This is a genomic window from Luteitalea sp., from assembly GCA_009377605.1.
In the GTDB taxonomy this organism is placed as follows: Bacteria; Acidobacteriota; Vicinamibacteria; order Vicinamibacterales; family Vicinamibacteraceae; genus WHTT01.
In genome coordinates, this window is record WHTT01000054.1 from 1 (window position 1) to 44,501 (window position 44,501).

The window sequence follows — 44,501 nt, forward strand, 5'->3', positions numbered from 1 at the left end:
TGAACATCTCGTGCTCCACCTTTGCCTTCAGCCGCCAGTAGTCATTGCCGCTCAGATCGCCAAACGCCATCCAGATGCCCGGGTGCATCATCGCGTGATCGACGAGATCGCTCCCCTCATTCGGAGGATGATTACGGGTGACGCGAATGCTCGCCGGCGTGGTCACGTGCGTGAAGTACGGTCGCGTGATCTCCTGGTCCGCATATACGTAATCGGCGAATCGCTGTCCGCCGATCTCGATGTGCAGCACATTGGGCTCGTGCCTGAACGAGACGGCAGCCGGTTCCGAGGTCTCGCCGGCTCTGGTAGGGCTCGCCTCCTCGGAGCACGCAGAACTCCATACGGCCACGCCGAACGCCACGCCGAGCGCCGGCGCAAGGACTCGACTTCGAGATTTCGCCATTTTGTGCTGCTCTCCGTCGTGACGATCGCCGTCAGCCCGTGTACGGCAACTCGTAGCCCTTGCGATATTCACGCCTGATCAACTGGCTCGCCTGTGCGTGGCTCTCGCCGGTGATGGCCTCCGTCTTGGGATCGTAGGCGAGCTTGATGCCGCCGCAGCGGACGCCGATGTTTCCGAGGTGGCACAGATTCGTCGACACCGCGCCGCGCTCGATCGGGCTGTTCAGTATCGACGGATCGCCCTGCCTCACCGCGGTGGTGAAGTTGTTGATGATGTCCTCGGCCTGAACGCCGTAGTCCTCGGGCTTCACCTCGATCACCTTGCCGTCGACGGTGGTCGCGATTGCGCCCTTGCGGCCAATCTCCATCTTTCCCTTGGTGCCATAGAAGACGGTACCGTTGTCGTGCCCCTCCATCTTGTAGTCGGCCCAGAGGCGCATCTCGTACATGATCTGCTTGCCGGGATACTCGAAGACGATCATCTGTGTATCCGGCGTTTCATGGTCGTCGTCGTACCAGAGCTGCCCGCCAGACGTCACGATCGCCTGCGGATACTGCAAGTCCAGGCCAAGGCCCCAAATGGCTTCGTCGAGCTGGTGGATGCCGTCGTTGACCAGATCACCGCCGCCGTACTCCCAGAACCAATGCCAGTTGTAGTGCCAGCGGTTCTGCGTGAACGCACGCTGAGGCGCAGGACCGATCCACTTGTCATAGTCGACCCCTGTCGGGGGTGGCTCCTCCGGCGCCTTGCCAATCTTCTCGCGAAGCTGATGATTGATGGCTTTTGCGACGAAGACCTCACCGATCAGCCCTTCCTGAATCGCTCGCACGCCGGCGATGTCCACCGCGGAGCTGCGACGCTGGGTCCCGTGTTGCACGCATCTCCCGTGCTCCTTGGCACACTTCACGAGCAAGTTGGCCTCGTGAATGTTGTGGCTGCACGGCTTCTCCACATAGACGTCCTTGCCGGCCAGAATCGCCGCGAGGGCAAGCGGCGTATGCCAATGGTCGGTCGTGGCGATGACGACGGCATCGACGTCCTTGGTCTCCAGCAGCTTCCGATAGTCATCGTGTGTCGTGACCGCATTCCGCGTCTCGACCATGTGGGCCGCTTTCTGGAGCCGCTCCGGATCCAGATCGCACAGGGCGACGACGCGCGCATGACTGGCCTCTGCGAGACTCTCGAGGAGGCTGGCGCCTCGGCTTCCCGTGCCGATCATCGCAACGTTCACGATGTCGCTGGGAGACTGGCCGTGCGCTCTCGAGGCCATCAATGGCGCTGCCGCCAATGTGGCACCGACCTGTTGAATGAACGTCCGCCGAGACACTTCACTTTCCATCTCACGTCCTCCTATGTGGCCCTCCGGTCGGAGGTGAGCTCGATTCGCCGCCGCGCGACAGCGGCTCGCGCCTGCCGAAGCGCGAGCGCCGCGCCGCTCCTCAGGGCCACGATGTCGTTCGTGCAGAAGAGGATGTCGACGCCCTGCTCTGCCCAGAAGTCGAAGTCGGCCGGCGGCGACGCCGTCGCCACGTGCTTGCCGTGACGGCGGGCCGTCGCGATGATCTGGTGCGCCGCCTGCCTCACGAGCGGGTGGCCTGGCTCGCCGGGCACGCCCAAGCTCGCGGCGAGGTCGGCCGGGCCGATGAAGATGTCGACGCCTTCCACCGCGCAGAGCTCTTCCGCCCGCTCGGCGGCCTCGCGGGTCTCGATCTGCACCATCAAGCACAGCTCACCGTTGATCTGCTGCTGCGCGTCGGACAGGTTCTCGACGAGCCCATAGTGCAGCGCCCGCGAGACGCTGAAGGTCCCGCGAGCCCCCAAGGGCGCGAATCTGGCTTCCGCCACCAGGCCTTGTAACACTTCGGGCGCGTTGGCCATCGGCACATCGATGATGTCGGGGCCACACTCGGCCGCCTTCAAGACGCTCTCTCGCCGATAGTCGGGCACCCGAATCATCGTCAGCAGGCCGAGCGCTTGCGCGATCCGGCAGAGATCCGCCGCTTCGGCGAACGAGATCGGCGCGTGCTCCATTTCAATCCAGGCCGCATCGTAGCCGACATGGGCCGCGATCTCGATGAAGATGGGGTCGTAGAAGTATGCGGCCACCCCCAAGAGGGGCTTACCGTCGTTGGCGGACAAGCGGCGCTGAAGTCGAGTCATCGCAAACAAACAGAATCATGCTCGCTCAGAACGAGAACCGCGCACCGACCTGCATCGTGCGCGTGGAGACCGAGTTGAGCGTCCCGAAATCGTCCGCGTCGATTTCGCTCTCCAGGCCGCCGTAGTTCCGAGTGTTGAGCGCGTTGAACATGTCGGCGCGCACTTGCAGCCGATAGCGGCCGATGTGAAAGTTGCGTGCGAGGCCGAGATCCAGATTGTACGCGGCCAGCCCACGCGCCGCGTTCCATCCAAGCGTGCCGGGGCGAATCTGGGCACCGCTCGCCCCCGACAGCGGCACCCGCTCGAATGCCGCGGGATTGAGATACCGCAGGGTGTCGCGCCAGTCCGACAACACCATGTCGCCACCCCCATAGTCCGGCCGGGAGGACCCATACGCCGACTCGTCGTCGATAATGTCGACCGGCCGACCGCTGCGCGCCGTGAAGATGCCCGAGACCTGCCAGCCGCCCACGAGGCCGCGCACCAACCGGCTCGGCCCCATCGGGGCGACCTCGTAGATGAAGTTCGCGACGAGCCGGTGCCGGACATCCCAGTCGCTCGGGCCCCACTCGGCGTCGAGGTCGAACGTCTCCTGGGGTTGCGTCTCGAGCAGCAGATCGCCGCCCCCGTAGGACATGCTCTTGCTCAACGTATAGCTGGCCCCGAATCCCAAGCGGTTGGCGAACCGCCGCCGCAGGCTCAGTTGGAGCCCGTTGTACTCGCTCGAGTTCGACGCGTCGTACCAGTCGAACTGCGCGAAGCCGGCGTAGGGGCGAATGCCGGTCAAACGATCCGGTCGATTGATCTCCCAGACCGTGTTGAGGTTGTCGCCGCGGCTCCCGGTATAGCCGACCTCGAGGCTGTACTGGGCTCCGAGCTGTCGCTCGAAAATCGCGCTCCACTGCGTGCTGTAGGGGTTTGGAAAGTTGGGCGAGATCGAGCGGGTGCCCCAGAGCTGCGCCGGCCCTTGCAGCAGATCCTCCACGTCGGTGTTGGCCAGGGGGAAGCGAATGCCCAGCTCGAGCGAGTCCTGCCGGCTGGTGTTCACGCGGAACTGCTCATCGGCCGCGTTGAGCACGACATCCACCGGACCGCCAAAGAGCGGGTGAGGGCTGACGAAGAGGCCGACGCCGCCGCGCAGCACCGAGTGGGCGTCGATCGACCAGGCCACACCCACGCGAGGAGAGACGTTGTTGAAGTCCCCCGCGTACAGAGAGTCCGGTGAACGGAGCGGGCCGGTCCCGAACGGCGCGTCGCGATTGAAGAGGCGGCCGTCGCGCTCCTTGGGGACCGTGAAGTAGTCGTAGCGGAGACCCGCGTTCACGACGAGCGACGAGCCGAGGCGGATATCGTCCTGGACGAACCCGCCGAGCTGCGACGTCGTGAGGCGGAAGTCGTTCAAGCCGAACGTGAACTGTCCGCCGTTCGGGATGTTGGCGTAGAAATCGTCGATGGAGCTGTACTCATAACCGGGAACCTGGAAGTTCTCGCGGCCCGCACGCTGGTGCACCAAGCCGAAGCCTGCCTTCAGCGAATGCCGTCCTCGCGTCGTGGCGATGACCTGATCGAAGCTGAAGAGCCACCCCCGCTTCAGGAACAGCTCACCGTCGCTGAGATCCACGCCCGACACGTCGACGTTCGGGTGGCCCAGCGTATAGAGCTGGTCCACGCGGTCGATATTGCTGCGGTTCACGCCTGCCCGCGTCTCGAAGACCCAGGCCGTCGCTGCGTGCGTGAAGGCCATGGTTGCCGAGTCCTGCTGGCCGCTGAACGTGCGCGGGTTGGCTTCGATGACGCGCGGGTCGATGCGCGCCGGACGACCGCCTGAATAGCGCACATTGAAGCGATTGGCCGATGACAGCGTGACGTCCACACGGGCCGTCACGTGGTCGTCGTCGCGCGAGTCGGGCCTCAGCGCCTGAAACCGCGCCGTGCGCGCGCCGGCGTCGTACGGCTCGGTGGGATCCGGGAACAGCGCGAAAAAGGACTCGTAGACGGGATTGGCAGCGAGCGCTTCGGCCCTCCACTCGGGGGTCGGCACGTTGTCGCGCTGGAGCGCCAGCTCGTCGGAACGGACACCTTCATAGGTACCGAAGAAGAAGAGGCGATTGCGAACAACGGGGCCCCCGAGCGAGCCGCCGAACTGGTTGAATCGCTTCTCGGGCGCCTGGTCGACGAAGGGGTTCGCGGCATCGAGATCGTCGCGCTGATGGTTCTCGAAGAGGCTGCCGTGGAACGTGTTCGAGCCGCTGCGCGTGATGATGTTGACGTTGCCGGCCATGGTCCCGCCGAACTCGGCCGACGCGATGCCGCTGCTGACGCTGATCTCGGCAATGGCCTCGGTGCTCACACCGCTGATGGTGTTGAAGCCTTGATAGGCGCCGATCGACGGCGCCTCGGCGTCGCTCGAGCCGTTGGTGCCGTCGATGGTCAGGCTGAGGCCGGACGGCGGCAGGCCGTTCATGACGGCGCCTTCACCGTCGAGAACGACCGACGAATCGAGCTCGAGCAACTGCGACCAATCGCGGCGGCCAACCGGCAGCTCGACCAGCTGCTCGTCGGACACCACGTCCTGGAGCTGCGCGTTGGCACGGTTGATGAGCGGCGTGGCCGCCGTCACGTTGACGGCGTCGGTGAGCTCCCCAACGGCGAGCGAGATCGCCAACCGCACCGTCTGGCCGGCGGAGAGCTCCAGATCCTGCACGTGCTCGGCAAAGCCTTCGAGCGCCACTCGCAGCGTGTAGCGGCCGACCGGGACGAAGTTGATCGTCACCTCGCCCTCCTCGCTCGTGACCTCGGTCCAGGCCGCCGCCGTGGTTTCGTTCGTGAGCGTCACGTTCGCGCCCGGCACGACGCCACCGGTCGCGTCGGTCACGCGCCCGTACACCGTTGCGGTTGTCACTTGCGCGTCGGCGCCCGCGCCGCAGGCGAGTATCGCCGCCACCACCACCGCCGTCGCGAAGATTCGCGTCCTCATCGCTCCGTTCCTCTCTGTTGCCCGTTCTTCGCGTGGTCGGCGTCCGGCAGCGGTGACTCACACCATGTGAGAGCGGCGCCGTCGTGTCCTGCGCGCATGCGTCGCAGGCGCGCGCGCTTCCGCCGACCGAGAAATCCGGGACAAGAGCCCGCTGTGTTTCAAATTGTCTCAATGCTAGCCGTGTCTTGGAAAATGTCAATATGTATTTTCGTAATAGGCGCTAATCAATTGGAATGGAGCGCTCGATAACCCCGTCCAAGAGGTATCCTTTCCTCCCGGCGGCGGGAGGTTTCGCGTCACGGCCGGGGAGGTGCGGCACGTCGGCGGCCGTTGACGGCTTGTTGATTAGAAATACTTGTTTACAATTTCCAATATTTGAATGTAGGGTACGATTCACACGGATCGTGCCGATCCGACGAGCATGAAAGCGGCGCTGCGGCTTGCGGCTCACATGGGAGGCGGACGCGCGGCGACGCTCGCCGCGCCATTCACGACGAAGGGGACGACTGAATGACTCGACTTCAGCGCCTGCTGCACGCAAACCGTGGAAGGCCGGTGCTCGGCGCGGCGGTGTACTTCAACGATCCCATTTTCCTCGAGATTGCCGCGCGGTTGGGCTACCAAGCCGCTTGGATCGAGATGGAGCACGCGCCGATCTCGTTTGGCGAGGCGGCCGATCTGTGTCGCGTGTCGCAGGGCCTCGGCCTGCTGACGATGATTCGCGTGCCTGATAGTCGACGGGAGAGCGTGCTCAAGGCGGCTGAGTGCGGTCCCGATATCATCGACGTGCCAATGGCCAACGCTCCCGAAGTCTTGCGACGCCTGGTGGCGGAAGCGAGGTTCGCGCCATTGGGAGCCCGCGGAACCTTCAGCGTCTCGCGGGCGCTCCACTACGGTCTCGTGGACAGCCTTTCAAAGGCGCAACAGCAGATCAACGACGAGCTGTGCCTGATGGTGCAGATCGAGACGCGCGAAGCGGCGGATCGGGCGGAGGAGCTGTGCGCGGTGTCGGGTGTCGACATCTTCATCGGACCGGCGGACCTGGCGGCGAGCCTCGGCGTGCCGGGAGAGCCAGGTCATCCGCTCGTGCGGAGCGCCGCCGCCACGATCATCGCGACCGCGCGGCGACACGGGAAGCACGTGGCCAGCGCCTCGGGGCCTGCCGAGTTCGGCTTCTGGGTCGACCAAGGCATCGACATCCTGTTCTGCACCAACGACATTGTTGCCTTGCGCACGGGTGCCGAGCTGGCACTGCAGGAAGCCCGGGACGCCGTGACGCGATCGGGCGTCATACGCTAAAATCGATGCCGAGCTCGTGTCGAACGAGTTGATGTGGATACGGCATAACTCTCGACAGATTCATACGGCACAGAGATGGAAGGCATTTCGCGCCGCCTGACTTGAGAGCCACTTGCGCTTGACATTTGCTTGCGCTACGCTGGGTCAATGACGAGCACAACTCGGCAACTGGCGAAAGATGTGCTCGACCGGGTCGGCGACGACGTCGAGTCGCTACGGAGTCTCGTCGATCTGCTGGATCGCCGCCTGTCTTCCAGCCCGCTGGAGCGCACGATGCGTCTCTGGGACGTCTCTCGAGCGGATCTCGGTCACGCCTTCGGCGTGTCACGACAGGCCATGAGCCAGTGGCTCGTGGAGGGACCGCCACCGTCGCGCGCCGACCAGGTCGCGGCCCTCGGCCAGGCCACGGACTTGCTCGACCGGTGGGTCAAGCGCGACCGCATCCCTGCGGTCGTCCGCCGTTCGGTACCCGTGCTAGGCGGGCGATCCCGATTCGATGTGGCACTGGCAGGCGAGTTCGATGTGCTACTCAACGAGCTCCGCGACACCTTCGACCTTTCGCGCGTCGCTCCGTGATTGAGACCGTACTCCACGACGGCCACGTGTGGCTGAGAATAGCCAAGCCACACTACGCCGATCCGTTCGACCCGTCTCATGCCCAGGAACGCGGCGGCCGCTGGAATCCGCCCAGGTCGTGGCCGACGCTGTACCTCAACCACGACTTGCGCACAGTCCACGCGCAGGTCCGTCATCTGTTCCTCGACCGCGCTATCGATCCCGACGACCTCGGTGACGACGCCCCGATCGTGCTGGCAGCCGCCACGCTGCCGGCACGCCAGCGCGTGGCCAACCTCACGTCCGACGAGGGGTTGACTGAGGTGGGTCTGGCAACAGCCTACCCGCTGGACCAGCACGGCCTACCAATCCCGCACGCGGCGACGCAGGCAGTCGGGAAGCGCGTCCACGATGCGGGGCTTCGTGGCGTTTTCTGCCGTTCTGCAGCGACCGGCGATGGGGCCGGCCGCGAGCTGGCCTGGTTCCCGTCGGCCGGTGGGCGCGCCCGTGCCGTGTGGCCGCGACCACTCGGGTTTGGACGATGGCGCCATGCTCGGAGGCTCAGCGATATCCGCCGCCCACGTGGCGCAGCATGAAGCGTCTTCGGAGGCCCATATAGCGCTCAGTAGAGTAGCTCCAACACTGTTGCTCGACACGGTTCCGGTCTCCTCATTCCTTCGGCTTGCCGTCGGCGAAGGTCACTTGGCCGACAACCTTGCCAGAGGCATCCCAGGCGGTGGCGACACCTTCGGCACGGTGGTCGCGCCAGGTGGATTCCGTGTGTTTCTGTCCGTTCGGCCAATACCCCGTCCAGACGTGCGTGCCGTCCGTCCGGTGATCCCATCTCCACAGCCGACTGCCGTCTTCTCGCCACAAGGTCTCGGGTCCCACCTTGCGGCCACGGTCGTACCTCGCCGTCCACTGCCTGTGCCCGTTCGGGTAGTACCACGTCTCCGTGCCGTGGAGCAGGTAACGGCCGTCGGTGGCGACGCCCGCGCTCCATCGCGCCCGCACCCGGCCGCTCGCGTCGTGCTCCTCGTAGGTCCGGACCTCGCCGACAGAGGGCTGTGGGGGCGCCGTCGACACCTGCTCCTCGTCTGTGGCTCCCGGCGGCGCCAGAATCCATGCCTCGTTGAACTCGAAGTGGAGAGCCTGCGCGTTCATGGACGTGATGAGGTGAATGAGACCGTTCGGCCCTTGGCTCGCGACCGCGTACCCCAGGGTCGCACCGCCAAGATCCCGAGCCCGTTCCGGCGACTCGTGCGCCTCGGCGCCCGGCAGCGGCTTGATGTGCCAGGTCTCCCCCTCGTCATCCGACAGCGCAACATAGGCGCCGCGCTCCCTGATACCTGCCGGCTGCTTGCCGTGGCGATCCTGCAGATCGCCCGCGAAGAACAATCGTCCGCTCGCGAGCCGCGCGATCGTCGGCCGCTGGTTGGCGTCGAGCGCTGGGAAGGGTGTTTTGCTCGTCGCCCACGTGCGTCCCGCATCGCTCGAGATCGACCGCGGCATGAAGCCGTCGAGATCGGAGTTCTTGCCGCCCATGCCGAGGATGCGGTTGTCCTTCAGAGGAGCGAACGCCGTGTGCCTGCCGTTCGTTCGTCCGCCCGGGTCGCTCCAGGTGCGCCCGCCATCGCGGCTCACCCAGAGGAGTGACTCTGCGCCTATCCCGTCGCTCGCGGCGAACATCGCACCGTCTGGAGTGCGAAATGCGCTGGTGATCGGCTGCGCCGAATGGCCGCCGACCAACGCCGTGAACATCGGAAACGCCCCCTCACTCCAGCTCGCGCCGTTGTCGTCAGAGGAGGACCACTGGAAGGGAAAGCCGGAGGAGAGTTGACTGGAGCCCCAGAAGAGTCGCAGCGTCTTCCCATCACGCCAAAGCATCGGTGAGGCGTCGTTCGCGTCGGCAAAGTCGAGTAGGAAGCCCGGCATGTCCCATGCGTCGGCGCCAAAGCGCAAGCGCGTGGCCATGAGTGCCACGTCCGGCGTCGTCTCAGACACCGACGTGAAATAGATCGCCAGCACGTCCCCGTTTGGCGCCACGGCGAGCGCCGGGCTGTGCTGATGCCGCAGGATCGACGGATGCAGCCCAGCGATCCGTTGAGCCGCGAGCCTCTCCTCCGGCGTGTTCTCAGGTGGAATCGGGAGCAGGCGACGTTTGCGGAAGTACGGACGATCCGGATGTGGACCGTGCTCGGCGAGATCGACTCGCTGCTTGACCGCTTGTTGGAAGAACGGCGCCGCGACCGGAGTCGGCGCTGTTTCCGGGGGTGGCGCCATGACGACGCGGAAGCCGATGGAATGATTGCCCTGATTGTTTGGCGTGTCGCGTACGAAGTCGGCATACAGCTCCGGCTTGGCCTGTTGCTGCACGGTCTGGCCCTCCACCGTATCTGATTCGAGGAGCGACCGCTGCGCTTCTCGAGCGGCAGGTGGCGGAAATCCTGGGGCGTAGCTCGCACGATTCGCAGAGCGGGCGTAGTAAGGTGTTTGCTGATCGAGACCGCCCCCGCGGATCACCTTTGCGTGGCCCGCGGCCGGACCGACGGGATCTGACTGGTGATCATTCAGATAGGGCGCATACCAATCGAGGACCCATTCAGCGACGCCCGTGTGCATGTTTTTCAGACCCCACGCGTTGGCCGACTCCGGCGCTGGCGGCCGGTCGCCAGACGAGAACAGCGTCGTCGTGCCCGCGCGGGCTGCGAACTCCCACTCCGCCTCCGTTGGCAGACGGTAATGCCGTCCCTCCTTACGGCTAAACCACTCGCAGAATTCCTTGGCTTCATACCACAGAGGATCGCACGCAACGGCCTGTGATCGCCGAAGGGATCCCCAGGGCGCCCGGCCGCACCGGCCAGGTGCGGGCCGTGGGTGACGGGTGTCTCGCGTCGCCCGCACACTTTTCTGAACCGTGCAGGGGGAGCAACCGCCACGGCCGCCCGCGGCGCAAGTCTTGCGAAGATGCCACGGGCGGCGAGATAAGAAAATACGAATTGACAATTTCCAATATACGGCGCTACCGTAGGTCCGACCGCACGTCGCCACTCCCTGGAAGCGTGCGCGACCGTTTCTTCCCTCCTTCGATTCGAGAACGCTCCACAATGGACGGGAGCTCGCGGATGGCCAACGATGGCAGCTGGTAGGCGCGTCACATGCGTGATAGCGGCCGACGACCTGACCGGCGCGGCCGACGCCTGCGCAACCTTCGTCGAGCGTGGTCTGTCGGGAGTCGTGAGGCTCCGCGCCTCCCCGTGCGCACCTGCGGCCGACGTCGTCGCCATCAGCACCGAGAGCCGAGGCTTGTCGTCTGCAGAGGCGGCAGGCCGCGTCCGTCGCGTGAGCGAGCGCTGGTCGTCCGACTGCGAAGGCGCGGTGGGCTTCAAGAAGATCGATTCGACATTGCGCGGCCATATCGGCGAGGAGCTAGCGGCCGTCATGGAGGCGTGGCGTGCCACCCGAGCCATCGTCGCCCCGGCGTTTCCCCGCATGGGCCGTACGCTAGAGGGCGGCCTGCTCCGGGTGGCGGGCGGTGATGCGCAGGAAACAGATGCGCCCCAAGGTCATCTGCCCACGCTACTCGCCACGCAAGGGCTTCGGGACTGCCGTCTGGTGCTGCGGCCCAGCAACGAGCCCTCTCTGGACGGCTGGGCGAGCGCGATGGCGTCGGCGCTGAGAAGTGGTCGCCGAGTGATTGTTTGCGACAGCCTGCACGATGAAGATCTGGATGCCATCGTGCATGCGGTGTGGGGAATTCCCGAGCGTGTGCTGTGGGTTGGCTCCGCTGGCCTTGCAGGGGCGCTCGCGCGGCGGCTCACGGACCTGCCAAGGAGATCCAGTGCGCCCACGCTCTCGGCAAGGCCCGTTGGTGGAGCAGGCACCAGAGAGGGCTCGGTCGTCTTCTGGATCGGCTCCACGCAGGCCGTGACCGTCCGGCAATGCGAACGCGTGTTGAGCGACGACGGGTCTCGCCTCGTTGCGCTCGCTGCGGCGGATGTGGACGCCTTGGAGCGGCATCTCCACGCGGGACGTCACGTGCTCCTGGATGCTGGTCCGACGGTGGCCGACGACGCGCTGGCGCCATGTGTGCGTGTAGCGGCGAGCCATCGCATCGCTGGCTTCGTGATGTCCGGCGGCGACACCGCTGCGCGAGTGTGCCGCGCGCTCGGCGCTGACGCGATCCAGATCGGTGGCGAAGTGTCGGGCGGGATTCCGTGGGGCTGGCTCCAGGCCAGCGCGGAGACGACCGCTGTGCACGACGCGGAGCCGCTCGGGCAGCCCGCGCGGCGATGGCCCGTCGTGTTGAAGGCCGGCGGCTTTGGGGGCCCTGACGCCTTCGTTCAGGCCCTGATGTTTCTCACAGCCACTGCGGGAGATCAGATCTGATGTCCGAGCAACGGCGCCGACGGCCGGTGATCGCCGTGACCATGGGTGATCCCGCTGGCATTGGCGCCGAGGTCATCCTCAAGGCGCTGTCCGATCCCGCGGTAGCGCCGCTTGCGCGATGGGTCATCGTGGGAGACCGGGCGCTCCTCGATCGCGCAGGCGAGGTCAGCGGCGTGGACCTGGCACGCCTGGAGACGGCAACGGTGCGTCAGGTCGATGCGCTCAACGGATCGACCGTTGTTCCTGGGAAGCTCGATGCGGCGTGCGGCCGCGCCGCCGTGGCGTACGTCCGAGACGCAACCGAGATGTGCCTGCGGCAGGAAGCCGCGGCCATGGTCACCGCGCCGGTCAACAAGGAGGCGGTCGCGCTCTCTGGCATGCCGTTCTCCGGCCATACCGAGTACATCGCCGAGCTGTGCGGCGGCGCGGACTCCCGCATGATGCTCACGAACCCGCGCCTGTCGGTGGTTCACGTGACGACGCATGTCGCCCTCCGGGAGGCGTGCAACGCCACGACGTCGCGCGTCGTGCGCACGATCACGCTCGGCCACGAGGCGATGGCGTGGCTCGGGCAGACCGAGCCGAGGATCGCCGTGGCGGGACTCAACCCGCACGCCGGCGAGCACGCCTTGTTCGGACGGGAGGAGCAGGAGACCATCCAGCGTGCGATCGAGACGGTGTGCGCGCAAGGCATCCGGTGCGCAGGCCCCTTCGCGCCCGACACGCTCTTCGTGGATGCGTGGCGCGGGCAATGGGATCTCGTGGTGGCCATGTATCACGACCAGGGCCATATTCCCATGAAGCTGCTCGATTTCGCCAACACGGTCAACGTGACGTTGGGCATCCCCATCGTCCGCACGTCGGTGGATCATGGCACGGCCTTCGATATCGCCGGCCGGAACCTCGCCGATCCGACGAGCATGAAGGCGGCGTTACGGCTTGCGGTTCAAATGGGAGGACGACGCGCGGCGGCGCTCGCCGCGCCATCCACGACGAAAGGGACGACCGCATGACTCGACTCCAGCGCCTGGTGCACGCAAACGGCGGAAGGCCGGTGCTTGGCGCGGCGGTGTACTTCAACGATCCCATCTTCCTCGAGATTGCCGCGCGGGTCGGCTACCAGGCCGCCTGGATCGAGATGGAGCATGCGCCCATCTCGTTTGGCGAGGCGGCCGATCTCTGTCGCGTGTCGCAGGGCCTCGGCCTGCTGACGATGATTCGCGTGCCCGATAGTCGGCGGGAGAGCGTGCTCAAGGCGGCCGAGTGCGGGCCCGATATCATCGACGTTCCAATGGCCAATACGCCGGACGTGCTGGAGGATCTGCTGGCCCAAGCCCGGTTCGCTCCGCTCGGCGCGCGCGGGTGCTTCAGCGTGTCGCGGGCGCTCCACTACGGCTTGGTCGACAATCTCTCCGAGGCGCAGCAGCGAATCAACGACGAGCTGTGCCTGATGGTGCAGATCGAGACGCGAGAAGCGGCGGATCGGGCGGAGGAGCTGTGCGCGGTGGAGGGTGTCGACATCTTCATCGGGCCGGCGGATCTGGCGGCGAGCCTCGGTGTGCCGGGAGAGCCGGGCCATCCACTCGTGCGCCGCGCCGCCACGACGATCGTCGCCGCGGCGCGACGTCACGGGAAGCACGTGGCCAGCGCCTCGGGGCCTGCCGATTTCGGCTTCTGGGTCGACCAAGGCATCGACATACTTTTCTGCACGAACGACATTGTCGCCTTGCGCACGGGTGCCGAGCTCGCATTGCGGGAGGCGCGCGACGCCGTGACGCGATCACGGGCGGAATCCGCGTCGGAGCACGGTCGGAGATAGCTGGGGTCCGTTGGTGAGTAGCGCGATCCGAACGTGGGAGCGCTCCAGGATCCGTCGGTCTCTCATGGACGCACGAGATCTCCCTCGTTGAAGCGCCACTCGCCCGCGATCTCGCCCGACGGTGTCCAGGCCGTCGCTTGCCCATGGCAGACAGTGTCGCGCCATTCGGATCGGTGCTTGCGCCCGCCGTCAGGCCAATACTGCGTCCAGAGCCCGTATCCGTCCGCCTTGCGCTCCCATTCCCAGACAAGCGTGCCGTCGGAAGCCCAGTACCGCTCGAGACCAACCTTCTTACCCTGGCGGTACGTCACCTGGTAATGCCGCGCGCCGCCTGGATAGAACCACCTCTCGGTACCGTCCAGCAGGTATCGGCCATTCGCGGTTCGGCGTGCACTCCACGTCGCTCGGGTCGCTCCACGTGGATAACGTTGCTCGCCTCGTATCGCCGGCCCGGTGAGCGCGGCGCCAGCGGTATCTACGTCCGGCAGATCTGAGAGTATCCAAGCCTCGTTCATCTCGAGCTTTTGGGACGGATGCGTCATGCTCGTGATGAGGTGAATCGGCCCGTTGGGCGCCTGCGTGGCCACGGCGTATCCAAGTGTTGGGCTGGAGTGGTAGAAGCGCGCCCAGTCGTCCGGATCTCGATCCTTGAAGACGGCAGCCTCGTGCGGCAGAGCGTGCTGCAGCGTCTTGATGTGCCAGCTCTTGCCATCGTCGTCTGAGAGCGCAACGAAGGCGCCGCGCGCGGTGACGCCAGCCGGCCATCACGGTCTTGCCAGTCGGACGCGACGAACAAGCGTCCGCTCCTCAACCGCACGAGGGCGGGCCGCTGGTGGCTCGCCAGCGCCGGAAATGGAGACTTGCGCTCCTTCCAGCTCTTGCCGCCGTCGGTGGATCTGAACTGCGGCATGAAGCCATCGATGTCCGTGTCCTTGCCGCCGAGCGCGAACAAGCTGCCATCGTCGAGCACGACATACAGCGTGTGTCGTCCGCGCGTGCCGTGTCCCGCTCCGACGTCGTACCATGTGCGCCCTTCGTCACGGCTTGCAAGGAGGAGCGATTGTCCCCCTACGCCATCGATGGGCACGTGCATCGTGCCGTCAGCCGTCCGGAACGCCGTGCTGATGGGTTGGGGCGAGTAGCCGCGAAGCGGCGGATCGAACAACGGCAGCCGGACAGGGCTCCACGTCGCGCCGGAGTCGGTGGATGACGTCCATCGAAACGGCACACCGGTGAGGCCGACACCGCCGCCGAAGAAGTGCACGGTGTCATCGTCCGTCCAGAGAAGGGCGGAGGCGTCCTGCACGTCGGCGAAGTCCATGAAAACGCTTGGCACGTCCCATTGCTCGCTGCCGAAGCGGCGGCGGGTCACCACGAACGCGTTGCCGGGGCGATACTCGGCCTGCTGCGTAGCCGCGGTGAAGGTCACGACCAACAGGTCGCCGTTTGGCGTGACGGTCACGCCGGCCGAATGGTTGTGTCCGCCGAGCCCAGGATCGAGGCCCGAGGCCTTGACGGCATCGGGCATCATGTTCTCCGGCGGCACGGCCAACAACGGTCGCCGCCGGAACCACGGCTGGTCGGCCGGCGGTCCGGCATCTACGTGCGCATTCCGCTGTTTGACGAGCTCGAGCGAGAACGGTTGGCGAGCGGGATAAGGCGGTGTGCGAGGCAGCTCACCCATCACGATCCTGAAGCCGATGGGATGCATACCGCGGTAGTGCAGCGGCGCGCTGGCGCGATTGGCGGATCGACGATAGTAGGGCAGGAGGCCGTGCGGCCGATTGCCGCGTGGCCCCTGCGGTCCACCACCTCGCACGACGCGCCCCCAGCCGCTGGCCGGTCCCACTGGGTCGACCTGCGACTCGGGACGATACGGGCCGTACCAGTCGGCCACCCACTCGAGCGCGCCGGTATGCATGTTCTTCACGCCGAGCGCGTTGGCTTCGCCGTGGCTTGGTGGCGTGTCGCCGCTGGAGAAGTGCGACGCCGAGCCGGCGCGCGCCACGTACTCCCATTCGGCCTCGGTGGGCAGCCGGTAGGGTCGCCCCTCGCGGCCGCTCAGCCACCGGCAGAACGCTGTGGCTTCGTCGTACGAAATGCCGGTCACGGCCGGTGAATAGCGACCGGCATCGTGATATTCCTGGCGGAACTCTTGAAATCGACCAACGGTGATCTCGGTCTCCGAGATGTAGAAGTCGCGCGAGATCCTGACATCGTGCACGGGCGTCTCGTCGTAGTCTCCGTGCGTGCGGTACCACGACTGCCCGAGAACGCGATGGTCGGTCGGTCGCGTACTACCCATGCGAAAGGTCCCGGCGGGGATCCGGACCATCCGCACGTCGATCGAGTTCTCGAAGAACGGCTCCAGCGGCTCGTCGGCGGGCCGAAGGCCCGTCGTCGCTGCCACCAGGATGGCCGCGAGGGCCGCGACCAGCAGTCGTCTCCTAGCTGTGGGACATTTCATCATCGCGAGAGGTGTCCCTGCGACCGCGATCACGCTACGGACGCTGCGCCTCGACGAGCTTGCTCAGGAAGTCGACGATAGATGATTAGTTTTCATGTGTCAAATACTAATTCCGATAAATGACTGTATATTCCAGTTATGTCTCCGGACACTACATCGTCCGCTCGTCCGCCTGAAGGCCGAGAAAGACCTGCTGCGGTGAGTCGAGCCGTCGGCGTGCTGCGGTGAATCGAGCCGTCGGCGTCCCGTTCACTCGTCGAGCAACTCCAGGTCGAGCTGGCCAAGGCGCTCGGGGTCAGCGAGAATATCGATCGAAACGATCTTGCCGCGCGCGATCGTGAAGGCGAACGCCACGCGCGGCTGTCCGCCCGGAGCCCACACGGCGCCCGGAGCTCCATTGATGAATGAAGAACCCAGCCGCGATTCTTCCTGGCGCGATGCAGGCCATCCTGGCCCTGAAGTCGGCCACGGAAAGGGCGGCGTGCCGCCGACGACGCTCGAGCTCGTGCACCTGCGCGCGAGCCAGATCAATGGCTGCAGCTTCTGCGTCGACTGGGGCACACGCGCCGCCAGGCAGGCCGACGAGTCCGACGAGCGCCTCTTCGCGGTGGCGGCCTGGCGGGAGACGCCCTACTTCACCGACGCCGAGCGCGCCGCGCTGTCACTCACCGAGGCCGTTACCCGACTCAGCGATCGAGCTGATCCGGTACCGGACCTGATCTGGAGCGAGGCCGCACGGCATTACGACGAGCGGGCGCTTGCGGCCTTGATCCTCTCGATCGCGACCACCAACGTGTTCAATCGCCTCAACGTTACCACCAGGCAGATGGCGGGCGGAAAGTGGGAAGATAGCGTCGTCGTTGACCAGCAGTGGGCAGCGCGGTGATCGCGCGCACGCGTGATCGCCCCGCCCAATGCAGCTTGCACGGCCCATTCGAGGCGTCGCTTCCAATGGCGAGAGGACGAATATGAAGACCACAGGCGGCTACGACGTTCTTCCGATCGGACGGGTTCACTCCGAGCTCAGTCAGCGTCACCAGGCGCCCAAGCAGGGTTCCGAGGGAGCCCCAGATGCTCGGCTGGAAATCTTTCCAAAGTTCGTCGCAGGCCTCGAAGGGATCACCGTCGGCAGCACGATCATCGTTCTTACATGGTTGCACGAAGCACAGCGAGACGTGCTGAGGGTCCATCCCCGCGATGATGAAACCCGCCCACAAACGGGCGTCTTTGCGACTCGTTCCTCGGATCGCCCGAATCCTGTAGGGCTCCACCGTGTCGCGGTTCTGCAGGTGGAGCCCACAGGCTGGCTGCACGTGCAAGGTCTCGAAGCGATCAACAAGACGCCCGTTATCGACATCAAGCCCGTTCTCCACCGGTTGAATGATTCGTAAGCGCGACGGCCAGCTGCGCGCCCGAAAACGGTTAACTCATCTACCTGTTGAACCACTCGAGCATCTGCTCAGGATGCTCGGGGAAATAGTCGTACCCGTCCCAGCGCCGGGTAGTGCCCTCGATCCAGAACAGCTTCTTGTCCTCGACCGTCTGCCGACGAAGACCTTTTCCGCATTGTGCACCTGTCATGCGCCGGGTCTCGAACGGGGCCCGGTGAGCCGCAGGCTGAGATCGCGGAGGCGCTGGCGCGCCTTGCTATCGTAGGCTTGGTCATTCGCACGCGACTCCCGGAGGCCATCGAAATACAGACCGGTCCGACCCTCGAGCGTCGGCGAGACGGCGAGATTCAGGATGGCATCAGCGCCTTCCTCGACCGTGCTCCAGGGCGACACGCCGGCTTCACGCACCATGGTTGTGTTCATGAAGGTCGCCGGGTGCAGGCAGTTTGCCGTGATGCCGCTTCCGTCGAGCTCGTCTGCGAGGTCGAACGTGAACATGATCTGTGCGAGCTTGCTCTGGGCGTACGCGCGCATGCCGTCATAGCCATGGATCAGCATCACGTCGTCGAAATCTATGGGGTGCTGGCCGACAGACGCTACGTTGACGATGCGGCTGGAAGCCTCGGCCATCATGACCGGCAGGAGAACACGCGTCAGAAGGAAGCCCGAGAGATAGTTGACGGCAAAGCGCAGCTCGTGGCCATCGGCGCTCGTCTCGCGTGGCGCACCGTGGCGGCCCGAGCCGACGCCAGCATTGTTGATGAGGAGCGCGAGCCGATCGGTTTCCTGCTGCACGGCCTCGGCCAGTTCCCGCACCGCCGCGAGCGACGCGAGGTTTGCAGGGAGAAACGTGGCGCTGCCGCCGCGCGCTTGGATCCGAGCTACCACTTCTTCGCCGCGCGGGGCATTGCGACCGTGCACCAACACTCGCGCCCCGGCGGCGCCGAGCCGCTGCGCGACCAGCCGGCCAACACCGTCTGTCCCGCCGGTAACAAGGGCGGTCTTTCCTTCCAATGTCTTCATACGAACCTCCGTCCGCGTCCCACGCTACACTCAACATAGCGTAACCACTCTCATGTACAGTCCCTCGTGGAGCGAACCGTGAGCCAACGACGCGTACTGTTTGACTTCGAGATCGATTTCGTCAACGGTGGTGGCCTCCAAGGCCAGCAGTTCCGGCTCGACATCCACGGCCAGGACATCGGTGACCAGGAACTGGCCGCGCTCGTCGTGCGGGACCTGCGCCTGCTGATGGTCGGCGAGGTCCGCATTCTGAACAAGCGGATCATCGAGGAGCCGCACAAGCGCGCCGCGCCGAAGCAGGACATCGCGGAATGGGCCACGCCTCGGATAGTGGACCTCAGCCACACGATCGAGAGCGGCATGATCACGTATCGCGGCTTGCCCGCTCCGCTCGTCTGCGACCACATGTCGTTCGACGATTCGCGCACGCACTACGACGAGGGCACGCAGTTCAACATCGCACGCATCGACATGGTCGCCAACACTGGCACTTACGTGGATGTGCCGTATCACCGTTATCACGACGGCGAAGACCTGTCTCGCGTGGCGCTCGAGCGGATGGCTGATTTACCCGGCACAGTGGTCCGCGTGACTGGGATGACCTGGCGCGCCATCGACTGGACGGTCTTTGCCGCCAGCGAAATCAAGGGATACGCCGTGCTCGTCCACACGGGTTGGGATACCCACTGGCGTACTGACCGCTACTTCGAGGGACATCCGTTTCTGACCGAGAAGGCGGCGCTGTATCTCCGCGACAATGGCGCGGCGCTGGTGGGCATCGATTCGCTGAATGTCGACGACACCTCCGGCGGCACGCGGCCGGTGCACTCAGTCCTGCTGGGCGCCGGGATCCCAATCGTGGAGCACATGACAGGCATGTCGGCGCTGCCGACATCTGGGTTCCGCTTCACCGCGGCGCCGCCAAGAGTGGCCGGCATGGGGAGCTTTCCCGTGCGGGCGTACGCACGTCTCGAACCATGAGCGGCGCGATGATCGTCGGCGCCCTCTGGCGTCCGGGCTATGTAACAGCGGCGGTCAATGGCCCGACGTCGCGAGCCGCGTGAGTATGTACGGCACGAAGGATCGCAGGTCATCCAACAGAAGCCGCATGATCCGGGTGGCGCTGTCTTGAAAGGCTGGCAGATTGTGCATCGCTTCGCCGCGCGTTGGGCCGACGAGGTCGGAAACGGCGCGAAGGATGAGGAGCCGGGTCTGGCGGCGGTCGGCGACCCGTGCGATCGCGCCGGATTCCCAGTCGGCGGCGGACGCGTCGGGGAAGCGCCGCAGCAGGTCGGGCAAGGCGGCAGGCACGAGGTCGCGATCGCCGGAGAGCAGCATTGTTCGCCTGACGCGCACGGGAAACCGATCGTGTCCAAGCCACTTCAGATCGATATCCGTTGAGTAAGCGTCGACAGCCTCGGACGCGTCACCCATGGCTTCGTGAATGTCGTAGACGACTGTACGTGTCACCAGCAGGCGGTCGCCGCGTTGAATGCGTCCTTCTATCCCGCCACAGGTGCCGAGGTTGATCACGACCTTCGGCTGCCACCGTGAAATGGCGTATTCTGCTGACGCGGCCGCGTCAATCTTTCCCCAGCCGCCGTGCATGAAGAGCACCGGCTCGCCCGCGACAACGTGCGTAAAGAACTCCCCGTACGGTGAGCGTTCTACCTTCTGTGGCGCGAGCACTGCCTTCGTCGGGGCCCACTCGGCATTCGCGGAGATGAGGACGACCAGCCGAACGTGCTCCTGCGCGCTGGCCCTGGTTGCGCCAACGGCGGCTGCGAACATAAGGAAGAAACCCAACCGCAAGGCGACACGCCGCAGACTCCAGAGAGTGAGATGAGATCTGGCGCAAACGTTGTGCCGGGCTCGTGCCGGCACGAGTCCATGCAGATTGCACATGCGAAGGCCACAAAACAATTCCATCACGTTATTCTCGGTCCGAAGAGACGACAACGAGCGCAGCACGCTGTGCGTCCAATGAGCCTACCGTCGTTGAGTGGTCTGAGGTGCGCACGCTCATCCGGTGTCGGCAAGGGGCTGCGACTCGCGCCTCGCTGTGAGCAGCGATTCAAAGAGCCGGTAACCCATGACAACGCTTGCAGCGTACGCATTCCACGTGAGGATGATTGAGTACCTGTCGATGAACAATGTCGTCAGGGACAACATCAGATAGACGGCCGCGGGAATAATCACGAACGCTAAATCTGTCAGCGCTCTCTTGGCCGCCGCCAGGCAGACGTAGCTGCCGAACAAGATCCACACCAACAACATCATCACGGGCGGCAGGACGTCGTTCCACATGCCCCGATAGGCAAACAGAGGCGTTGCTTTGACGTGATCCACGAGGTCGCCGAGAATCGTGTTTCTCGCGCGATCGTAGAGCTGAGCATCCACCACGGTAACCGGGTCGTCTTCGCCGCCACGCTGATTGACGACGAGGAGTCGACGCCTGTACTCGGCGAAGATGTCACCAAAGTAGCTCCGTGTCGACGAGGGATCGCCGTCCCAGATCTTCTCGTTATCGACCCCTACTCTGTGATCACGATTGATCATCTCGTAACGGCCATTGATACCAAAGTCATCATCACTTATGCCGGCAGCCTTCCCAACAGCAGGCCGCAGCATGTCGGGGCTGTACCAATACAACGCGGCATGGAGCTTGCCGTTCGCGATATCGTTGACAACCGACCTCGCATAGAGGGCGACGCCGCCTCTCGATGCAATCGCCCAGCGGTCGAAATGGGCATAGTTTCTGGCCATCCAAGGGCCCACGACTGCAAGGAACACGGCTGAAAATACGGCGAGGCCAGGGATGCTCGCGCGGCCAAGCCGTGCGGCCACGGCGTAGCCGCCAAGGGACAAGAGAATCAACGGATACGCGAAGAGAAGAATGCTCTTGGTCAAGCTGGCCAGGCCAAGGCTCAGGCCCGCCAGGGCGAACGAGGCCTTGCGCTGATCCTGCACGGCCCTTGCGAGACAGAGACTCGACGCGAGAATGAGCGCGCCCCCTTGGACCTCCGACATGAACCAGTTCACGGATTCATCCATGCTGCCACTCGAGACGACGTACACCCCAGGGAATAGCGAGGCAGCAAGGGAGAGGTAGTGGTTACCGGTAAAGAACAACAGGGAGTAATAGACGAGGACCAAGCTCAGAGCAAGCCAAAGGCAATTGACGATCTTGACGATACGAACGAACCTGCTGCCCTTGCTGTTGAACCTGGACAAGGGCAATGTGGACAGCTCCTCGTCTCCAAACACAGCGGCGGCGACGGCCGCAACAGCAATGGGCACGGGCTCCCGGTACATGTTGGGGCGCACCGCGGCTTCGCTGTGGTGCGGATTGAGCCAATAGACATAGTAGGGCTCGGTGGAGAACGTGGAATGCTTCAATAGGTTGTAGACAGCTGTCATGTTCTCGAGCCCATCGGCGGCGAAGGGCTCGGCATCCACCTTGATCGAGGAGAAGAAGAGGAGAAGAGAAATGGAGGAGGCCAGGAGCGCGTTGGCGATCCAAGACGGCGGCTTCGAGGTTGGCCTCAGCACGGCGGTGCCTCATGGATGGTGAATGATGGAATCGAGCCCGGCAGACACGACACGATGCTATTCACGAACCCGTCAATCGGGATGCACGCGCCGTTGCAAGGGCGATTGGGATTCCGATCAGGAGCATGTGCACCGCGATGCTGAGCGTAACCCATAACGGGTCCGTCGATCCGGGACCCGCTGCGGAGAGCGGCACGACGATGTAGTTCATGATCCCGTAGAGCAGGAGCCCATACCCGGCACCGCAGAGGTACGGATGTCGGACGAGCAGTGGCCAACGGCGCGCCACCACGTAATACGTGACGGACATCGTCGTCGCGATCAGATCGTGCAAGGCGAGTCCCAGTGCCGCGGTCGCGCCGCCACCGGAAAAGCTACTGTTGCCGAGGAGCCCGGCCGCGACCGATTGCAGGATCCCCTGCATCGAGACGCCCGCCTTCAACATCCAGAAGAGCCAGGCGTACAGAATGTCGAGCGTGCCTGCGGCAATGCCGCCGGCCAACACGAACGCCGCTACCCGAGCTCGCTGATCGGTCATCGGACTCACACACTTCCGGCTCACTGCCACCACGCGCGTGCGCCACGTCGAGTCTACGCGAATACGGCCTAGCGAGACCAACGGCGCCCTGCCAGAGGAGGAAGGTAGGGACGCCTCGCCGAGGCGTCCGTTCCCCCTCCATCGGCACCGAGCGTGCGACCGCTCGAGCCGGGCAGGCGTCTTGGATAGAGCCTGCGGCAGGATATGCTAACGTTGTTGACATAGCTAGCTTAGCATGCTTGGATGTGTAACGTGGCGCGACAAAAGAACGACATCCTTCAGGGCACCCTGGCCCTCCTCGTGCTCAGGACCCTCGCCGACGGCCACCGGATGCACGGGTATGCGATCACCGCGCACATCCAGCGCGTGTCAGCCGACTTGCTGCGCGTTGAAGAAGGGTCGCTTTATCCTGCCCTTCACCGCATGGCCCAGGACGGATGGCTGCGCGCAGAGTGGGGCGTGACCGAGAAGAACCGGCAGGCGCGCTTCTACGTCATCACCAAGGCGGGCCGACGGCAGCTCGCGCTCGAGGAAGAGAGCTGGGCGCGGCTCTGCAGCGGCGTTCAGCGCGTGCTGCGCTACGCCTGAACCAGCCGCCCGACGGGGGAGAGCAGCGCTGGCGGGCCTCATGCGGGCGAGCGAGCGCGGACAGCGCTTCACTATCCAGGATCAGGACGGCCACAGCGAGTCGTAGTGCTCGATCAACTCGACGGAGGGCTTGCCGTACTCGTTATCGAGCTCGTCGAGGTAATTGGTGAGAGCGTCGCGCTCGAGCTCGTGCTCGACGGCCCGTGCGACAAACCCGCTCAGGCCACGGTCACCGACGTGCTCTTCTACGCGAGATGCAAGTTCTTCTTCCACGCTGACGGACCACTTGCGAACAGCCATGATTCAATCCCACCACTGTAGGAAAGCGGGCGACAGGGTCACCGTGCAAGCTGCGGATAGCGATCGAGCAGCTCCTTCGAGTACTCGCCCCGTTCCTGACCGAGCACGCGCTTCAGTTGTTCTGCATTCACGGCCGCCTGCGCGTTTGCGTGATTGTTCAGATAGCCGAACGTGAGGGGCACGATGCGGCGAACGGCGTCCAGGGTTTCCGCGAGCTCGTTGAGCTCGCCCTCGCTATAGAGGTAGTCGTAGCGCTCCCACGCCTTACCGTGCCTCCACCATTTCGCCGCATTTCGCCCGTGTAAGCGGAGGTAATAGAACGTCTCGATGTTCGGGAGCTGATTCTGTCTGATCGAGCTCCGAAACTTCGGCTCATCGATCTGCGTCCACGCCGCGTGATGAGCGTTGAGCAGCCTCAGCGTCGCGGCCACGTCATCGCTCCATGTGCGATCACGCAGCTCCACGGCGCAGCGATACGCGCCAAAGGTCCGCAAGAGCCACTCCAGCGATTCAAGATTCTCTGGCGTGTTCTTGAAGCTCGCCGGATATTGGATCAGCACCGCGCCAAGCTTGCCGGCCTCTGCGAGTGGATCGAGGCCGCGCCGCACCTCATCGACGTCGGCTGGGCCGAGCTGGGGGTCGAGTCGCGGGTTCCGGCGGGCGAACTCACGCGGATGCGTGAACTTCTCCCACAGCTTGACGCTGAAGAGAAAGCCGTTCGGCGTGCGCTCGACCCACGTGCGGGAGATCTCCTGAGTCGCAGGCCGGTAGAAGGTGTTGTTGATTTCAACCGTATTGAAACGATCGGCGTAGTAGGCGAGCGCATCGAAGCCCTTGGGTTGGCGGAACGGGTAAAACAGACCGCGCCAGCTCGCCTCGCCCCGCGTGTAGTCCCACCCCGAGGTTCCGATGCGCACGTCGCCCTCGCCACGCTGTTCGGGCATGCTTCTAGTCTAAGCGGATCCCTGATGGCCACAGTACGTAGCGAGGGGTCTTTAGACCCCCCGCCCTACTGGACCGCTTTCGGATCCATCCAGAAGACTTCCCAATGATGTCCATCGAGGTCGTAGAAGCTCCAGCCGTACATGAAGCCGTGGTCCTGCGGATCCATCGCGTGCGTGCCACCCGCAGCGATGGCCTTCTTCACCACCTCATCCACTTCCGTCTTGTCGTCGCACGAAAACCCGAAGAGCCCTTCGACCTGCTTGGCCGTGTCCAACGGCTCACGCTTGGTAAACGTCTTGAAGTAGGGCTCGGCGAGAAGCATCACGAATGCCTCGTCGCTGACGATCATGCACGCCGCGTTCTCGTCCGTGAACTTCGGGTTGAACGCGAAGCCGAGGCTCGAGAAGAATTCCATCGACTTCTTCAGATCGCGGACGGGCAGGTTGACGAAGAGCTTTCTGGAACGTTGTTCTGCCATGAGTCTCTCGATGAGTGAGTTGGGCTCGCTCTATTGATCCGTCCAAGCATCTTATCTTCCCGCACGCGTCGGTAGCAGCGCGCGCAGGCGATGGTCGCGCAGCCAGAGCCCTGCCCAGAGCAGCGCAGCCAGGTACGTCGGGAACAGCGTGTGGGGACGGCGTCCTCGGCGTCGACGGCCGAGCCCAACATCCGGTAGCAGTGCCCGAGCAGCCCAGAGCGGTGGCCCTCGAGCTGTGCGACATCGGTTAGCATCCTGGTTGTGATAGCACCACGCCGCGAAATTCGTCAACAGCCTTACGGAGGGCGGCGATGACGACAGTGCCCCTCATGGGGCCTTCTGGATCGTGGCAGGTTAGTGACGCTGAGTGCTTGCCGTGCGGGCAGCGCGAGCCCCCAGACTGGTGCTTCGCGTTGGCCCAACGAAGAGTAACATCTATGATACTAACATTGATGTTAGTATCATAGAGTGATTAAGCGTCGGTTTGTCGGGCGGAAAGCGGATCTCGAGCGGCTGGAGCGGCATCTTCGTATCGTTATCAGGGAGGGTAACGGCCGGCTGATCAGCGTTCGCGGGCGGCGCCAGGCGGGCAAATCCCGTCTGGTGACCGAGTTCACAGAGAAGAGCGGCCTGCCGCAGCTCTTTTTCACTGGCTCTCGCCTTGCCTCACCGGGTGAGGAACTGGCCCGTTTCGCCGCGGAGGCAACTCGATCCTCCACGCTGCCTGCAGCCCACCTGTTCAACGGCGTCCGACTGGAGAGTTGGGACGCGGCACTGCGTCTGGTGAACGCCGCGTTGCCCGACGCCCCAGCCATCGTCGTGCTCGACGAGTTCCCGTGGCTGGCGCAGTCGGACCCGGCGCTCGAGGGGGTGCTCCAGACACTCTGGGATCGGGTGTTCGAGGCAAAGCCCGTACTCTTCATCCTCATCGGATCCGATCTGGCGATGATGGAGGCTCTGACAGCTCACGACAGGCCGCTGTTCGGGCGTGCCAAAGAGATCGTCGTCAACCCCTTGACCCTCGCCGACACGGCGGCCATGACTGGCATCGAACGCGCCGCCACGGCGGTGGATGCCCAACTCGTCACGGGCGGCTACCCGCGCCTCTGCCTGGAGTGGCACGGCGTGGGCGACGTGATGACGTTTCTGCGGGACCAACTGACCGACGAGAATTCCGACCTCGTGGTCGTCGGTCGTAACGTGATGGCCGCCGAGTTTCGGTCGGAGCTCCAGGCCCGCCATGTGCTTGCTGCCATTGGTGCGGGGGACCGAACGAACAAGACGATCGCAAACCGTTCCGGCCTCCAAGCGGCATCCTTGGCTCGCTCGCTCCACACGCTGCGTGACGATAAGAGGATCATTGCCTCCGACCTGCCAGTTTCAACCCGACCGGCGAAGGAGCCGCGGTATCGAGTGGCTGATTCCTACCTCCGGTTCTGGCTGCGGTTCATCGAGCCGGCGCAGGCAGACATTGCTCGCGGCCGTCCCGATCTGGCGCTGGCCCGAGTGCAAGAGTCGTGGGTCGAGTATCGGGGCAAGGCGGTCGAACCGCTGGTACGAGAATCCCTCGAGCGCATTGCCGCCGATGATCCACGCCTGGCGGGCACTGGCGTCGTGGGGAGCTATTGGACGCGCACCGGGAATGAGGAAGTGGATCTTGTAGGCGTGGACCGCTGGCCTGGAGCGCGTTCTGTCGTCTTCGTCGGTTCCATCAAGTGGCGAGACCAGAAGCCGTTCAATCGCTACGATCTGGCGGCGCTCGCCGGGCAGCGATCGCGGGTGCCCGGCGCGAGCGAGACGGCACTCGTGGTGGTCAGCCGTTCGGGATTCACCGTGCAGGACGTTGCAGCAGCCTTCGGTCCAGCGGACCTGGTCGCGGCGTGGCGATGAAGTCTCACTGGCCACCTCTGTCAAACAGGTGGACGATAGCCAGGAGACGACAGAGAAAATGCTCTAGGACTACGCTTCCCGCAAGGCGCGCAGCGGATCGAGCCGGCTCGCGCGATACGCGGGTAGATAGCAGGCAACAACGGCGACAATGATCAGCACGAGCGAGGCCCCGGCCATGCTCAAGGGGTCCGCAGGATGCACGTCGTACAGCAGCCGTGAGATCGCCTGGCCGACGAGGGCCGAAGCGGCGAGACCGACGAGCACGCCCACCATGACGCGGGCCATCCCGCGACGAAGCACCAGCCGCAGCACGTCGACACGGCTGGCGCCGAGGGCCATCCGCACGCCGATTTCACGCTGCCGCAGATTGACGATGGACATCATGACACCGTAGAGGCCGAGGCTTGCCAATCCCAACGCCAGCAGCCCGAACACGCCCAGCAGTCCAACGCCCATCGTGGCGCCGAACAGCGCTTGTCCGATCATCTTGCGTCCCGTGCGCACGTCGCTGACCTCGACCTGATTGTCGACCTGACGTATCTCCCGCTGCACGGTTGTCATTACCCTCGAAGGGGCGCCGATAGTGGCCACGTGCAACACCATCGCATCCGAGAAGTTCTGCCGGAGCGGCAGATACACGGCCGGCCGCGGCGCCTCACCGAGGCTTCCGTAATTGACGGTCTCCGCGACGCCAACGATCTGACGAAGCGTCGGGTCGTCATTCAATCTGATGCGTTTGCCGAGCGGATCCTCGTTTGGCCAGTGCTGAGCCGCCAAAGTGTCGTTGATGATTGCGACTGGGAGCGTCTCTTCGCGATCTCGGTCCGTGAACGCCCGCCCTCTCGTGAGCGCAACCTCAGTTGTTGCGAGGTAGTGAGGATCAATAGTGTTGACGACGGTCAGGATTTGGCTTGCCTTCCCGCGATCTTCTCGTCCTTCGATGACCAAGCGCTGCGCAGAACGGTTGAACAGCGGTAGGTTCGTGGCCCAGGCGACGGACCGGACGCCAGAGATGGTGGCCACGCGCTCCCGGACGTCGCGATAGAACTGCTCGCTCCGCGGCCGATCGTAGCCGGCCTGGCCGGGGCTGAGCATCACGACGCCGAGCTCGGACGTCTCGAAACCAGGATCGATCGTGTACGCCTGCTGGATACTTCGCAGCAGCAGACCGGCCGTGACGAGAGAGATGAGCGAGAGCGCCACCTGACCCACGAGAAGCACGTCCGCCAGGCCGACGCCTCGGCGCGGACGGCTGCCGCCATGCGTCTCTTCCTTCACGGCGCTCACGATGTCAGGGCGAGACGAGCGCACGGCCGGAACGGCTCCAAAGATGACACCGGTTGCGACGGAGGCGATGAGCGTGAAGAGCAGCACGCTTATGTCCATGTCGAGATCGACGAGATTCTGGGCGTACTCCGGCGGCCGGAACGACCAGAGGAACTGACAGCCCACGTAGGCCAGCCCAAAGCCGATGGCGCCGCTCGTTACACCCAGGAGCATGCTCTCGGTCAGCAGTTGCCGAACGAGTCGGGACCGACGCGCCCCGAGAGCCAGCCGCACGGCTATCTCCTGCCGCCGGCCCACGGCGCGTGCGAGGAGCAGGTTCGCCACGTTCGAGCAGGCTATCAGCAGCACGAGGGCGGGAATGGCCATGAGCACCGCGCCGCTCATCAGCGTGGATTGCTGGCCAGACCCGAGCAGCGCGGCTCTGGTCAGCGGCCGCACGTCGATGCTGCGCCCGCGATTGGCGTCCGGATACTCGCGTTCGAGCGCCAGTGCGATCGTTTGTAGCTGGGCCTCGGCGCGGGACGGAACGACCCCAGGCGCGAGACGCGCCACACCGCTGAAGGCCAGCGCGCTGCGGTCGCGCAGCCAGTGGCGCTTGTCGGCGGACAGCACCTGTTCGTCCATCACCGTGGGAATCCAGATATCCGGTCCGAACACGCCGTCGATGCCCTTGAACCCTTCGGGTGCTACGCCGATGACCGTGAGCGCGACGCCGTTGATGGTAATCTCGCGGCCGATGATATCGAGCGTGCCGCCAAAGCGATGCTGCCAAGGGCCGTAGCCAATCACCGCGACCGGATGCGCGCCTGGCACGCGATCCTCCTCAGGTCGAAAGAAGCGGCCGATGACTGGACGTAGCCCCAGCGTCCCGAAATAGTTGCCGGTGACCAGCTCGATGAACAGACGCTCGGGTGAGCCGTGGTTCAGCCAGGTGGCGGCTTGCGGCGCCGAGTAAGCCGCGAGGCTTCGGAAGCTCGTCTGCCGATCGCCGAGATCGCGCAGATTCAGGTGTGAGAGCGGCAGAAGGTTATCTGCGTCGGCGCTCGGTGACGTGTCGACCGTGCGCACCATGACGAGCTCGGAGCCATTCGCCACTGGCAAGGGGCTGAGGAACAGCGTATTGATCACGGTGAAGACCGTCGTATTGGCGCCGATCCCGAACGCCAGCGTCAGCATGACAATGGCAGTGAATCCCGGCGCGCGGCGCAGCGTCCGCACCGCGTAGCGCGCGTCACGCCAGAGGTCGGCCAGCAGATTGGCCGTTGCGGGCGCGCCCGGCGGCGGAGGCGCTTGCCCGGAGCGTCGTCGTTGCCGCAACCTCGGCGCAAGGTCTCGATCGCGCAGCTCGGCTAGGACCGCGTCCGTAGCGACCTCCTCTTCCAGCCCACGTGCCCGCAGCTCCTCGTAGCGATCCTGGAGATGGTCGGCGAGCTCATCAGCGACGGCCGCTTCATCCGAAGGATCCAGCCCGGCATCCTGCAGCCTTGCCCTGACTTCTCGTTGCCAGTCGCGGATAGTCATTACGTCCATATACGGTAATGCAATATATGCGGTTCCGGTCACGAGGCGCGTGCCTCGGCGTCTCGCGGCCCGTTTCCGTCAAGCGCCCTCGCCCCAAGCGACGCGCGAGCCGAACTGGCGTCGATCCGCTAGAATGGCACGGCCTGGCCTTTGGCCTGTTCAGTGGAGGGTTCGACCGTGACGATGAGATCGCGCGCTTCCGTATCCCGTCGATCGTTTCTGGCGCTGACGGCGGCCGCGCCGCTGGCCGCCGTGGCGCGGCTCCGCGCGCAGGTGCCCGTTGGCATCGAGCTCTACTCCGTCCGGGATGAGCTCGAGAAAGATCTGTTCGGCACCGTGAGCGCCATCGCGAAGATGAGGTACGAGGTCGTCGAGTTCTTCTCCCCTTACTACGAGTGGGAACCGGCGTATGCGAAGAAAGTGCGCAGCCTGCTCGACGATCTGGGAATCCGTTGTCCCTCGACGCACAACGGCGCCGAGGTGTTCACCGCCGAGGGCCTCGACAAGGCGATCGAGCTGAACCAGATCCTGGGGTCGACGCTCATTGCGATGGCGAGCGCCGGGCGCGGCGTGGAGGGTGTGGACGGGTGGAAGGGCGTGGCCGAGCGACTGACCACGGCGGCGGAGAAGCTGAAGCCGCTGGGAATGCGTGCCGGGTTCCACAATCATCAGCTCGAGTTCAGACCGCTCGAGGGCGAGGACACGCGGCCGATGGACGTGTTGGCAACGAGCACGCCCGAGGATGTGGTGTTGCAACTGGACGTCGGCACCTGCGTGGAAGTCGGGGTCGACCCCGTGGCCTGGATCAATGCCAATCCTGGTCGCATCCGGAGCATCCACTGCAAGGATTGGGGACCAGACGAGGGGTATCACGTGCTGTTTGGCGAAGGCGTGGCTCCCTGGTCCGAGATCTTCAAGGCGGCCGAGGCCACCGGCGGCGTGGAGCAGTACTTGATCGAGCAGGAGGGCAGCCGGTTTTCATCGATGGAGACGGCAGAACGCTGCCTCGCCACCTGGAAGAAGATGAGAAGCTAACTGAAGTCCATGCATGCCAGGTCCGTAGGGTTAGGTAAAGAGCGTTCTAAGAGTGTAATCTGAACCCATGAGTGCACGCTCCATCGAGTCGATCACACGCGCTGCACTTCAGCTGCAGCCTGATGCACGAGTGCAACTTGCACGCTCTCTCGTCCAGAGTTTGGCCGACTTGCCCGAGACCGAGTTGGCAGAGCTTTGGCTGGCCGAAGCCGAGCGCCGGGATGCCGACATGGAGTCAGGTAAAGTAGAGGGCATCCGCGGTGAGGAGGTCTTTGATCGCATCCAAGCGCGTCACGGCAGGTGATGCTGCCCTATGTGTTTCACCCTCTCGCGGCGAAAGAGCTTGAGGCTGCCGCAGCCTACTACGAGAGCCGCGCCCCCGGTAAGGGTTTGGAGTTTGCACAACAGATCAAAGCGGCCGTTGAACAGATTCGCGCATTCCCGGAATCGGCGCCTGTCACACGCGGGTCTGTTCGTTCCGTTGTGATTCAGCCCTCATCTCGCTGGCGTTTACCCTGTACTACCGCGCCAAACCCAATCGCATTCGTATTCTTGCAACCGTCCGCACGTGGTTCCAGGCGGTCCAGCTCGTCACGTAGCTGGCCCACACCTTGGCGCCCTCGGTGCTCGTCGCATCGACAGCGGCGAGCGCGTCGTTCCGCGGCACGTTGAACACTCGCGTCACGAGCACGGTCCCGACGACATAGAGCAAGCCGCCGGTGAGCAGATAGCCTGCACCGGACGTGTGCCACCTCGTGAGCGAGAGGAACGCCGTCACGAGGCATGTTGCTGCCGTTCCCAAGAGCACACTCAGGAACAATGGATTGAGCACCACGATGTTGATCGATTGCATCGCGGCGATGCCTTGCGCCGGTGGAAGACGTGCAAGGGCCCGCATGACGAAGGTCGAAAAGGCAAAGAAGACCCCGGCGATGAGACCGCAGCCGAGTGCTGACACGAGAGTCAGCACGAAGAGCCAGTCGTCGATCACTTTGGCGAGCTCCTTTCCATTGGAGAGTATGCTCCAAATCCTTGTCGACTTGCGCCAGTGTGCGGTAGCGTTCGTGTGGACGAGGCGATGTGGTGCGTTCGATCGAGAATGAGTGGCTGTGGGGCTGGGATGCCACGCCGGGAATCGTGTCGGTCTGGGCCGAGAGCGACGGACGGGTAGAGGTGTGGCGCCGAATGCCGGAGACCGGCGAGCTCGTTCACGAGAAGGCGCGATTTCGGCCATGGCTGCTGCTCGATCGACTCGACGATCTTCGGCACCTCGGTCCCGCTCTCGGCTACGAAGGGAGGGCGGGCGTCCGCGTGAGCTACCGCGAGCTCAGTGGCAACGGCGCACTGCGTTATCTGGTGCGAGCCGCTGATGGACAGATGCTCACGTCCGCGATCTTGCAGGGCGCTGCACGGCGCTTCGGCCAGCACGTCGGCCACTTACGCGAGCTGGGCAAGGAGTGCGTGCTTGCGCTGCCGCCGGAGGAGCAATATCTGGTGGCCACAGGTCGGACGTACTTTCGCGACCTCTCGTTCGACCAACTGCGCCGGTTGCAGTTCGACCTCGAGACAACAGGGCTCGACCCGGATCGGGATCGGATCTTCATGGTGGCGGTACACGATCCGGCGGGATCTACCGAGCTGCTCGAAGCGCACGGCGAGGGAGATGCAGCTGAGGCCGAGCTGATCCGCCGACTCATAGCGAAGGTGCAGGCGGCAGATCCCGACGTGATCGAGAACCACAATCTCCACGGGTTCGACCTGCCGTTCCTCGATCGACGTGCGCGCCTGCTTGGCGTGCCGCTCGGGCTCGGCCGGACCGGCCGGCCAGAGCTACGACAGCGGGCGGCGCGACGCGGGGTTGCGCTCGGCTCGGACCCGCGTCGTCGCGTGCGGTACGTCGCGCCCGGTCGCGAGCTCATCGACACGCTCGACGCGGTGCGACAGTACGACTTTGCTACGCGCGACCTGCTGGGGCATGGGCTCAAGACGGTGGCGCGGCACCTCGGGATCTCGGGGCCGGATCGCGAGCAGATTCCCGGCCACCTGATCTACGACGTGTACCTTCGAGACCCCGCGCGCGTACGGCGATACGCGGCGGCCGACGTGGAGGAGGTTGCGGCGCTGGCGCGCATGCTTGGTGGTGCGGCGTTCGCGCTCGCGCAGATGGCGCCGCGGCGCTACGAGCGGCTCGCGGACGCCGGAGCGGCGACTGGCGTGATCGATCCCCTGCTGGTGCGTGCGTATCTGCGCGCTGGGATGGCGCTCCCAGCCCACCAACCAGGCGACGGCACGCCCCACAGCGGGGCGGCGCTGCACCTGTTCGCCTCGGGCGTGGCGCAGCGCGTGGTCAAGGCGGATGTCGCCAGCCTGTATCCGTCGTTGATGCGCGCCTACCGAATCGGCCCATCGCGTGACCGGCTCGGCGTGATGCTGACGCTGGTCGATCGTCTCGTCCAGCAGCGGCTCGCCGCGAAGGGGCGTGCGCGGGCCGCACCGGTGGGATCGGCAGAGCGCCATAGCCACGAGGCCATGTCAGCGGCGATGAAGCTCGTGGTCAACTCCGCGTACGGCTACCTCGCTGCGGGCGGCAGCTTGACGCGATTCGCGGACGTCCACGCGGCGAACGAAGTGACACGGCGCGGCCGCGAGGTGCTCGACGTGATATGCCGCGAATTCGCCGCGCGCGGAGTCACGCTGCTCGAGGCAGACACCGACGGCGTCTATTTTGCGGTGCCGGAGACGTGGTCCGAGCTGGACGAGCGTCGCGCGGTAGCGGAGGTCGCCGCGCTTCTACCGCCGCTCGTCCAGCTCGAGCTCGACGGCCGTTACCAGGCGATGCTGTCCCACGAGCCGAAGAACTACGCGCTGCTGTCCTACGACGGCACACTCCTCTTGCGTGGCGTCGCGTTTCGCTCGAGCCGTACAGAGCCGTTCGGAGAGGCGTTCCTGCGTCGCGCAATCGGCCGGCTGCTCGTCGGTGACGTCGTCGGCGTCCGCGAGGCCTACGTCGCCACGTTCATGGCGCTGGCACGCCGCGAGCTCCCAACATACGACGTATCCTCGCGCGTGCGCTTGGTCAAGACGCCCGAGCAGTATCTCGAGACGCGCGACAGCCGGCGCGAGCTCTCGTACGAAGCGCTGCTCGCAGCCGGCCGCAGGTCGTGGAGCGTCGGCGAGCGCATCAGGGTCTATCGCACGAAGACCGGCGAGGGCGGCGTGATCGCCGATTCGGACGACGATGGCGCTTCGAGCGGGAGCGTTGATCGTCGCGACTATGACGTCGACTATTACTTGCGGCTGTTGCGGGACACCTTTGCAGCGCGGCTAGCACGCGCCTTCTCACCGGACGACTTTGCCGCGGTGTTTGCCGATCCCGACCAGCCGTCGCTCTTTACGCCGTCGCTCGCAACGATTGAGATCCTCCTCACGAGAATGACCGGCGGTGACGGCGCGGCATCGGCAGACCTAGCGGCACCCCTTCTCACCGAGCAAGAGGGAGTGACGCCGCTTATTCAGCTCGAGTGCCGAAACGCGCTCGACGAGACGGAGGCAAGCTGACGCCGACGACGTGCGCTCACCAACGGTATACAGAAGAGCTGGTGCCGCCGCTCGCCGCACGCTCGAGTTTGGCTGGGCGCGACGAGCCGATCCTCCGGTGTGAGACACAGAATGGTTTCCTGCGAAGAGGAAGATAGAGAGCGCGCGATTGAGTGGCGTGGTAGTCACGTCAATCTCGTCGCGGGAGATTCCGATGAGCAGCACCATCGATACGCCGAAAGCAGGCCGCCGCGAGTGGATTGGGCTCGCGGTGCTCGCGCTCGCCTGCCTCCTCTACGCCATGGACCTCACCGTTCTCCACTTGGCCGTGCCGCACCTGAGCGCGGACCTCAAGCCGACGAGCGCTCAGTTGCTCTGGATCGTCGACATCTACGGCTTCCTGGTTGCGGGATCGCTCATCACGATGGGCACGCTGGGCGACCGGATCGGCCGTCGCCGCCTGCTGCTCATTGGTGCTGCCGCGTTCGGCGTTGCCTCGGTGATTGCCGCGTTCTCGACCAGCGCTGAGATGCTGATCGCGGCTCGCGCGGTGCTCGGCTTTGCCGGCGCCACCGTCGCGCCGTCGACGCTGTCGCTCATCCGCAATATGTTCCACGATCCGCGCCAGCGCTCGGTCGCGATCGGCGTGTGGATTACCAGCTACTCGGCGGGCGGCGCGATAGGCCCGCTGCTCGGCGGGATGCTGCTCGAATTCTTCTGGTGGGGCTCGGTGTTCTTGCTGGCGGTGCCGGTAATGGCGTTGCTGCTCGTCGTAGGGCCCACGCTGCTTCCAGAGTACCGGGATCCGGAGGCGGGACGCTTGGATCTCATCAGCGCCGCGTTGTCGCTGGTTGCCGTCCTGACGGTGATTTACGGGCTGAAGCAGGTCGCCCAGGACGGCCTCGCCTGGCTGCCTGCGGTGCCGATCGCCGCCGGTCTGGCCCTCGGTGTCCTGTTCGTGCGGCGACAGCGCCGGCTGCGCGATCCGCTCATCGACCTCCGGTTGTTCAAGGTGCCCGCCTTCAGCGCGTCACTCGGCACTTACACGCTCGCGACCTTCGTGATGTTCGGAGGCTTTCTCTTCATTTACCAGTACCTGCAGTTGGTGCTCGGGCTCTCGCCACTCAGGGCCGGCTTGTGGACCGTGCCCTCGTTTGGCGCCTTCATCATCGGTTCCATGCTGGCTCCGTTCGTCGTGCGCCGCATTCGCCCGTCGTTGGTAATGGGCGCTGGTCTGGTGATCGCGGCTGCCGGCTTCGCGGCGCTCACGCAGGTGGAAGGCACCTCCGGCCTCGCGCTGCTCGTCACCGGATCCTTCGTCTTCTCCCTGGGTCTCGCACCTGTATTCACGCTCGCGAACGACCTCATCATCGGGACGGCGCCCCCTGAGCGGGCGGGGGCGGTATCGGCGATCTCCGAGACAGGCTCGGAGCTCGGCGGAGCGCTTGGGATCGCGATCTTGGGCAGCATGGGAACAGCGGTGTACCGCCGCGAGGTAACCGATGCAGTCCCGGCTGGTCTCCCGCTCGACGCGGCAGACGCGGCCAAGGACACCCTCGGCGGCGCGGTCGCCGTCGCCGGAGAGCTCTCGGCCCAACTCGGGCAGGCGGTGCTCGATGGTGCACGTGAGGCGTTCGTCCACGGCCTCCAACTGGCCGCCGGCACCAGCGCCATCGTCGCGCTCATCCTCGCGTGTCTCGCCATGTTCTTGCTCCGTGACGCGCGCCTGGGCGGCGAGCCGATAGAAGAAAACGAGCCGACTGAGAAAGCCGACAGAGCGTTGCTAGCGGCCGACGGCTCTTGCTAGCGGGCGGGCTCCAGGATGTGCAGCGAGGGGCCTTCAGAGCGTTGGCTGCGATTAGCCCTCGAGCGCGTCGACCTTGGCCCACATCGCGTCCAAGTCGAGCCTGAGACCGGGGCAGCCGGGCAAAGCCTGGATGAGTCCGCTCTGCACTTGCAGGCGGCGCACATAGGCGCCCATTACCGCTTCATAAACTTCAAAGCTGCGTTGCTGAGGGTCGACGAGCCAGTAGAAGCGGATGCCGAAGCTGGCGTACTCGTCCATCTTCTCCCTTCGGTCACGGCGCTGATCCCGAGGAGAAGGGGAAACGACTTCAACGGCGATGTCCGGGGGGACGGAAACGATGCCGCGGGCGGGCGGACGACGCCCGGAGAGATACACGGTCAGATCCGCCTTTCGACCCCTCGTGGCCGAGAGCGCGAACTTCGCCTCCGAGCCGCCGACAATTGCCCGAGCCGCTTCCGCCCAGTTACCGAGCTCACGGGTGAGCCATGCGACGATGACCTCGTGCAGGTAATCCGGCACCTCCTCCTCCACGAGTCGGCCATCGATCAGCTCCCCCGGCACGTCCTCGGGCAGATCGCTCCACTCCTCGAGGGTCAACAGCGGGCCGAGCAACTGGTCGACTATGGCGGCTTGAGCCATTGAGAGAAATGTACCACAGCTAGTGGGCTGTATCAGGCATTTGTAAAGCGCCTGGCGGGCGAGGCATCCCGGCTGGCGGCGTTGCTCGTCGGTCACATACCGCCTGTATGCTCCCTCCTCGCGCCTGGCCAGTCGGGCGCCGCGCTCCGCCAGCCACTTCACAAATGCCTGATACAGCCCACTAGGGCAGCTTCAGGGCACGCCGACGACCAGCTCGCGCACCAGAGGCGCGGCATCAAGGCAGCTCTTCGATGGTGATGTCCTTGTACCAGACTTGCGCCTTGCCCCCGCCGTGGATCTGCAACCCAATCAGGCCAGACTGTGGGAGCGTCTCATCCGGCTCGGTGTAGTCCACGGTTTGCCGGCCGTTGAGCCGCAGTCTGATCCGACGGCCTTCAGCCCGAATCTCGTAGTCGTTCCAGTCATCCAGCTTCAGCAAGCCCTTCAACTGCGCGGGATCCGCTTGGGCCAGGGTCTTCTTGCGACGCGATTCATCGTAGAGACTTCCCCAGTAGCCCTCGCCCAGATCAGCCTGGTAGCCGATCATCTCGTGCGCTGGATCTTTCAACCGCTGGCTGCGAAACTGCACGCCTGCGTTGACGAACCCGGTCCCCGTCAGCTTGAACTCGAGGCGCAGCACGAAATTCGTGTAGGTGCGCGTGGTGCAGAGGAACTCGTTGCGCGGGACGGTCTCGGTCAGCGAGCCGCCGACGATGGCGTCGTCCTCGATGCGCCAGGTCTTGGTGGTGTCACCTTCCCAGCCATTGAAGCTGCGGCCGTCGAAGAGCGCGACCGATTTCGCAGGAGGTTGTACTGCGCCGGCCGTCAGCATCGCAGCCAGCATCATCGCGTAGCAGAGCAGTGGTCTCATTGGAGCAACCTTGTGAACGGTGTGAACAGGCCCCGCAAGGCCGTGCACGAGCTCAGAGCCGAAAGACTTTCTGGGCATTCCCGTGGAGCAGCTTTCGCTCGATTGTCTTGCCCGCCGCCAGGCGCCGAATGGCAGCAATGATCTGCGCTCCTTGACACTTCGCGCCTGTGCCCTCGGCATCGGTGCAGTCGCTGCCGAACAGCAGCTTGTCCTGGTGACGCGTCAGGAAGTCGCGCGTGAAGTCCTCGTCGCGCGTGAGGGCATTGAGCCCGGATCCGGCAGCGAGGTCGCCATACATATTCGGGTAGTCGCTCAAGTAGCGGTCCGTCAGGCCGCCCGTGGCAACAGATCCGTTGGGATAGAGCTCCGTCTGGTCCGTGTAGCTCCCGTCGATGTTCGCCCACCACGTTTGGGCGTGACCGATGAAGCGCACCCGAGGATATCTCTCGAGCATCTTGTAGAACCGCTCGAACCCGTAGTTGTACATATCGACCTGCCAGTGCATGAGCACCGGCACATCGTGAGCTTGCGCGAGCTCGTAAATCCGCTGCATCTCCGGCGCGTCACAGTCTACGCCAAACTTCTGCTCGGCAATGACAACCGCGCCGCGTTTCAGGTATCGTTCGATCTCTTGAATCGCGCCCTGGAGGTCCGGGACTTCGTTCGCGCCGAAGAGGAACTCCTTGGCATGCGCGCTGGCGAACCGATAGCAGGCTTCGTTGCCGAGACATTGTGCTTGCAAGCCGTTCGCGCGACCGTCGTGTGTGGATGGCCTCTTCACGGATCGGCCGGCCGGAAGGAGGATGGTCGTCGTGGCGCCGAGGGCGCGCTGATGCGCGAGGAGCGCGTCATCGGATCGGCCGGTGTAGCCGAGGTGCTGATGAATATCGATGAGAGGTTCGGCTGGCTCAGGGGTGTCCCCCAGGGCGTCCCCTTGCATGCTCAGGGCCAGCAGCGCCAAACTGGAGTCAGTCAGGAACTCGCGACGCTTCACGGGAGATATTCTGCACGAAGTTGAGATTGGAACCGCGCTTCATGTTTCTCGCCAGAGTCCAAGTCATTGGTTTGCTCGTCGTCACCGTCGCCCTCATCGGTCATGGCGCTCAGCAGTCACCGGCCAATCGTCCGTGGCCACCCAGCGTGCAGGAGGTGCCGCCGGAATCACCCGTGCTGTCGCCCGCCGAGGCGATCAAGACGTTCCACATGCCGCCCGGCTATCGCCTCGAGCTCGTCGCGAGCGAGCCGCTGATTCAGGATCCTGTCGCGATCGATTGGGATCTCGAAGGACGACTCTGGGCGGTGGAGATGCCCGGCTACATGAAGAACATGGCCGGGTCGGGCGAACAGGATTCGATCGGCCGCGTCGTCGTCCTCGAAGACCAGAACGCCGACGGCAAGATGGACAGGCGCACCGTGTTCGCCGACGGGCTGGTGCTGGCGCGCTCGCTCAAGGTGCTCGACCGTGGTGTGTTGGTCGGCGAGCCGCCCAACGTCTGGCTGATGCGCGACACCGACGGCGACCTGCGGGCAGACACCAAAGAGCTCGTGACCGACCAATACGGACGGTTGGACGCTAATCCTGAGCACAACGCGAACGGGTTCTACTGGGCACTCGACAACCGGATGTACACGGCGGGGCCGTCCGAGATCTACCTCCGCTTGAAGAAGGGCATCTTCGAGGTGCACGAGACACTGGAGCGTGGCCAGTGGGGCCTGTCGCAGGACGACGTTGGCCGTATTTACCGCAACACCAACGAGTCCGCATTGCACGTCGATCTCGTTGCCACGCCGTACTTCGCGCGAAACCCGAACCTCCTGCGCACGCGTGGCAGTTACGAGCGCCTCGCGAACGCCAACGCGGAGCTGAACACCGTCTGGCCCGTACGTCCGAACCCCGGGACCAACCGTGCCTATCAAGCCGGCATCGATCGTGCGGACGGGTCGCTGGCGAGGTTCACGTCCGTCTGCGCGCCGCTGGTGTACCGTGGAGATCGACTACCCGCCGAGCTCTATGGAAACGTCTTTGTCGCAGAGCCGGCAGCCAACCTGGTGAGCCGGATCATCCTCGACGACGATGGCACGACGCTCGAGGCGCGCAAGGCGTATGACCGTGGAGAGTTCCTGGCATCGACCGACGAGCGGTTCCGCCCGGTCTATCTGTCCAATGCGCCCGATGGCACCCTGTACATCGTCGACATGTACCGCGGTGTGATCGAGCATCGCATGTACATCACGACGTATCTGCGCGATGAGATCCTGACGCGCAAGCTGGAGCAGCCGACAGGGCTGGGTCGCATTTATCGGGTCGTCCACGAGGCCACGCGGCGGGACACGACGCGACCGTTGGCGACCGCGTCCCAGACACAGTTGGTGGAGTTGCTCTCGCATCCAAACGGCTGGCGGCGCGACGCCGCGCAGCGGCTCCTCGTCGAGCGGGGTGCCCAGTCCGTCGCGCCACGCTTGAGGAAGCTGGCCCGAAGCGCAGAGGATCCACGAACGCGTTTGCACGGGCTCTGGACATTGGACGGGCTCGATGCCATCGAGCCGGATCTCGTGATCGAGGCGTTGGACGATGCCTCGCGTGACGTGCGCGCGTCAGCGGTGCGTCTCGCGGAGCGATGGCTTGGCACGGAGGATCATCCGATTCAGGCCGCGGTCATGAAGCGAATCGACGACCCAGATTGGGCCGTGCGGCAGCAGGTTGCAGCGTCTCTCGGCGCGATGGCGCCGGGCCCGCGCGAAAAGGCTGTGGTCTCGCTACTCGAGCGCCACGGTGACGATCCAGTCACGATGGATGCCGCGCTCAGCGGCCTGCGGGGCACTGAAGCGCTTGTGCTCGAAAGGCTGATGCAGGCGTCCGGTGAGCGAACGCGCCAGCGGGAAGCGGCCGTGACCATGCTCGCGGCGACCATCGTGCGGAGCGCTGAGGATGCGGGCGTGCAGGAGCTGTTCGCGTGGGTTGCAGACGAGGACCGTGAGCGCTGGACGCGTTCTGCGCTGCTACGCGGGGCGGAGGTGGCGCTGCTTGGGGCTGCCATGCCTGGCACGCCCGCGAGACGGCGCAAGAGCGAAGAGCGGGCGACGTTGCCCTGTCCGACCTGCCCGGGCGGTCGAGCGGGGCCAGGTGGCGCTTATGCCTTCCGACGATCGGAGGCTTCAACGTCGACCGCGAGCGACCGTGACGGCGAACGGCTGCGGCTACATCACGAGCCGCTGGCCCTCTCGGGGATGGCCGCGCGAGGTGGCGATCTGGGCTCACGGGCGACGCGTGTGCTCTCGCGCGTGGACTGGCCGGGCAAGCCGGGCGCCGCGGCCCCGGTGGCGCCGCTCACGGCCGAAGAGCAGCGACGGTTCGACGCAGGCCGGAAGCTGTACGAGAACGTCTGCGCGGCCTGCCATCAGACCAATGGCCGCGGTCAAGACACGCTCGCGCCAACGCTCATTGGATCCGCGCTCACGCTTGCGCCGGCCGAGATTCCCGCGCGCGTCCTCCTGCAAGGCAAAGAAGGCGCGGTCGGATTGATGCCGCCGGTCGGCTCCACGCTGAGCGACGAGCAGTTGGCCAACGTGCTGACCTACATCCGTCGGGCCTGGGGACAAGCGGGGTCGCCAGTAGATGCCGCAACGGTCAACGCCGTGCGCGCTGCCACGACTGACCGGAACCGCCCCTGGACGGACGACGAATTGAGGACGTTGGCGACGCCCCAGTAACGCCGAGGCCTCCGGCCGTTGCCTTCTCGCGGCGAGCGACGTGTCCTGCCTGGTGAAACCATGGCGATCACGAAGCGCCAATCAACGATAATCATCCCGGTTCAGTTTAGGATGTGCCCCACCAGACCCAGAGTTCCCAAGGAGTGCGCCATGAATCGGAGAGGATTTCTCATTGGTGCTGCTGCGGCAGCCGGTCTCGCCCGCACGGGATGGACGCAAGGGGCAAGTCAAGCCGGTCCGGCCGATCCAGCCAAGCTGGCTCGCATTGCCGTCATGACCCTCAACTTCCAGAGCATCTTGAAGCTGCCCGATGAGCCGGACGAGCCGACGCGCACGCTCGAGCTCTTCGACATCCCGGAGATGCTCGCGGACCGTTATCGTGTCCACAACATCGAGTTTCAGCACTACCACATTCCGTCGACCGAGCTGTCGTACCTGAAAGAGCTCCGCGCCCGGATCGAGAAGAGCAGATCGCGGATGACGCAGATCAATCTGGAGTTCGGGCCCCTGAACATGTCGGCGCCCGAGCTGAGGTCGCGGCTGCAGGCGATCGACCTGACCAAGCGGTGGATCGATCATGCCGCGACGTTGGGCGCGCAACGCGTGATGATCAACCAGGGTGACCCGACGCACGAGAACAAGAGCTACGGGATTCCCACGCTGCAGAAGATGGGCGACTACGGCAGATCGAAGGGGATCATCGTGTCCGTGGAGACCCGCGGGGGCGGCCGTCGTCGCAGGGGTGGCGCGGGGGCGGAATCCGAGACGCCCCCGCCCGCACCGGCGACACCGCAGGAACCGGCCTGGGTCTTGGTGGCGGAGATCATCAAGGAGTCGCGGACCTATGCGAACCCTGACCTTGGGGGAATAGGAGCGGCGAATCAGGAGGAGCTCCACGCCTGTCTTCGCGCGATGTTCCCGATGAGCGCAGGCAGCCTGCATGCCAGGGTCAGCGACCAATGGGACTTGGCAACGGCGATCAAATTCTTGGAAGGACTCGGCTACAAGGGGCTCTATACGATCGAGGTGAGGGGCCACGAGGGCACTCAGGAGATGTACGACATCATTCTCGCGACGATCTGAGGCACTGTGTTCTTTCTCGGCCAGTGTCTCCGTCGAAAATGCTCACCCGCGTTGCAACACCTGTCCTTGCCGTGGCCGTCATGGCGAGCGCTCCCGTGGTTGGTCACTGGCAGCAGCCGCGCTTCTCGTCTGCGGACACCGCGCTGCGCGTGAGACGATGGCTGGATCCAGCATCCGGCCAATTCCACGGACCGTCGGCGATTGTGGTGTCTGGCACTCGGATCAAGCACATCGTGCCGTTAGCCGACTTCGATCAGCGGTCCACCAAGGCACTGATTGATCTTGGAGCCGCGACGGTGCTGCCAGGCCTCATCGACGCCCATGTGCACCTGACAATCGGTGGCACATCCCGCGCGAACGCCGCTGCGATCCTTCGGGCCGGCTTCACCACCGTCGCCGATCTCGGCGCCACGTCCGATGCCGTGATCCGGCTGCGCGACGCCATTGCTTCCGGAGATGCCGAGGGCCCTCGCATCTTGGCAGCCGGCCTTTGGGTGGGCACGAAGAACGGCATCTGCGAGTTTGGTGGGATCGGTGTCGATGGCGGCCCGAAGCAATTCCGCGCGCGCGTGCGCGAGAACGTGGCTTCGGGGGCCGACCTGACGAAAGTTTGCGTGTCTGGCTGGACGAGGGACGCCTTCGCCCATCCGGACGCCTACGAGATCTCGGATGCCGCGCTGGCGGCGGTGGTCGACGAGTCTCGGCGACGGGGTCACGTCGTGCTCGCCCACGCGATAAGCCTCGGAAGCGTCCAGGCGGCGCTCCGCGCAGGCGTCGATGGATTGGCACACGCGGCATATCTCGACGCGGCCACAGCGACGGTGCTCCGTGACAAAGGCGTGTTTCTCGTTCCGACGCTTGCCTCCCTGCTGCGCGGGACGCAGGGCAGAGCAGGAGTCGCACTGCAAGAGTCCGTGGCAGAGGCACACCGCGCCGGTGTGCGGCTCATCTTCGGGACCGATGGCGGCGTGCTTCCACACGGCGAGAACGCCGTGGAGTTCGCCGCCCTGATCGAAGCAGGCGTGCCAGCGATCGATGCAATCCGCGCCGCAACGGTCGACGCAGCGGATGCTTTGGGCTTGGCCACCGAGATCGGCACAATCGACATCGGCAAGACGGCTGACCTCATCGCCGTCGACGGTGATCCGCTACACGATCCGACGGCGCTTTCCCGAGTGACCTTCGTCATGCAGAGCGGCCACGTCGCACGCCATGAGAGATCGGCCGCCTCGGCGAGGCGGCCTACCATCGTTCGCGGTAGGGCGCGTTCGCCGAACGCGCCGTGGTGCGCGATCCACGGCCTCGCCGAGGCGGCGCTACCGTCTAACAGGGTCCCACGAACGTTCCCGCGGGCTGTCCGGTGATCCCAGCCTTTGCAATCAGCTCGCAGAACAGCGCCATGTCGCCCGTGTTGCCCGTTGGACTGCGGCACTGCATCCGCAGCGTCGACAGCAGCCGCCCGTACGCAGCGTCAGTGAGGGGACCCCAGATGCCATCGATTGCGAGGCTTTCGCCGTTCAGATAGTTGCAGACGGCTTGCACCAGCTCTCTCTCTGTCGCCGGCTCGACGACGATTTGTTGCGGCTCGGCGTCCGTTTCCGCGACGCTCACGCTGATGCGGCGATTCTCGAATCGAGCGCCGATCCACCTGGATGGTGGCTCGGGCCGCTGGTCTTTGGAAGCCTCAGCAGTTGGCGTGGAAGGCGAGGACGCTGAGGGCTGGCGCGCCGCGTGCGATTCAGGAGCACGATCGCATGCGATAGCCAGAACGACCAACCCGCATAGAAGAGCGCTGAGCAACATGCGTGGACCCCGGGGTTCCTACGCGAAACGCGCTCTATTTTGATCCCGCCTGCGCGTCGACGCAACTGGTGCCGATCGCGAGCTCATCCGCGGGGAGCGTGTCGAGGGAATATCGGATCGGATCGCGTGTCGATCCGTGAGGCCTCGGCCAGTCGTGGAAACGATCGACGGCGTCGTCCGGCGCATCATGCCGTCGGCCGACACGGGTTACCCCGCAGATCGGCAGCTTGCCCCGGGGCCAGTTCGGCACCAATCTGGCGCGCCTTACAACAATCACCGGCATGGTGACGGTATATTCGTCAGTCCAGAACTGTCACAGCGAGGTTACCGCCATTGGCGTAACATGCCGATGTATCGTCCTGAACGCGTATCCTCGTCCAAGGTAGGGCCGCCTCGCCGAGGCGGCCGTGACGGCGCGGGAGGCTGACGCGCC

Annotated in this window: 36 protein-coding genes and 4 pseudogenes; 17 read left to right on the forward strand and 23 right to left on the reverse strand. The window is 64.9% G+C overall.

Going from position 1 to position 44,501, the window contains the following annotated elements; genetic code table 11:
* The 4 genes from GEV06_17610 to GEV06_17625 form a co-directional block, all read right to left on the reverse strand.
* The coding region (locus GEV06_17610) for a hypothetical protein (GenBank protein MPZ19716.1) at window positions 1-403 on the reverse strand (403 nt) is incomplete at its 3' end.
* Between the two features lie 31 nt (window positions 404-434).
* The gene (locus GEV06_17615; GenBank protein ID MPZ19717.1) at window positions 435-1,742 is read right to left on the reverse strand and encodes a gfo/Idh/MocA family oxidoreductase; all 1,308 of its coding nucleotides are present in this window, start codon (window positions 1,740-1,742) and stop codon (window positions 435-437) included.
* Window positions 1,743-1,753: 11 nt separating this feature from the next.
* Window positions 1,754-2,563, reverse strand: a complete 810-nt coding sequence (locus GEV06_17620; protein ID MPZ19718.1) for a hypothetical protein — start codon at window positions 2,561-2,563, stop codon at window positions 1,754-1,756.
* A gap of 25 nt (window positions 2,564-2,588) precedes the next feature.
* Window positions 2,589-5,540: a PEGA domain-containing protein gene (locus tag GEV06_17625; protein ID MPZ19719.1), complete on the reverse strand. Its 2,952-nt coding sequence runs from the start codon at window positions 5,538-5,540 to the stop codon at window positions 2,589-2,591.
* A 510-nt stretch (window positions 5,541-6,050) separates the two neighbouring features.
* Here GEV06_17625 and GEV06_17630 point away from each other — a divergent pair.
* A complete protein-coding gene (locus GEV06_17630; GenBank protein MPZ19720.1) occupies window positions 6,051-6,839 on the forward strand; it encodes a hypothetical protein in 789 nt (262 codons plus the stop codon).
* A 125-nt stretch (window positions 6,840-6,964) separates the two neighbouring features.
* On the forward strand, window positions 6,965-7,990 hold the full coding sequence (locus GEV06_17635) for an RES domain-containing protein (protein MPZ19721.1): 1,026 nt from the start codon (window positions 6,965-6,967) through the stop codon (window positions 7,988-7,990).
* Between the two features lie 73 nt (window positions 7,991-8,063).
* Here the strand turns inward: GEV06_17635 and GEV06_17640 are convergent, their stop codons facing one another.
* The gene (locus GEV06_17640) at window positions 8,064-10,502 is read right to left on the reverse strand and encodes an SUMF1/EgtB/PvdO family nonheme iron enzyme (GenBank protein MPZ19722.1); all 2,439 of its coding nucleotides are present in this window, start codon (window positions 10,500-10,502) and stop codon (window positions 8,064-8,066) included.
* 27 nt (window positions 10,503-10,529) lie between these two features.
* Here GEV06_17640 and GEV06_17645 point away from each other — a divergent pair, with 27 nt between their 5' ends.
* The 3 genes from GEV06_17645 to GEV06_17655 are packed head-to-tail and all read left to right on the forward strand — an operon-like array spanning window position 10,530 to window position 13,602.
* Window positions 10,530-11,783 carry a hypothetical protein gene (locus tag GEV06_17645; GenBank protein ID MPZ19723.1) on the forward strand — a complete coding sequence of 418 codons (1,254 nt, stop codon included), beginning with the start codon at window positions 10,530-10,532 and terminating at the stop codon, window positions 11,781-11,783.
* On the forward strand, window positions 11,783-12,796 hold the full coding sequence (gene pdxA, locus GEV06_17650) for a 4-hydroxythreonine-4-phosphate dehydrogenase PdxA (protein MPZ19724.1): 1,014 nt from the start codon (window positions 11,783-11,785) through the stop codon (window positions 12,794-12,796). The genes GEV06_17645 and pdxA overlap by 1 nt, the downstream gene beginning before the upstream one ends.
* Window positions 12,793-13,602, forward strand: a complete 810-nt coding sequence (locus GEV06_17655) for a hypothetical protein (GenBank protein ID MPZ19725.1) — start codon at window positions 12,793-12,795, stop codon at window positions 13,600-13,602. Before pdxA ends, GEV06_17655 begins: the two co-directional genes overlap by 4 nt.
* 62 nt (window positions 13,603-13,664) lie before the next feature.
* On the opposite strand, the gene GEV06_17660 is transcribed toward GEV06_17655, so the two are convergent.
* Together GEV06_17660 and GEV06_17665 are read right to left on the reverse strand one after the other, a co-directional pair.
* Window positions 13,665-14,189: a hypothetical protein gene (locus tag GEV06_17660; GenBank protein ID MPZ19726.1), complete on the reverse strand. Its 525-nt coding sequence runs from the start codon at window positions 14,187-14,189 to the stop codon at window positions 13,665-13,667.
* Window positions 14,141-16,072: an SUMF1/EgtB/PvdO family nonheme iron enzyme gene (locus GEV06_17665; GenBank protein ID MPZ19727.1), complete on the reverse strand. Its 1,932-nt coding sequence runs from the start codon at window positions 16,070-16,072 to the stop codon at window positions 14,141-14,143. The genes GEV06_17660 and GEV06_17665 overlap by 49 nt, the downstream gene beginning before the upstream one ends.
* Window positions 16,073-16,473: 401 nt before the next feature.
* Between GEV06_17665 and GEV06_17670 the strand changes: the two are divergent.
* A pseudogene (locus tag GEV06_17670) lies at window positions 16,474-16,955 on the forward strand (carboxymuconolactone decarboxylase family protein).
* Window positions 16,956-17,037: 82 nt separating this feature from the next.
* Window positions 17,038-17,460: a tRNA (N6-threonylcarbamoyladenosine(37)-N6)-methyltransferase TrmO gene (gene tsaA / locus GEV06_17675; GenBank protein ID MPZ19728.1), complete on the forward strand. Its 423-nt coding sequence runs from the start codon at window positions 17,038-17,040 to the stop codon at window positions 17,458-17,460.
* Window positions 17,461-17,500: 40 nt separating this feature from the next.
* Here tsaA and GEV06_17680 read toward each other — a convergent pair.
* Window positions 17,501-17,605 (reverse strand): annotated as a pseudogene (locus GEV06_17680) (alpha/beta hydrolase).
* Between the two features lie 41 nt (window positions 17,606-17,646).
* Window positions 17,647-18,483 carry an SDR family NAD(P)-dependent oxidoreductase gene (locus GEV06_17685; GenBank protein ID MPZ19729.1) on the reverse strand — a complete coding sequence of 279 codons (837 nt, stop codon included), beginning with the start codon at window positions 18,481-18,483 and terminating at the stop codon, window positions 17,647-17,649.
* 78 nt (window positions 18,484-18,561) lie between these two features.
* Here GEV06_17685 and GEV06_17690 point away from each other — a divergent pair, with 78 nt between their 5' ends.
* Entirely contained in the window at window positions 18,562-19,464 is a 903-nt protein-coding gene (locus GEV06_17690; protein MPZ19730.1) for a cyclase family protein, read from the forward strand.
* A 54-nt stretch (window positions 19,465-19,518) separates the two neighbouring features.
* Here GEV06_17690 and GEV06_17695 read toward each other — a convergent pair whose 3' ends face one another.
* The 3 genes from GEV06_17695 to GEV06_17705 form a co-directional block, all read right to left on the reverse strand.
* Window positions 19,519-20,412 carry a hypothetical protein gene (locus GEV06_17695; GenBank protein ID MPZ19731.1) on the reverse strand — a complete coding sequence of 298 codons (894 nt, stop codon included), beginning with the start codon at window positions 20,410-20,412 and terminating at the stop codon, window positions 19,519-19,521.
* A gap of 93 nt (window positions 20,413-20,505) precedes the next feature.
* Window positions 20,506-22,035, reverse strand: coding sequence for a hypothetical protein (locus GEV06_17700; protein MPZ19732.1), 1,530 nt, complete (start codon window positions 22,033-22,035; stop codon window positions 20,506-20,508).
* A 61-nt stretch (window positions 22,036-22,096) separates the two neighbouring features.
* Window positions 22,097-22,573, reverse strand: a complete 477-nt coding sequence (locus tag GEV06_17705; GenBank protein MPZ19733.1) for a hypothetical protein — start codon at window positions 22,571-22,573, stop codon at window positions 22,097-22,099.
* 243 nt (window positions 22,574-22,816) lie between these two features.
* Here GEV06_17705 and GEV06_17710 point away from each other — a divergent pair, with 243 nt between their 5' ends.
* Window positions 22,817-23,161, forward strand: coding sequence for a PadR family transcriptional regulator (locus GEV06_17710; GenBank protein MPZ19734.1), 345 nt, complete (start codon window positions 22,817-22,819; stop codon window positions 23,159-23,161).
* Window positions 23,162-23,242: 81 nt separating this feature from the next.
* On the opposite strand, the gene GEV06_17715 is transcribed toward GEV06_17710, so the two are convergent.
* From GEV06_17715 to GEV06_17735, 5 genes and pseudogenes are all read right to left on the reverse strand, one after another.
* Window positions 23,243-23,461 (reverse strand): hypothetical protein, encoded by a 219-nt coding sequence (locus tag GEV06_17715; protein MPZ19735.1) that lies wholly within the window; start codon window positions 23,459-23,461, stop codon window positions 23,243-23,245.
* A 38-nt stretch (window positions 23,462-23,499) separates the two neighbouring features.
* Window positions 23,500-24,405, reverse strand: a complete 906-nt coding sequence (locus GEV06_17720; protein ID MPZ19736.1) for a DUF72 domain-containing protein — start codon at window positions 24,403-24,405, stop codon at window positions 23,500-23,502.
* Between the two features lie 65 nt (window positions 24,406-24,470).
* Window positions 24,471-24,884 (reverse strand): glyoxalase/bleomycin resistance/extradiol dioxygenase family protein, encoded by a 414-nt coding sequence (locus GEV06_17725; GenBank protein ID MPZ19737.1) that lies wholly within the window; start codon window positions 24,882-24,884, stop codon window positions 24,471-24,473.
* 51 nt (window positions 24,885-24,935) lie between these two features.
* Window positions 24,936-25,037 (reverse strand): annotated as a pseudogene (locus tag GEV06_17730) (DoxX family protein).
* Between the two features lie 2 nt (window positions 25,038-25,039).
* Window positions 25,040-25,138 (reverse strand): annotated as a pseudogene (locus GEV06_17735) (RNA polymerase subunit sigma-70).
* 217 nt (window positions 25,139-25,355) lie between these two features.
* Between GEV06_17735 and GEV06_17740 the strand changes: the two are divergent.
* A complete protein-coding gene (locus GEV06_17740) occupies window positions 25,356-26,774 on the forward strand; it encodes an ATPase (GenBank protein MPZ19738.1) in 1,419 nt (472 codons plus the stop codon).
* 69 nt (window positions 26,775-26,843) lie between these two features.
* On the opposite strand, the gene GEV06_17745 is transcribed toward GEV06_17740, so the two are convergent.
* Window positions 26,844-29,582, reverse strand: a complete 2,739-nt coding sequence (locus GEV06_17745) for an FtsX-like permease family protein (protein MPZ19739.1) — start codon at window positions 29,580-29,582, stop codon at window positions 26,844-26,846.
* A 183-nt stretch (window positions 29,583-29,765) separates the two neighbouring features.
* Here GEV06_17745 and GEV06_17750 point away from each other — a divergent pair, with 183 nt between their 5' ends.
* The 3 genes from GEV06_17750 to GEV06_17760 all read left to right on the forward strand — a co-directional run bounded on the left by GEV06_17750 (window position 29,766) and on the right by GEV06_17760 (window position 31,289).
* Window positions 29,766-30,617 carry a TIM barrel protein gene (locus GEV06_17750; GenBank protein ID MPZ19740.1) on the forward strand — a complete coding sequence of 284 codons (852 nt, stop codon included), beginning with the start codon at window positions 29,766-29,768 and terminating at the stop codon, window positions 30,615-30,617.
* A gap of 67 nt (window positions 30,618-30,684) precedes the next feature.
* Window positions 30,685-30,921, forward strand: coding sequence for an addiction module antitoxin RelB (locus GEV06_17755; protein MPZ19741.1), 237 nt, complete (start codon window positions 30,685-30,687; stop codon window positions 30,919-30,921).
* Window positions 30,921-31,289 carry a hypothetical protein gene (locus GEV06_17760; protein ID MPZ19742.1) on the forward strand — a complete coding sequence of 123 codons (369 nt, stop codon included), beginning with the start codon at window positions 30,921-30,923 and terminating at the stop codon, window positions 31,287-31,289. The genes GEV06_17755 and GEV06_17760 overlap by 1 nt, the downstream gene beginning before the upstream one ends.
* Here the strand turns inward: GEV06_17760 and GEV06_17765 are convergent.
* On the reverse strand, window positions 31,138-31,608 hold the full coding sequence (locus tag GEV06_17765; GenBank protein MPZ19743.1) for a DUF1772 domain-containing protein: 471 nt from the start codon (window positions 31,606-31,608) through the stop codon (window positions 31,138-31,140). The genes GEV06_17760 and GEV06_17765 overlap by 152 nt on opposite strands.
* 89 nt (window positions 31,609-31,697) lie before the next feature.
* Here GEV06_17765 and GEV06_17770 point away from each other — a divergent pair, with 89 nt between their 5' ends.
* Both GEV06_17770 and GEV06_17775 read left to right on the forward strand, forming a co-directional pair.
* Window positions 31,698-34,175 carry a DNA polymerase II gene (locus tag GEV06_17770; protein MPZ19744.1) on the forward strand — a complete coding sequence of 826 codons (2,478 nt, stop codon included), beginning with the start codon at window positions 31,698-31,700 and terminating at the stop codon, window positions 34,173-34,175.
* A 193-nt stretch (window positions 34,176-34,368) separates the two neighbouring features.
* The gene (locus GEV06_17775) at window positions 34,369-35,961 is read left to right on the forward strand and encodes an MFS transporter (GenBank protein MPZ19745.1); all 1,593 of its coding nucleotides are present in this window, start codon (window positions 34,369-34,371) and stop codon (window positions 35,959-35,961) included.
* Between the two features lie 51 nt (window positions 35,962-36,012).
* On the opposite strand, the gene GEV06_17780 is transcribed toward GEV06_17775, so the two are convergent.
* The 3 genes from GEV06_17780 to GEV06_17790 form a co-directional block, all read right to left on the reverse strand.
* Window positions 36,013-36,600, reverse strand: a complete 588-nt coding sequence (locus GEV06_17780; protein MPZ19746.1) for a Uma2 family endonuclease — start codon at window positions 36,598-36,600, stop codon at window positions 36,013-36,015.
* A 235-nt stretch (window positions 36,601-36,835) separates the two neighbouring features.
* Complete coding sequence (locus GEV06_17785; protein ID MPZ19747.1) at window positions 36,836-37,471, reverse strand: DUF1080 domain-containing protein; 636 nt, start codon at window positions 37,469-37,471, stop codon at window positions 36,836-36,838.
* Between the two features lie 52 nt (window positions 37,472-37,523).
* On the reverse strand, window positions 37,524-38,411 hold the full coding sequence (locus GEV06_17790; protein MPZ19748.1) for an amidohydrolase family protein: 888 nt from the start codon (window positions 38,409-38,411) through the stop codon (window positions 37,524-37,526).
* Between the two features lie 95 nt (window positions 38,412-38,506).
* Here GEV06_17790 and GEV06_17795 point away from each other — a divergent pair, with 95 nt between their 5' ends.
* Together GEV06_17795 and GEV06_17800 are read left to right on the forward strand one after the other, a co-directional pair.
* A complete protein-coding gene (locus tag GEV06_17795; GenBank protein MPZ19749.1) occupies window positions 38,507-41,182 on the forward strand; it encodes a c-type cytochrome in 2,676 nt (891 codons plus the stop codon).
* Between the two features lie 959 nt (window positions 41,183-42,141).
* On the forward strand, window positions 42,142-43,629 hold the full coding sequence (locus GEV06_17800) for an amidohydrolase family protein (protein MPZ19750.1): 1,488 nt from the start codon (window positions 42,142-42,144) through the stop codon (window positions 43,627-43,629).
* Here the strand turns inward: GEV06_17800 and GEV06_17805 are convergent.
* Window positions 43,589-43,876 (reverse strand): hypothetical protein, encoded by a 288-nt coding sequence (locus GEV06_17805; protein MPZ19751.1) that lies wholly within the window; start codon window positions 43,874-43,876, stop codon window positions 43,589-43,591. The two genes, GEV06_17800 and GEV06_17805, sit on opposite strands and share 41 nt — an antisense overlap.
* Window positions 43,877-44,501: the final 625 nt, after the last annotated feature.

Coding starts and splice junctions, on each gene's coding strand:
- GEV06_17725 (MPZ19737.1), bottom strand. CDS start 24,884: ATGGCAGAACAACGTTCCAGAAAGCTCTTCGTCAACCTGCCCGTCCGC.
- GEV06_17790 (MPZ19748.1), bottom strand. CDS start 38,411: ATGCAAGGGGACGCCCTGGGGGACACCCCTGAGCCAGCCGAACCTCTC.
- GEV06_17655 (MPZ19725.1), top strand. CDS start 12,793: ATGACTCGACTCCAGCGCCTGGTGCACGCAAACGGCGGAAGGCCGGTG.
- GEV06_17745 (MPZ19739.1), bottom strand. CDS start 29,582: ATGACTATCCGCGACTGGCAACGAGAAGTCAGGGCAAGGCTGCAGGAT.
- GEV06_17715 (MPZ19735.1), bottom strand. CDS start 23,461: ATGGCTGTTCGCAAGTGGTCCGTCAGCGTGGAAGAAGAACTTGCATCT.
- GEV06_17750 (MPZ19740.1), top strand. CDS start 29,766: ATGAGATCGCGCGCTTCCGTATCCCGTCGATCGTTTCTGGCGCTGACG.
- GEV06_17630 (MPZ19720.1), top strand. CDS start 6,051: ATGACTCGACTTCAGCGCCTGCTGCACGCAAACCGTGGAAGGCCGGTG.
- GEV06_17780 (MPZ19746.1), bottom strand. CDS start 36,600: ATGGCTCAAGCCGCCATAGTCGACCAGTTGCTCGGCCCGCTGTTGACC.
- GEV06_17720 (MPZ19736.1), bottom strand. CDS start 24,405: ATGCCCGAACAGCGTGGCGAGGGCGACGTGCGCATCGGAACCTCGGGG.
- tsaA (MPZ19728.1), top strand. CDS start 17,038: ATGAAGACCACAGGCGGCTACGACGTTCTTCCGATCGGACGGGTTCAC.
- GEV06_17685 (MPZ19729.1), bottom strand. CDS start 18,483: ATGAAGACATTGGAAGGAAAGACCGCCCTTGTTACCGGCGGGACAGAC.
- GEV06_17755 (MPZ19741.1), top strand. CDS start 30,685: ATGAGTGCACGCTCCATCGAGTCGATCACACGCGCTGCACTTCAGCTG.
- GEV06_17695 (MPZ19731.1), bottom strand. CDS start 20,412: ATGGAATTGTTTTGTGGCCTTCGCATGTGCAATCTGCATGGACTCGTG.
- GEV06_17800 (MPZ19750.1), top strand. CDS start 42,142: ATGGGACTTGGCAACGGCGATCAAATTCTTGGAAGGACTCGGCTACAA.
- GEV06_17775 (MPZ19745.1), top strand. CDS start 34,369: ATGAGCAGCACCATCGATACGCCGAAAGCAGGCCGCCGCGAGTGGATT.
- GEV06_17620 (MPZ19718.1), bottom strand. CDS start 2,563: ATGACTCGACTTCAGCGCCGCTTGTCCGCCAACGACGGTAAGCCCCTC.
- GEV06_17615 (MPZ19717.1), bottom strand. CDS start 1,742: ATGGAAAGTGAAGTGTCTCGGCGGACGTTCATTCAACAGGTCGGTGCC.
- GEV06_17710 (MPZ19734.1), top strand. CDS start 22,817: ATGTGTAACGTGGCGCGACAAAAGAACGACATCCTTCAGGGCACCCTG.
- GEV06_17760 (MPZ19742.1), top strand. CDS start 30,921: ATGCTGCCCTATGTGTTTCACCCTCTCGCGGCGAAAGAGCTTGAGGCT.
- GEV06_17795 (MPZ19749.1), top strand. CDS start 38,507: ATGTTTCTCGCCAGAGTCCAAGTCATTGGTTTGCTCGTCGTCACCGTC.
- pdxA (MPZ19724.1), top strand. CDS start 11,783: ATGTCCGAGCAACGGCGCCGACGGCCGGTGATCGCCGTGACCATGGGT.
- GEV06_17665 (MPZ19727.1), bottom strand. CDS start 16,072: ATGATGAAATGTCCCACAGCTAGGAGACGACTGCTGGTCGCGGCCCTC.
- GEV06_17625 (MPZ19719.1), bottom strand. CDS start 5,540: ATGAGGACGCGAATCTTCGCGACGGCGGTGGTGGTGGCGGCGATACTC.
- GEV06_17785 (MPZ19747.1), bottom strand. CDS start 37,471: ATGAGACCACTGCTCTGCTACGCGATGATGCTGGCTGCGATGCTGACG.
- GEV06_17645 (MPZ19723.1), top strand. CDS start 10,530: ATGGCAGCTGGTAGGCGCGTCACATGCGTGATAGCGGCCGACGACCTG.
- GEV06_17705 (MPZ19733.1), bottom strand. CDS start 22,573: ATGACCGATCAGCGAGCTCGGGTAGCGGCGTTCGTGTTGGCCGGCGGC.